We start from the raw sequence: 53,869 nt of genomic DNA on the forward strand, positions 1-53,869 counted from the left end.
AACGCGGCGCGCTCCTCTCCCACGGCGAGACCCCGTTGCTCGTGCCGACCCCGGCCGCCGCCACCGGCGACCCCTGCGGGGCGGGCGACCGGTTCGCCGCGGCCGCCGCGGGCCTGCTCGCCGACGGCGCCCTCACCGAGGCCGCCGTACAGGGCGCCGTCCACGCCGCCACCCGCTACGTCGCCGAGGGCGGCGCTCGCGCGGTCGCCGTCCCGGACGGCCCGGAGACGGCCGAGGAGGCGCCGGGTGACGGCGACACCACCGCGGATGCCGTGCGCACGGCCGCACGGGTGCGGGCGGCGGGCGGCACCGTGGTCGCCGCGGGCGGCTGCTTCGACCTGCTGCACGCCGGGCACGTCGCCCTGCTCCAGGCCGCCCGACGGGCCGGGGACTGCCTCGTCGTGTGCGTCAACTCGGACGACTCGGTCCGCCGCCGCAAGGGCGACAGCCGCCCGCTGGTCCCGGCCCCGGACCGGGTGCGGGTGCTGCGGGCCCTGGAGTGCGTGGACGCCGTGGCCGTGTTCGACGAGGACACCCCCGAACGCATCCTGTCCGAACTGCGCCCGCACATCTGGGCCAAGGGCGGCGACTACGCCCGGACCCGGCTGCCCGAACAGCCCCTCGTGGAGAGCTGGGGCGGCCAGGTCCTCCTGCTGCCCTACCTCGACGGCCGCTCCACCAGCGGCCTCGCCCGCCGCGCGGCCCTGGCCCCGGCGTCCACGGGCGGGGACGCCCGGTGAGCCCGGCACGACCCCCTCGCCGCCGGGCGCCCGGTGCGCGTCCCGGGCCGGGGGGAGGGGCGGCGGGCGGGAAGCGCCTCCGCGTGCCCACGGCCGGCGCCGCCCGCCGGCCCGGCCCCGGGGCAAGTGTCACGCCGGTGTCCGGCACCGCCGGCCGGGGTCGCCCGTCCGCGTCCTGTGCGGCTGATCGGGGGGTCCCGCCCGCGTTCTGCGCCGCTGGTCCCGGTGTCCCGCCCGCGTCGCGCACCGCTGGTCGGGGTGTCCCGCCCTTCGTGTCCCGCGCCGTCGGCCGAGGACTACCGCCCGTCGCCCGCGCCGCCGGCCGAGGTGTCCCGCCCGCGTCCCGCGCCGCCCGCCGAGGCATCCCGTCCACGCCCCGCACCGCCGGCCGAGGACTACCGCCCGCTCGGATGGGCGGCGCGGGCCCGCGGAGCCCGGCCCGCCGTCCGTCCCCGGCTTCCGCACGCGACGGAGGACCCACCCGGTGACCCCCGCCCCGATTCCCGCTCCGGATCCTCCGACCGTCCTGGTCCTGCGCGCCCTGGGCCTGGGCGATCTGCTGGCCGGCGTGCCCGCGCTGCGAGGCGTCCGGCGGGCCTTCCCCGGCCACCGGGTCGTCCTCGCCCAGCCGCCGGGGCTCACCGAACCCGCCCTGCGGACCGGCGCGGTCGACGCCGTGTTCCCGGCCGAGGCGCCGGGCCGCGCGGTGCCGGACCTCGGCCACTGGCCCGGCCCGCCCCCCGACGTGGCGGTCGACCTGCACGGCAACGGGCCCGAGAGCCGCGACGCCCTGGCCGCCCTGCGTCCGGGCCGGCTGCTCGCCCACGCCTGCCCGGACGGCCCGCCGTGGCCGGACCAGGCGAACGAACGGGACCGCTGGTGCGCCTTCCTGCACCACTACGGCATCGCGGCCGACCCCCGGGACCTGCGGCTGCCCCGGCCCCCCACACCGTCCCCGGCGCCGGGCGCCGTCGTCGTGCACCCCGGCGCGGCCTCGGGCTCCCGCCGCTGGCCGGCGGAGCGGTTCGCCGCCGTCGTACGGTGTCTGCGCGCCGCCGGCCACCACGTGGTCCTCACGGGCGGCCCCGGCGAGGACGCCCTGGTCCGCTCGGTCGCCGAACGCGGCGGCGGGCGCGGCCGCGACGTGCTGACCGGCGGGCTGCCGTTCGAGGAGCTGTCCGCGCTGGTCGCCGGGGCGTCCCTGGTCCTCAGCGGCGACACCGGCCTCGCCCACCTCGCCGTGGCCCACGGGACCCGCTCCGTCACCCTGTTCGGACCGGTCTCCCCGCGGCTGTGGGGGCCACCCCCGAGCCCGGACCACCTGGCCCTGTGGAAGCCCGGCCCGCCCGGCGACCCGCACGGCCGCACCCCCGACGCCCGCCTGCTGCGCATCCGGGCCGGTGAGGTCGCCACGGCCTGTCTGACACTCCTGCGGGACGTGCGCGGCCGGCAGCGGCGGACGGGACCGGAGGTGACGCATGTCCACTGAGCAGGCACCCGCCCGCGTGCACCGGCCCACGACCCCGGGCGACCCGCGCATCACGGTCGCCGTCATCACCCGCGACCGCAGCGCCAGCCTGGTGCGCACCCTGGACGCGCTGGCCGCGCTCCCCGAGCGGCCACCGGTCGTCGTCGTGGACAACTCCCGCGACGACACCACCCGCCGTGCCGTGGCCGGCCACCCGGCCGTCGCCCGGCTGCTGCGGCCCGAGGCCAACACCGGTGCCCTCGGCCGCAACCTGGCCGCCCGGCACGCCGACACGCCCTACGTGGCCTTCAGCGACGACGACTCGTGGTGGGAGCCGGGGAGCCTCGCCCGCGCCGCCGACCTCCTCGACGCACACCCCCGGCTCGGCCTGCTCGCCGCCCGCACCCTGGTCGGGGACGAGGCCGCCGAGGACCCCCTCAACGCGGTGCTCGGGGCCTCCCCGCTGCCGCTGGAACCGGATCTGCCGGGCCGCCCGGTGCTCGGGTTCCTCGGCTGCGCCTGCGTGGTCCGCCGCGAGGCCTTCCTCGGCGCCGGGGGTTACCACCCGTTGCTCTTCTTCGGCGGCGAGGAGACCCTGCTCGCCTACGACCTGGCCGCGGCGGGCTGGGGTGTCGTCTACGAACCGTCCCTGCGCGCGCGCCACCACCCCGGCGACCACGCCCGCTCCGGCCGCTCCTTCCTCGTCCGGCGCAACCACGTGCTGACCACCTGCCTGCGCCGCCCCTGGCCGGTCGTCCTGCGCGCCGGCACCGGTCTCGTACTGGCCGCCGCGGCCGGCCGGCCCGGAGCGCGCCGCGCCCTGAAGGAGACCGTCGTCCGGTTCCCGGCCGCCCTCGCCCGCCGCCGGCCCCTGCCCCCACGCGTCGAACACGCCGCCCGCCTGCTCGACCGCGAACCGCCCGGCCACCCCGGGGAAGGCAGCGGACCATGACCGGGGACAACCCCGGCGCCCGTACCCGGGACCTGCGGGCACGGACCGGACGAGGGCCACCCCGGCCGCGCGCCGGGCGCCCCTCCTCGACCTGCCGCACCCCGGCGGAAAACACCGGACGGCGGCCACCCCAATCCGCTCCCACCCCAGGGGAAGCCGCCGGGGGACCGCCGTCCCCCGATCCGCTCCCCCCACGGGAAGGCACCGGGGGACCGCCGTCCCCCAATCCGCTCCCACCCCACGGGAAGCCGCCGGAGGACCGCCGTCCCCCAATCCGCACTCACCCCACGGGAAGCCGCCGGAGGACCGCCATCCCCCAATCCGCACTCACCCCACGGGAAGGCGCCGGACGACCGCGCCCCCGATCCGCCACCACCCACGGGGAGGCGTCAGACGATGACCGGCACCGCTGCCGAGGCCCCCGCCAGGATCGCCCCCGACGACCGCACGACCGTCGTCCTGATCACCCACAACCGCCGTGACGAACTGCTGCGCACCCTCGCCCTCCTGCGCCGGCTGCCCGAGCGGCCGCCCGTGATCGTCACCGACAACGCCTCCACCGACGGCACCGCCGAAGCGGTCGCCCGGGAGTTCCCGGAGATGGCCCTGCTGCGCCCCGGCCGCAACCTCGGCGCCATCGGCCGCAACCTGGCCGTGCAGCGGGTCCGCACGCCGTACGTCGCCTTCTGCGACGACGACACCTGGTGGGACCCCGGCAGTCTGCGCCGGGCCGCCGACCTGCTGGACGCGGGGCCGCGGCTCGCGGGCGTCACCGCACGGATCATCGTGGAACCGGACGGCACCGAGGACCCGGTCGTGCGCGAGCTGCGCGAGTCCCCGCTGTCCGGACCCGGCTGGCTGCCCGGACCCGCCCTCGGCTCCTTCCTCGCCGCCGCCACCGTGCTGCGCACCGAGGCCTTCCGGGCCGGCGGCGGATTCCACCCGGGCCTGTGGCTCGGCGGCGAGGAGGAACTGCTCGCCTGCGACCTGCTGCGCCAGGGCTGGTGGCTCGCCTACGCCGAGGAACTGACCGTCCACCACCACGCCTCCCGGCTGCGCGACAGCACGGCCCGGCGGGTCCTCGGACTGCGCAACACGCTGTGGTTCACCTGGCTGCGCCGCCCGCTGCTGCCGGCGCTGCGCCGTACCGGGCACCTCATCCGGACCGTGCCACGGGACGCCGCCTCCGCCCGCGCGTTCGCCCACGCCACCGCCGGACTGCCGTGGGTGCTGCGCCAGCGCGATCCCGTACCGCCCGACCTGGAACGCCGCCTCGCCGCCCTGGAACGGGCGCGCAGGGACTCACCCGCCCGGCGGTACGTCGGCTGAGACCGCGGCGGTACGACACGCGCGGGGACGTCGTTGCATCCCCCGCACGGCGCGGGCACAGTGATGTCCCGGTCAAGACGCGGCCGGCTGATCCTTCCTCCCCCTCAAGGAAGCCCGATCCCCGTGGAAACCCGATCACCCAGGGAAGACGGTCAGCCGTCACCCGCCCGCGTCCGCCCCGGCGGCCCCGCTCCGCTGCTCCTGCAGACCGTGCACGAGCACCGTCCGGGGCTCGGCGGCATCAGCGTCCTGAAGACCCGGGGCACGGTCGACGCCTCCAACGCCCGGCTGTTCTCCGAAGCCCTCGCCGAGCACGTCGCCCACGCCGGCCAGGCGGGTGAGCACCCCCTGCTGGACCTGAGCGAGGCGTACCTCGCCTGTGCCGACGCGGTCCGCTCCCTGGACCGGGCCACCGGGGCCCTCGCGCGCACCGGCCGCGCCCTGTCCGTCGTACAGCCCAGACCGCACGTCCGGGAGGCCCTGACCTCGGCCGGCCTGCCCGGCATCCGGGTGCACGCCACCCTGGCGTCGGCCCTGGACGCCCTGACCTCCCGCGCCCCGGCCCGCGAACCGGCCCGGGAGCGGGCGGGCGGGCCGGCGTACGCACCGGCCCGCCCGGCGCCCGGCGACCCCGGGTGGTGACGGACCGGCCCGCCGCCGAGCCGTACGGCGCGGTGGATGGCGCGGCCGGCGGCCCGGGGCCTACCGTGCGCGGTGGTGCGTAGGCCAGGAAGACACCGACCGAGTTCTTTGGGACGTCCCGTCTGGGTGATGCGATGAAACCTTCTTCCGGCCGGCCCGCGGCACCGGCTCCCCTCGTGATCGAGTCCTCCGTCGTCGAGGGGCTGCCCGCCGAGGGCGCCCTCCTGCTGCGCATGTCGGGCAGCCTCGACGCCGACGGAGCCCAGGCCTGGTCGGAGGAGCTGCGCGGGCACCTGGAACAGGCGGACCGCGCCGGACTGCGCCCCGTTCTCGACATGGCGCACGTCCAGCTCGGCGGCGCGGCCGTGCTGCGCACGCTCAGCGAGACGACCCGGGCGCGCACCGGACGCCCCGACCTGATCATCGTCCGCGCCCGGCCCGGGGTCCGCGAGGCGGTGCACCTGGCCCGCCTCGACGGTGTCCAGCTGTACGCCACGCTGGACGAGGCGCTGCGCGAGCTCGCCCGCGCCGCCTCCCGGGTGGAGGAACTGCCCGCCTGGCGGTCGCAGATGGCGGACCCGCTGCGGCCCTCGTACGAGGACCTGCACAAGGAGGTCCGCGCGCTGCGCGCCCGGGTGCGCACCGCGCCGGTGATCGGCATGGCGCAGGGCACGCTCATGGTCCGCTACGGGCTGCCGGACTCCGGCAGCGCCTTCCGGGCGCTGCGCGAGGCGTCGCAGCGGTTCAACGTGCCGCTGCGGGTCCTCGTCTCGGCCGTGGTGGTGGCCCGGCCCCCGGACGGCGACGTGTGGTTCCCGGGCCGCCGCTCGCTGCCGGTGCCGCAGCTGCGGATGCTGGCCCGCGGCGGCCGGGACCCGCGCTACCGCCGGCAGATGATCGACGCCGTCCTGCACGAGGCGCTGGCCATCGGGAAGGCGCCCGCCGGGTACGTGCAGTTCGTGGACCCGGCCGTGAACGCCCTGACGCTGGAGACCCACTACGGCTGCGCGGAGACGTTCCTGGACCAGCTCGTGCGCGGCCGGGGCGACGGCACGGCCGACGCGGTGGCCCGGGTCCGGGGCCGCCAGGTGGGCGTCCCCGACGTCGCGACGGACACGCAGCTGTCCGACGACTGCCGGCGCGCGCTGCTGACCACCGGCACCCGGGCCGTGCACAGCGTCCCGGTGCTCTCCTCCGCCGGCTCCTGCACCGGCGTGATCACCCTGCACTGGGCCGACGCCGGCCACCGGACGACCGCCGCGCAGGCCGAGGCGTTCGCCCTGCTCGCCTCGGACACGGCGGCCTGGCTGAGCTGGTACCACCGCTCGGTGCTGCTGGACGCCCTCGAACACCTCCACCGGGCGCTGACCCGTCCGGCGGCGTGAGCCCGGTCCACGCCGGTGCGCGTCCCGCGCGCCCCCTGGAGCCGAGCTGAAGGCCCGCCGGCCGGCCGTACGGATCGGACACGGGCGGCAGGGGCGGGGGAGAGGGCGGCGAGGTGTCTCCGGAACAGCAGCACGGCCACACCCTGACCACGCGTCCTGCCCGTTACCCGCCGAACGGCCCCTGCGCGGGGCCGCCAGGCAGGTCCGGCCGGTTCCGGACGCCACGCGCTACGCTCCGGGGTATGCGGATCTCCGTCTCCTCCGACATGGACGAACCCGTGGCCCGTCTGCTGGTCGCGGAGCTGCGGCGCCGTGGCCACGAGGTCCGGGAGCACGGCGCGCTGCGGCCCGGGGCCGACGCGCGGTGGGCGGTCTGCTCGGAGGCCGCCGCCCGGGAGGTGGCCGAGGGCGCGGCCGACCAGGCGGTGGTGTGCTGCTGGACCGGTACCGGCGCGTCCATCGCGGCCAACAAGGTGCCGGGCGTGCGCGCGGCGCTGTGCGTGGACGCCGGTACGGCCGACGGAGCGCGGCGCTGGAACGACGCCAACGTCCTGGCGCTGAGCCTGCGACTCACCTCGGAACCGGTGCTGAAGGAGATCCTCGACGCCTGGTTCGCGGCCGAGCCCAGCCAGGACCCCGAGGACCGGCAGAACGTGGCCCGCGTCGGACGCCTGGACGCCCGGAACTCCTGAGGGTCTTCCGTTCGGCTCGGGCCGATCGGGGACCGGGATCAGTGGGCGCCGAGTCCGCCGCCGCCGAACGAGCCGCTGGAACCCTTGCTCCAGCGTGGACGCTCCTTCGACGCGTTCGTCCGGGTGTCCATGTTGGTCAGCTCGTACGGGGTGAGCGGGCGCTCGCCCTTGGGGATGCGGGGTATCTCCGCGGACTCCCGGTTCTCCCGGACCTCGTGCACCGGCCCCTCCGGCGGCAGCTTGGGCTGTTCCTCCGGGCGGGGGCGCGGGGACTCGCGGTACCTGACGCGCGAGGTCATCCAGAAGCCGCCGGCGAGCAGCGCGAGCACGCCCACGGCCACGATGAACAGGAAGAGGCTCATCAGGCCGCTCGGGGCGGCCAGCTGCATCGATGCGGTGTTCATAGAACAGGAATACCCCACCCGGAACGGTGCAAATCCGGACACTATGGGTTGCGGTGGATGTCCGGGTGGTGGCCGCGCGTCAGCCCCCGGGACAGTGGTTTGTGGCCGTCCGCCCCGGCTACTCGCACGGTGTGACATCGCCGACTTCGCAGCAGCTGTACCGGTTCCTGGAGGACCGTTTCACCTGTGCCCAGGCGTGCACGGAGTGCGCCCGGGCCTGTGCCGTGCGCGCGAGCCTGGTCGACCCGGACGGGAGTGAGCACCAGGAACGGGCGCGCCGGCTGGGCATCATGTGCGCCGAGGCGTGCGACGCCACCTGCCGCGTGCTGTGTGAGGAGAACCGGCAGGACGAGGAGGCGATCCGGGTCCGGGTGGACTGGTGCCGCTCGGTCTGCCTGGAGTGCGCCCGCGCGTTCGACGAGCACCCCGGTGCGGAGTCGGCCGCGGCGGCCTGCCGGGCCTGCGCCGACGCCTGCGCGGACTTCCTGGAAACGCTCGGGTGACCGCCCCAGGCCGGCTTCGCCCCCGCATCCGCCCGGAACCCGGCATTCGCGATCTCTCCCGGTTCGGCCTGCGGGCCGACGCCCCGAACGCGCCGCAGGGCCTGGGCTAGGCTGCGCCGAGGAAGTCAGGTGTGGCGCCCGGGCGCGGCACACACACGCGTCGACAGTCGGCAGGGGGTGACGTCCAGTGGCCGTGGGCACACACGCGGGCACCGGCGACCCCGGACTGTTCACCCCCGCCTCCGTGACCTGGCAGATGCACGGCGATCCCATGATGTGGGTCGCCGGGGTCCGCGCGCTCTACCTCCAGGCGTTGCATCCGCGCGCGGTCCGCGGTGTCCTGCAGAACTCCGACTTCCGGCGGGACGCCTGGGGGCGGCTGATGCGGACCGCGCACTTCGTCGGGACCACGACCTACGGCACGAGCGAGGCCGCCGAGCGGGCCGGGGCGCGGGTGCGGAAGATCCACACCATGCTCACCGCGACCGACCCGGACACCGGCGAGCGGTACGGCGTCGACGAGCCGGAGCTGCTGCTGTGGGTGCACTGCGCGGAGATCGACTCCTACCTGCACGTCCTGCGCCGCTCCGGCTTCCCGCTCACCGACGCCCAGGCCGACCGGTACATAGCCGAACACCGCGTCAGCGCCCGCCTGGTGGGGCTCGACCCGCACACCGTCCCGGCGAGCCGGGAGGAGCTGGCCGCGTACTTCGAGGCGGTCCGGCCGGAACTGGCCGCCGGACCCGAGGCACACGAGGTGGACGACTTCCTGCTCCGGCCGCCGGCCCATCCCCTCCTCGTCCCGGCCCGCGAGCTGCTGTGGCGGCGGGTGGCCCTGCTGGCGTACGCGGCGCTGCCGCCGTACGCCCATGAGCTGTACGGCAGGCCCGCCCCCGCGCCCGCCGTCGTCACCCGCCGGCTGCGCGCCACCGGGGCCGTGCTCCGCGGGATCCCCGCGCGGCTGCGCTGGCAGCTCCCGCCGAAGCACATCCTGCGCGCCGTGGCGCGGCTCGGCCCCCAGGCACGTCCGGCACCGCACAAGGTACGGGCCTGATCCGGCCGGCCCGCCTCTGGCCGTCGTGGATCACCGCGTGCTACGAAGAACCATGCCCGCGAACGAGGGAACCCGCGCGTACGACGCCGTCATCGTCGGCGCAGGCCACAACGGCCTGGTCGCCGCCGCCTACCTGGCCCGGGCCGGCCGCTCCGTGCTCGTGCTGGAGCGGCTGGACCACACCGGCGGCGCCACCGTCTCCACCCGCCCGTTCGCCGGGGTCGACGCCCGCCTGTCGCGCTACTCCTACCTGGTCAGCCTGCTGCCGGAGAAGATCGTGCGCGACCTCGGGCTGGACTTCCGCGTCCGCTCCCGCACCATCTCGTCGTACACCCCGGCGGAGCGCGCGGGCCGGCCCACCGGCCTCCTCGTCGGCGGCGGCGAGCAGCGCACCCGGGAGGCCTTCGCCCGGCTCACCGGCGGCGACCGCGAGTACGAGGCCTGGCAGCGCTTCTACGGCATGACCGCTCACGTCGCCCAGCGCGTCTTCCCCACGCTCACCGAACCGCTGCCCACCCGCGGCGAACTGCGCCGCCGCATCGACGACGAGGCCGCCTGGCGCGCCCTGTTCGAGGAGCCGGTCGGCGCCGTCATCGAGCGGACCTTCACCGACGACCTGGTCCGGGGCGTCGTCCTCACCGACGCGCTCATCGGCACCTTTGCCGACGCCCACGACCCCACCCTCGTCCAGAACCGCTGCTTCCTCTACCACGTCATCGGCGGCGGAACCGGCGCCTGGGACGTGCCCGTCGGCGGCATGGGCGCGCTGTCCGACGCGCTGGCCGCCGCGGCGCGCGCGGCCGGCGCGCGCATCGCCACCGGGCACGAGGCGCTGCGGATCGACACGGACGGCACGACCGCCGAGGTCGTCTACCGCACCGCCGGCGGCGAGGGCACCGCCGCCGCCCGGCACGTCCTGGTGAACGCCTCCCCGCACGAACTCGCCGCCCTCACCGGCGGCCCGGCGCCCGAACCCGTCGAGGGCGCCCAGCTCAAGGTCAACATGCTGCTCACCCGGCTGCCCCGGCTGCGCGACCCCGACGCCGACCCGCGCGAGGCGTTCGCCGGCACCTTCCATATCGCCGAGGGCTACCGGCAACTGGCCACCGCCCACGCCCAGGCCGCCGCCGGCGAGCTGCCCGCCGCCCCGCCCTCGGAGATCTACTGCCACTCCCTGACCGACCCCACCATCCTCGGCGCCGGCCTCGCCGAGCGCGGCTACCACACCCTCACCCTCTTCGGCCTGCACGCCCCGGCCCGCCTCTTCGACCGGGACAACGAGGCCGTACGCGAGGAACTGCTGACGTCCACCCTCGCCCAGCTCGACGCCCATCTCGCCGAGCCACTCGCCGACTGCCTGGCCACCGACGCCGACGGCCGCCCCTGCATCGAGGCGAAGACCCCGCTCGACCTCGAACGGGACCTCAGGCTGCCCGGCGGCAACATCTTCCACCGGGCCCTGTCCTGGCCGTACGCCGAGCAGGACGGCGGCCGTTGGGGTGTGGAGACCCGGCACCCCAACGTCCTGCTGTGCGGGGCGGGCGCGGTGCGCGGGGGCGGGGTCAGCGGCGTGCCGGGGCACAACGCGGCGATGGCGGTGCTGGAGCGGCACTGACCGGCGGGCCCGGCTCAGTCGGCCGAGCCCTGCCAGCCCACCGCCGCGATCCGTGCCGCGTCCGCCGGGCGTGCCCCGTCGAACAGCACCGTCCCGCCCGCGTCGACGCGCAGTGCGTCGACGTACACGCCCCGGCCGACGTACAGCGCGTCGGTGGTGTACCGCCAGCGCACGACCAGCCGCGGGCCGGCCGGCAGGTCCGCGGCCAGCCGGTGCCAGACGCGGCCCGACCAGCCGGTGACCGTGCCCGCCGGGTGGTCCTCGGGGTCCTCGTCGCGGCGAGTGGTCGTGAACGGAACCGGGTGCCAGGTGGCGCCGCCGTCCGCGGTGGACTCCAGGACCACCAGGTCGGAACGGGGCTCGGTGTCCCACCACAGGGCGCAGCGCAGCCGGGCCGAGCCGGAGGAGGTGTCCAGCGCCGGCAGGGTGAGCGTGGCGGCCGTGGCGTTCGCCATGCCCGAGAACCAGGCCGTACGGCCTTTCGCCGGACGGACCGGCACCGCGCGGGCGAGATGGTTCCCGGCGGCGACCCGGGGAGCGGAGCCGGACCGCCAGCCGCGCACCGGGTGCACGGAGTTGCCGAGGACGACCAGGAAGGAGTCGGTCGTGGGGTCGAGCACGAGCGAGGTGCCGGTGAAGCCGGTGTGCCCGGCCGTGCGCGGGGTGGCCATCGCCCCCATGTACCAGTGCTGGTACAGCTCGAAGCCGAGGCCGTGCTCGTCGCCGGGGAAGGCCGTGTTGAAGTCGGTGAACATCAGCTCCACCGACTCGGGCCGCAGGATGCGGGCCCGGCCGTAGCGGCCGCCGTCGAGCAGCGTACGGCCGAGGACCGCGAGGTCCCACGCGTTCGCGAACACGCCCGCGTGACCGGCCACGCCGCCCAGGCTGTACGCGTTCTCGTCGTGCACCTCGCCCCACACCATCCCGCGGTCCAGGCCGGACCAGGGCCGGCGCGCGTCCTCGGTGGCCGCGATCCGCGGCTTCCAGGACGCGGGCGGGTTGTAGCGGGTGCTGTCGAGGCCGAGCGGTCCGGTGATCTCCTCACGCAGCAGCACGTCCAGCGGGCGGCCGGTGATCTTCTCCAGCACGAGCTGGAGCGAGATGAGGTTCAGGTCCGAGTAGAGGTAGGCGGTGCCCGGCGGGTTGAGGGGTGCCTCGTCCCAGATGAGCCGGAGCTTGTCCTCGTACGTCGGCGCGTCGTACAGCGGGAGCCACGCGCGGAAGCCCGAGGTGTGGGTAAGCAGCTGACGGATCGTCACCGCCTGCTTCCCGGCGCGTCCGAACTCCGGGAGGTACGAGGCGACCGTCCCCTCCAGGGCCAGCGCGCCCCGTTCGATCTGCTGCACGGCGAGGAGTGAGGTGAACAGCTTGGAGACGGAGGCCAGGTCGAAGACGGTGTCCCGGGTCATCGGGAGCCGCTGTTCGGGCGGCAGTTCGACACCGGTGTCGGTCTTCTCGTCGTACCGGGCGTAGCGCACGGCCATGCCGATCGGCTCGTGCAGCGCCACGGTGCCGCCGCGCCCGGCGAGCAGCACGGCACCCGCGTACCAGGGGTGCTTGGGGGAGGGTTTGAGGAACGCCTCGGCGTCCGTGACGAGTTGCCGCAGGTGTGCGGGGAGCAGCCCGGCGCGTTCGGGCGGGCCGTGGCGCAGGGTGCGGTGGCGGCCGGAGGCGGGTGTGGCGGCGGCCGGGCCCGCCGGGAGCGCGCCGAGGGCGAGCGCGCCGCCCGCCACCAGGGTGCCCGCGACGATCCGGCGGCGGGTCGGTCCGCCGGATCGCGCGCCTGCCACGTCGTCGGTCATCCTGCGGCCTCCCGCGTGAAAGAATCTTTCGGCGCCTGCCGTGCACCGTGAAACTTTCCTGTCAGGGAGGGGATGTGTCAACGGGGCGCGTGGGCTTCCGGCGTTCGGCGTGCTCGGCGCGGTCCGTCACACCGTCCCCGGTCCGCGCGTCGTGCCTTCCAACGCCGGGACGGGAGCGACCGATTGGGCGCCCAAGGGGTTCACGTCCGTGCCGTCCGGGTGCTTGACCCGCCCCGGCGCCGGACCCAGGATCTTGAGGCATGACGCAGGGACAGGGCAGCACGGTCGACGGGGTGCTGCGCCGCAGCGCCCGGCGGACCCCGGCACGGGTCGCGGTCGAGTACGCCGACCGGGCCTGGACGTACGAGGAACTGGACGAGGCCGTCTCCCGCGCGGCGGGCGTCCTGCTCGCCCAGGGGCTCGCCCCCGGCGACCGGGTCGGCTCCTACGGCCACAACTCGGACGCCTACCTGATCGGCTTCCTGGCCTGCGCCCGCGCCGGACTCGTGCACGTGCCGGTCAACCACAACCTCACCGGCGACGACCTCGCGTACCTCGTCCGCCAGTCCGGCAGCTCCCTGGTGCTCACCGACCCGGGTATCGCCGGCCGGCTCCCCGGCGACGTCCGCACGCTGCCCTTGCGCGACACCGGCGACTCACTCCTTGTGCGCCTGGCGAGCACACCCCCGTACGACGGCCCCGAGCCGCGCACCGAGGACCTGGTGCAGCTGCTCTACACGTCCGGGACCACCGCCCTGCCCAAGGGCGCGATGATGACGCACCGCGCCCTGGTCCACGAGTACCTGAGCGCGATCACCGCTCTCGACCTCAGCGCCGGCGACCGCCCCGCGCACTCCCTGCCGCTGTACCACTCCGCGCAGCTGCACGTCTTCCTGCTGCCCTACCTCGCGGTGGGCGCGACCAATCTGATCCTCGACGCGCCCGACGGGGACCGGCTGTTCGACCTGATCGAAGCGGGGCGCGTGGACAGCCTGTTCGCCCCGCCCACGGTCTGGATCGGCCTGGCGGGCCGCCCGGACTTCGCGACCCGGGACCTGTCCGGACTGCGCAAGGCCTACTACGGCGCGTCGGTCATGCCGGTGCCGGTCCTGGAGCGCCTGCGCGAGCGGCTGCCGGAGCTCGGCTTCTACAACTGCTTCGGCCAGAGCGAGATCGGCCCGCTGGCCACCGTCCTCGCGCCCGACGAACACGAGGGCCGGATGGACTCCTGTGGCCGGCCCGTCCTGTTCGTCGACGCCCGCGTGGTCGACGAGGACGGCAAGGACGTCCCCGCCGGCACGCCCGGCGAGATCGTCTACCGGTCACCGCAGCTGTGCGAGGGCTACTGGGACAAGCCCGAGGAGACCACCGAGGCCTTCCGCGACGGCTGGTTCCACTCCGGGGACCTGGCCGTGCGGGACGCCGACGGGTACTTCACCATCGTGGACCGGGTGAAGGACGTCATCAACTCCGGTGGCGTCCTGGTGGCGTCACGCCAGGTCGAGGACGCCCTGTACACCCATGAGGCGGTCGCCGAGGCCGCCGTGGTCGGCCTGCCCGACGAGCGGTGGATCGAGGCCGTCACCGCGGTCGTCGTCCCGCGCGGCGAGGTGACGGAGGAGGAGCTGATCGCGCACGTGAAGGCGAGGCTCGCGCCGTTCAAGGCGCCCAAACGGGTGCTGTTCGCGGACGAGTTGCCGCGCAACGCGAGCGGCAAGATCCTCAAGCGCGAGCTGCGCGACCGCTTCGGCGGCTAGCCGGGGCACACCGCGGCCGGCCGGGCGTACGGCGTGCGGGTCCGGGCGCACGGTGCCCGGCCGGTGCGTGCCAGGACCGGGCCGGCCGCTCACCGGCCGGCCGATTCCCCGCCCGGCGGCAGCGCGTCCGCCAGCGTCCGCCAGTGCGGCAGCGCCGACTCGCCCGGCCGCACGCCGATCACCTGTACGGCCACGTGGTCGGCGCCCGCGTCGACGTGCCCGCGCAGTTTCCGCACGACGGTGTCCGGGTCACCCCAGAACACCAGGTCGTCCACGAAGCGGTCGCTGCCGCCGCCGGAGAGGTCGTCGTCGGTGTAACCCAGCCGGCGGAACTTGGCGAGGTTGTACGGCGTCCGCAGATAACCGCGCAGATGTTCGCGCGCGAGGCCGCGGGCCCGGACCGGATCGGCCTCGAACAGCACGGCGTGCTCGACGGCCAGGAACGCGTCCGGGCCGAGGATCTCCCGTGCCTGTGCGGTGTGGGCCGTGTTCACGTGGTAGGTGTGGGCGCCGGCCGCGCGGTCGCGGGCCAGTTGGAGCATCTTCGGCCCGTAGGCGGCCAGCAGCCGCCGGACCGGGGTCTTCGGGCGGGGGTTCGGCGTCTCGATGGTGTCCAGCTCGTCCAGGTACGCGGACATGGCGGCCAGTGGCCTGACCCCCGGCCGGGGTTCGCCGCCGAAGCCCAGGCCGAGTACGTGCCGGCCCGGGTAGGCGTCCGCCAGCAGCAGGGCGGAGCCGTGCGTCCAGCGGGCCTCGCGGGACCAGATCCGGGCGATGCCGTTGACGACGGTCAGCCGCCGGGTGGCGGCGAGCAGCAGACCGGCGTGGGTGAACGCGTCCCGGCCGAGCGCCTCGGGAATCCACAGCGCCCGCCAGCCCAGGTCCTCCAGTTCCCGGACCGAGTCCCGGATCCGCGCGGCCGGCTGGTGCTCGAAGTCGAAGGTGTAGATCCCGAACGTGCCGAGGTCCATGGGTGTGCTCCCTCGCAGACAGGGTTTCGACGATTCGGAATATCGCAGATATTCGATATGAAGTGCAAGGGTGAGCGGCACCGGTGGCGGGAGCGGGTGAGGGGGAAGGCGGCTAGAGGGTCCGTCCCAGCTGGGCGACAAGGTCCGCGATGCGCTGCTCGTCGCGCTTGTAGTGGGTCCACTTGCCGACCCGGGTCGCCCGGACCAGGCCCGCACGCTGGAGCTCCGCCATGTACGCCGACACGGTCGACTGGGCCAGCCCCGCCTTCGCCTGTATGTGGCTCACGCACACACCCACCTCGGCCGGGTCCGCGATGGCCGCCTCCATCGGGAAGTGCCGCTCGGGCTCGCGCAGCCAGCCCAGCATCTGGAGGCGCATCGGGTTGGACAGCGCCCGCAGCGCGTTGACCAGGTGCGGGTCCGGGGTGGGGGCGGTGTCCGTCATGACTCCGGAGTATAGGCGGCGGCCGACGTTTCGGAGTACGTCGATACGAGCGCGCGGGGCGGCCGGGGCGGCACCGACGGCCGGGGCCGAAGCCGCCTGCGGGCACCCGGTGCCCGGACCCTACCCGGCGTCGCGCGTCCGCAGGTCCACGATCCGGCGGATCTTGCCCACCGAGCGCTCCAGTGACTCCGGCTCCACGATCTCCACGCCGACCGACACCCCGATGCCGTCCTTGACCGCCGCGCCGATGGCCCGGGCCGCCGCCTCCCGCACCTCCGGCGGCGCGTCGGGGCGTGCCTCGGCCCGCACGGTCAGCGCGTCCATGCGCCCCTCGCGGGTGAGGCGCAGCTGGAAGTGCGGCGCCACACCGGGTGTACGCAGCACGATCTCCTCGATCTGGGTCGGGAACAGATTCACCCCGCGCAGGATCACCATGTCGTCGCTGCGCCCGGTGATCTTCTCCATCCGCCGGAACGCCCGCGCCGTGCCGGGCAGCAACCGGGTCAGGTCCCGCGTCCGGTACCGGACGATCGGCATGGCCTCCTTGGTCAGCGAGGTGAACACCAGCTCGCCCCGCTCGCCCTCCGGCAGTACCTCACCCGTGATCGGATCCACGACTTCCGGGTAGAAGTGGTCCTCCCACACATGCAGGCCGTCCTTGGTCTCCGCGCACTCCTGGGCGACACCGGGGCCGATCACCTCGGACAGCCCGTAGATGTCGACGGCGTCGATCGCGAACCGCTCCTCGATCTCCCGCCGCATCCGCTCGGTCCAGGGCTCGGCCCCGAAGACGCCCACCCGCAGCGAGGTGGACCGCGGGTCCACGCCCTGCCGTTCGAACTCGTCCAGCAGGGTGAGCATGTAGGACGGGGTCACCATGATGACGGACGGCTCCAGGTCCTGGATCAGCTGCACCTGCCGGGCCGTCATGCCGCCGGACGCGGGGACGACCGTACAGCCCAGGCGCTCCGCGCCATAGTGCGCGCCGAGCCCCCCGGTGAACAGCCCATATCCGTACGCCACATGGACGACATCGCTGGGCCGGCCACCGGCCGCCCTGATCGACCGCGCCACCATGTCGGCCCACATGGAAAGGTCGTTGTCCGTGTAGCCGACGAGCGTGGGGCGTCCCGTGGTGCCGCTGGAGGCGTGCAGCCGCCGGATCTTCTCCCGGGGCACGGCGAACATGCCGTACGGGTAGTTCTCCCGCAGGTCCGCCTTGGTCGTGAAGGGGAAGTGTGCGAGGTCGTCGAGGGTGCGGCAGTCCTCCGGGCGGACGCCGGCCTTGTCGAAGGACGCACGGTAGAACGGCACGTTCTCGTACGCGTGCCGCAGCGACGCGCGCAGCCGCTCCAGTTGCAGCGCCCGCAGTTCCCCGGGTCCGAGCCGTTCGCCCGCGTCGAGCAGGTCCGCCACATCCGCCATCGCGACGTCTCCCTCACCAGCAGCACCCTCCACCGACCGATCATTCGGTCGATGTGTTCCGGGTCAGTAAATGCAGGTCACGGATCCCGAGGCAAGAGGGCGGCGCAAACATTTCCACGCGGGGACCGAAATGCGTTGCGGCCCGGCGGAGGGCCCCACCATGATCGGCCTCATGCCGACCTTCACCGCGTCCGACGGCACCCGGCTCGCCTACCACCTGCGCGGGGAGGGCGAACCGCTCGCCGTGGTGCCCGGCGGGCCGATGCGGGCCTCCGAGTATCTCGGGGAGCTGGGCGGGCTGACCGCGCACCGCCGGCTGGCCCTGCTCGACCTGCGGGGCACCGGTGACTCGGAGGTGCCCGCGGACCTGGCGACGTACCGCTGCGACCGGATGGTCGAGGACCTGGAGGCATGGCGGGACCACATGGGTCTGGAGCACATGGACCTGCTCGCCCACTCGGCGGGTGCCGTCCTGGCCATGCTCTACGCGGCCCGCCGCCCGCAGCGGATACGACGGCTGGTGCTGGTCACCCCCAACCCGTCCGCCCTGGGCCTGCGGGCCGTGCCCGAGGACCGGCTGGCCGCGGCCCGGCTGCGTGAGGGCGAGCCGTGGTTCGGGCGTGCGTTCCCCGCCTACCGCGCCTGGCTCACGGGCGAGGCGGACTTCGACGACGTGTTCCTGCCGTTCTTCCACGGCCGCTGGGACGACACCGCCCGGGCCCACGCGGACGCCGAGCTGCGACAGGTCAACGAGGAGGCCGGCGAACGCTACTTCGCCGAGGGTGCCCTCACCCCCGACGCTACCCGGGAGGCCCTCACCGCCCTGACCGCGCCGGTCCTCGTGTACGCGGGCGCACTCGACGGCTGGCCCAGCCCCGCCGTCGCCCGCCGGACCGCCGAGGCCTTCCCGCACGCCGAGTGCGCCGTCCAGCCCGGCGCCGGGCATTATCCCTGGCTGGACGACCCGGACGGGTTCGTCAGCCGGACGCTCGCCTTCCTGGACCGGTGAGCGGGACCGTCCGGACCAGGCACGCCGCCGCCCGCCGGGACGTGTCGATCGCCGGCCTGAACCGCGAGGCCTCGCAAAGCGGTCCGAGTCCGACGCCATGGGGGCTGCCGCCCGCCCCTTTCCAGCGGCGCCCGCCGGCCGGAGCCGGCGGCCTGCGCTCACCGGCCGCGAGGGGCTGCCCGCGTCCCACGGCCGCCCGCCCGGCTGCTCGGCGGCGCCGTGCGCAGCGAACCCTGCCGGGCGCCGTGCTCTCCACCGACCCCGCCGGCGCCCGCGGCGCCATCCGATTCGCCGAGGCCGCCCTCCGGGCATGCGGACAGGCCGGAGAACACCCGGTGGACGGCGCCCGCGGGGTGCTCGGGCCCGCGTACGGCGGAGGCTCGCGGATCTTCCCGACGCGGCTCGTGGGCGCCGAGTCCTCCTACTCCCGACGACCCCGCCGCGGCGGCCGGCCGGCCCGCCCGAGGGTTCTCCCCGCGTGCCCTGTCCGCCGTGGCGACCGGTCGCTAGGCTGACCCGCGGACGACGAACCGGGAGGAGCAGGGACGTGGCCGAGAGCACCATCCAGCAACAGCCGCTCGCGGGCTGGGACAAGCCGGAGCTGGACCTGAGCAAGGCCGAGTGGCAGTCCGGCAGCCGCGGTCTGGGCGACGTCCAGATCGCCTTCGTCGAGGGCTTCATCGCGATGCGCAACAGCGGCCGGCCGGAGAGTCCTTCCCTGATCTTCACCCCCGCCGAATGGGGCGCGTTCGTCTCCGGCGCGCGGGAGGGCGAGTTCGACCTCACCTGAACCGGGGGTGTTCCGGCCCGATTTCCGGACACGCGACCGGCAGAGCCCTGCCGGGGCCGGACCTGAGCCAGGCTGACCCCAGCAAGGGGAAGGTCGTGTTCCGGAGGTGGGGCAAGGATGAACGCAGCGCCGGTCATCGCCGCGGTCGACGGTTCCGCGGACAGTCTGCGGGCCCTGGACTGGGCTCTGGACGCCGCCCGCCGCCGCAAGGCACCACTGCGCGTGGTGCACGTACGGCAGTACGCCGCCTGGGGCCAGGCCGACGTCCTGGTCGCCGGGCCGCCCGGGGCGGAAGGCGATCCCGTGCTCGACGAGGCGCGCGGCCGGCTCGCGGACCGGGCCGCGGCGCCGGCCGTGGAGTACCTCGCCGTGGAGGGCGTGCCGGGTGCCGTCCTGCCCGAACTCGGCGCCGACGCCCAGCTGCTGGTGCTCGGCTCCCGGGGCCGCGGCGGCTTCGCCAGCCTGCTCCTCGGCTCCAACGGCCTCGCCGCCGCCCGGGACGCCGAGTGCCCGGTGGTCGTCGTCCCCCGGCCCGACCGGGAGGTGCACGGGCAGGGGCCGGCCGCACCCGGGCCCCGGGTCGTCGTCGGTCTGCACGTCGACAGCCCCGACGAGTCCGTCCTCGGCCTCGCGTTCGCCGAGGCCGCCCTGCGCGGCGCCCGGCTCCAGGTGATCGCCGCCTACCCGTGGCCGGTGCAGACCTGGTCGGCACCAGGGCAGCCGGTGCCGCCCCCGATCGACCAGGACGCCGTGGCGCACGAGACCCGCACCCTCGCCGAGGGCTTCCTCGCCCCGCACCGCGAGCGGCACCCCGAGGTACGCGCCGACGCCGAGGCGCTGCCGGGCGACGCGGCCGGCCACCTCGTCGCCGCCTCGAAGGACGCCGATCTGGTCGTCGTCGGCCGGCACCGGCGGCGGCTGCTCGCCCCCGCCCGCATGATGGGCTCGGTCACCCAGGCCGTACTGCTGCACGCGGCGAGCCCGATCGCGGTGGTGCCACCGGCGCCACCCCAGGAATGAGGCCGGCACAGCCGTTCGGCTCAGGGACGCGGGCCGTGTGATGCGGGCCGTGTGATGCGGGCCGTGTGATCCAGGGTGACGTCGGCTTAGCAGACCGCGCCGCGCCGCGCAATCCGTCCGGTGCCGACCGGCGGTCCCCCCGCTGTGGTGCGCCACGCCATGGTGCCCGGACACACCCGAACCTATGGTTCCGGCACTCCCGGCTGGTCCGCCGCGCGTGGGAGCGGCCGGGACCCGTGTGTCCACCGAAGGAGCCGCCATGCCACTGCCCCCCTTCAGCAGGGCGCCCGCAGCACTACCACGGGCCCGCCCGCTGTCCCGCCTCCTGCCCCGACTGCTCGCCGTCCTCGCCGTCGTCCTCGGCACCGCGCTCGCCGGTCCCGCGCCCCGGGCCCACGCCGCCGTCACGCTCACCCGGGTGAGCGACTTCGGCTCCAACCCGGGCGCCCTCAGCATGTACGTCTACCGGCCCGCCACCCTGCCGGCCCACCCACCGGTGGTCGTCGCCCTGCACGGCTGCACGCAGAACGCCCAGGTCTACGCCGACAACTCCGGGCTGCCCCAACTCGCCGACCGCGACGGCTTCCTGCTGGTGCTCGCCGAGACCGGCACCGCCAACAACGCGAGCAAGTGCTTCAACTGGTTCCAGACCGGCGACAACCGGCGCGGTCAGGGCGAGGCCCTGTCCGTGCGGCAGATGGTCAGCCAAGCCGTCACCGCCTACGGCGCCGACCCGCAGCGCGTCTACGTCACCGGCCTGTCCGCCGGCGGCGCGATGACCACGGTCATGCTCGCCGCCTACCCGGACGTGTTCTCGGCGGGCGCGGTCGTGGCCGGCCTGCCCTACGACTGCACCAGGGACAACAGCCCCTACACCTGCATGAACCCCGGCGTCGACCTGAGTCCGGCCGCGTGGGCCCAGCGGGTGCGGGACGCCTACCCCTCGTACGGCGGGCCGTGGCCGCGCGCGGCCGTCTGGTACGGCGACCAGGACACCACCGTCGCACCGCGCAACGCCACCGAACTGCGCGACCAGTGGACGGCCCTGCACGGCCTGTCCCAGACCCCCACGCGCACGACGACGATCGGGCCCGACGCCACCCGGCAGGACCAGTACCTGGCCGCCGACGGCACGGTCGCCGTCGAGGTCGACCGGGTCCCGGGCATCGGGCACGGCACCCCGGTCGATCCGGGCACCGGCGGCGAACAGTGCGGGAGCACCGCGGCCCCGTACTTCCTCGACTCGATCTGCTCCAGCCGCTGGATCGCCCGGTTCTTCGGCCTGGACACCAGCGACCCCGGCGGCGGGGACCCGGGCGGCGGGGACCCTGACCCCGGCGGCGGCACCGCCGCCTGCTGGACGGCGAGCAACTACGCCCACGTACAGGCGGGACGGGCCACCACCAGCGGCGGCTACACCTACGCCAAGGGGTCCCAGCAGAACATGGGCCTGTACAACACGTTCGTCACCCACACCCTGAAGGAAGCACCCCCGGGATACTTCACCCTCGCCGACACCGGCTGCCCCTGACAGCCGGTCAGCGACCGAGAAGGGCCGCCATGGTGGCCGACGCCGTCGAACGCGTCGTCATCATGGCGGCCCCACACATGTCCGGAACCCCCACACCGCCCCTAGCCTCCAGCGCGTCCCCAACCCGCCGGAGGAACCACATGCTTCCCCACCCCACACCGCCACTCGGTCACCCCGGACGGCGCGCCCGGACAGTGCGGCGCACCGCGTTGACCGCGCTCTCGCTCGCCGCCGCCTGCTCCCTCCTGGTCACCCCCGCCACCGCCGCCCCCGTGGGACCGGAGCCCCTGGACGCCCACTGCGCGGGGCAGGCCCGCCTGCACGTCCCCGGGGCCGCCCGCCAGCAGGCCGACTGCCTGGACGAGCTGACCACCGCCGGGACCGTGGCCTCCGGCCACACCGACCCGGCCGACTACGCGGGCCTCACCCCCAAGGACCTGCCCACGCCCAGCGGCGTCCCCGGCGTCCAGATCGACGGCTACTTCCCGGACACCTCCACCACCAACACCAACCACGGCTGGCACCACGACTCCCAGTTCGTCATCCGGCTGCCCGACCACTGGAACGGCGGCCTGGTGGTCGCCGGCACCCCCGGCAACCGCGAGCAGTACGCGAACGACCGGGCCATCGCCGACTGGGTGCTCGCCCGCGGCTACGCCTACGCCGCCACCGACAAGGGCAACACCGGCACGGCCTTCTACCGCGACGGCCGCCGTCCCGGCGACGCCATCGCCGAGTGGAACACCCGCCTCACCCAGCTCACCCGCGCCGCCCGCGCCGTCGTCACCCAGCGCTACCAGCGGCCCCCGGCCCGCACCCTCGCCACCGGCATGTCCAACGGCGGCTACCTGGTGCGCTGGCAGCTGGAGCACCACCCCGAGCTGTACGACGGCGGAGTCGACTGGGAGGGCACCCTCTGGCGCACCGACGGCCCCAACCTGTTCACCTTCCTGCCGTCCGCGCTGCGCCACTACCCCGCCTACGCCGCGGGCGGCCCCGGCGCGGCCGAGGCCGAGGCGGCGCTGCACCGGGCCGGCTTCCCGGCCGGCTCCGAGTTCCTGTGGCCGTACCACCACCAGGTCTACTGGGACCTCACCCAGCGGATCTACCGCGAGGAACTCGACCCCGGCTACGACGGTGACACAGAGGCCGGCACCCCGTACTGCGCCTCCGGCACCCCGGCCTGCGACGCCGACTACGCCTACCCGGAGCGGCCCGCCGCCGTCCACCGGGCGGTCGACCGCATCGCGCTGACCGGACGCATCGGCAAGCCCTTGATCACCCTCCAGGGCACCCTCGACGTCCTGCTGCCGATCAGCCAGGACTCGGACGTCTACGCGCGCATGGTGCACCAGGCGGGCCGCGGCTCCCTGCTGCGCTACTACCGCATCGAGGACGGCACGCACACCGACTCGCTCGCCGACGTCTTCCCCGGCCGGGTCCGCCCGATGGTGCCCTGCCACCGCTCCGCCTTCACGGCCCTGGAACGCTGGCTCGCCGGAACCGGCCGCCCGCCCGCCGACCGCACCGTCGCCCGCCCGGCCGGCGCGGACCCCGCCACCCTGCTCACCAGCTGCCCCCTGGACTAGGGTCGTCCGGATAGGGCCGGATCCGAACGACAGGCCCCAGGCCCGCGACACCGGGATGATCCGAACGGCAGGGCCCAGCCCGTCTCCCGGGCGCCCGCAGGTCACCCACCGGAGCCCAGGCACGTACCATGGCCGCATGTCGTTCCTCCGCCGCCGCAGCGCGACCCCTGCCGGACCCGACTTCGACGTGCTGGCCATGGACCCGGGCGACTGGCCGGGCAACCTCGGCGCGGGTCTGCTGCCCGCCCCCGACGGGACCTGCCAGGGCGTCTTCCTGCGTTACGACCTGTTCGGCGGACGCGGCCCCGCCATGATCATCGGCAACCTCCCCGAGGGCTCCCCGGCCCGTGAGGTCGCCGAGGGGGAGATCCCCTTCGAGGTGGGGCAGCTGCTGCTAGCGCTGGAGAACGACGAGGAGATCACCGTCGTCGGCGTCGAGGACACCCCGGTGCTCCAGGGCGACAACCTCCTCATCGTGCGACGGCTGAAGCTCTCCGAGAGCCGGATCTCCTGCGTCCAGTTCGACCGCAGCGACGGCGTCCTCGTCACCATCGCCGCCTGGGACCGCCCGATCACCGACGACCTGTACGCCCTGCTGAAGCCGCTCCCGGCGGAGCTCTTCCAGCAGGGCTGAGAGCAGGGACGCGCGCGGGGCGAGGGCCGGGGTGGGACACCCCGGCCCTCAGTCGTGCGCCGGCCTTTCGAGCGTCACGTCCGCCGCCCGGACGAACCCGACCCGGTGGCCGTACTGGATCTCGTAGTACAGGTCCTGGCCCGCCACGACCCGGTGCGAGTCGGGCGTGAAGGTCACCGCGTAGTAGTACTCGCCCGGTACCTCGTCACCGACCACGTACTTCTGCCCGGCCGGGATGGTGTAGGGCAGCGGCACCACCGACTGGGCGGGGACGCCCGCCGGGTAGGCCTCCTTCTCCGGGTAGGCGCGGCCGTACACCGGGATGCTCGTCAGGCCGTCCTTCGGCCTCACCACGAGGCCCCTGGCCGGTACGGCCGTCGGGTCCTTGGCGGGGTTGCGGAACCAGGCCTTCTGCCCCAGGTACCAGATCGCCGTCCAGTCACCCCAGCGGTCCGCCACCGCGTACTGCTGACCGGTGGAGACCCGTGAGGACAGGTCGTTCACCCCGTCCGTCGGCTCCGTCTTCAGACCGATGTCCCTGACCAGCGGGGCGGTCACGTCGTGGTCGGTGTACAGCCGCACCTCGCTGGATCCGTGCGCCGGGCACGGCTCGCCCTTGGTGGTGCAGCCGGTGTACACCGGCCGGTTCGACGTGTAGTCGGGCAGGATCGTGACCACACCGGCGTGCCGGCCGGCCGTGGGCCGGAACGGGTGGCCGAGCAGCTGGAAGTAGTGCCGCCAGTCCCAGTACGGGCCGGGGTCCGTGTGCATGCCCGGGACGGTGGACGCGGTCGGACCGGGCACGTTGTCGTGGCCCAGGACGTGCTGCCGGTCCAGCGGGATGCCGTAGGTCCGGGACAGGTACCGCACCAGCCGCGCCGAGGACCGGTACATCGCCTCCGTGTACCAGGCGTCCGGCGAGACGAGGAACCCCTCGTGCTCGATGCCGATCGACTTGGCGTTGATGTACCAGTTGCCGGCGTGCCAGGCCACGTCCTTGCCCTGGACGTGCTGGGCGATCAGACCGTCGGTGGAGCGGATCGTGTAGTTCCAGGACACATAGGTGGGGTCCTTGATGAGGTTCATGACCCCGTCCCAGGCGCCCTCGGTGTCATGGATGACGATGTACTTGACGCTCTGCGACGCCGGGCGGTCGCCGAGGTCGTGGTTGCCGTAGTCGTTGTCCCCGAACTCCTCGTACGGCGCCGGGACCGACACACAGGACACCGACCGGGGGCACTCGGTGCCGTCCGTGGACAGCGTGCGCAGGCCCGTCCGCCCCAGCCTGCCGCTGTCGGCGGTCAGCCCTGGCTGGGCGGCCAGGGACACCCGCTGGCCGTCGTCCGTGACGCGTTCCTCGCCGGTGCGCAGTACGTCGTACACGTCGTCGGCGTACGCGGTGGCGGTCGCGGTGTCGTCGGCGCCGGAGAACCGGGCCACCGCGCCGTACCAGTCGGCCGGGTCGGCGCTCAGCGGCTCGCCCAGCTCCTTCTGCGTGGCGGCGAGCAGGGCGGCGCCGCCCGCCACGTTCGCCGCCGGGTCGGTGCGCAGCTCCTCGGCGGGGATGCCGCTCAGCTCGGCCGCCCTCGGCAGCGTCTTCAGCCGGGCCGGGACCGCCGTCTCGGCCGGCACGTCGGCGACGGGGTGCAGCGCGGCACGAGCGCTGTCGCCCCGGGCGTCCTCCGTTCCCTCGGCGAAGTGCTCCGCGGTGGCGAGCGCGGTCCGGGCGTCGGTGAGGTGCATCGGGCCGTAGCCGCCGGTGACGCTCGGCGCGCCACCGTGCGCGTCCCAGCGGGACTGCAGGTAGGAGACGGCCAGCAGCACGCTCTGCGGCACGTGGTAGTCGGCCGCCGCGGTGGCGAACGCGTCCTGCAACCGGTGCGGGCCGGGATCCGCGGCGGTGGGGGCGGGGGCGGCGCCGAGCAGGGGCAGCAACAGGGCCGCGGAGGCCAGCGGGACGGCGGTCCGCCGCAGACGTCTGTGGCCGCGTGTGGACGTGGGGTCGGTGGCGGGTCCTCGCAATGCGGCCTCCTGTGACGGGCGGGGCGTGGCGGGGCGTACGGCGCCAGGCTGGGTCAGTGGTACCGGCTTGCCGACGATCCGTCAATGATGCCCGGGGAAAGGTGATTTCCCATGTCACGGAGGGTTTCCGGCGAGTTTCTCGGCGGCGGTGCCCGGGCCTGCGGGGCGTCACTGGCATACACCAGTGGATCTCGAGGTCCGGGCCCGCGCACGAAGGTCCGCGGTGCGCCGCCGCTCAGGGCGCACCGCGGAGCCGTCGCCCGGTCAGCGAGTGCCGACCGCCGCGCGGACGGCCTTGCGGGCCATCTGGCAGTCGTCGTGCAACCGCCTGAGCAGCAGCCGCTGTTCCTCGCCGGACGGCATGGCACCGGGGTGGGCCGCGACCGGTGCCGCCGGGGCCGTGTCCTGCATCGAACGCTGCACGGCCGTCTCGTACGTACGGATCTCCCGGGTCAGCAGGAGCATCAGGTTCACCAGGAAGGCGTCCCGGGAGGCCGGGCCCGCCGACTGGGCGATCTGGCTGATCTGCCGCCGGGCCAACGGCGCGTCCCCGAGGACCAGCCACAGCGTCGCCAGGTCGTACCCCGGCAGGTACCAGCCCGCGTGCTCCCAGTCCACCAGCACTGGACCGGCCGGTGACAACAGGATGTTCGACAGCAGCGCGTCGCCGTGGCAGAACTGGAGCATGCCGTGCCGGCCCACCTCGTGGGCGATGCCGTGCAGCAGCTTCTGCAGGTCGCCGAGGTCGCGGTCGGTGAGCAGGCCCAGTTCGTGGTACCGGGAGATCCGGGCCGCGTAGTCCAGCGGCATGTCGAAGGTGCCCGCCGGGGGCCGCCAGGCGTTCAGCCGGCAGATCGCGCCGAGCGCGGCCCGGACGTCGGCGCGCGGCGGGGCCTCCACCGGATGCCGCTGGAAGGACGCCGTCCGGCCCGGCATCCGCTCGATCACCAGCGTGCAGTTGTCCGGGTCCGCCGCGATCAGCCTCGGCACCCGGACCGGCGGCCGGTGCCGGACGAACGAGCGGTATGCGGCTATTTCCTGGCGGCTCCGCTCCGCCCAGGCGGGCGAGTGGTCCAGGAGACACTTCGCGACGGCCGTGCTGCGCCCTGTCGTCCCGACGAGGAGGACGGACCGTCCGCTGCGCCGCAGGACCTGCACCGGGGCGAACTCCGGGCAGATCCGGTGCACCGAGGCGAGCGCGGTGCGCAGCTGCGCGCCCTGGGGGCCGGACAGGTCCAGCCTCCCGCTGAGCGGTGGGGTGCCGGGCTGGCCCGGGACCCGCCGGGTCCGGCCCGCGACCGGCACGGGACCGCCCGGGCGCGGTGCCGGGTCGAGGTAGGGCCCGCCGCCCGCCGGGCGGGGGCGCAGCGGCCGGGACGGGGCGGACACGGAGGACGATGCTGCGTACATGGGAGAAACAGATCCCTTCGTGTGCCTGCGGTGCCTGCCTGTACGTCCGCGTCCCGAACTCGTGCTCAGGTCACGTGCCCCGTGAGCGTGGTTCCGGGAGCGTGCGCCCACCCGGCCCGGCCGTACGGGTACACCCTGGGGAGTGTGCCCGTCGTCGCCCGCCGTGCTCCGCCGTATACGGCCGTCATATGCGGGTGGCGACCGGGTCGGGGTGGCGCGTTCCTACCTGACACCCGATCGCCGGTGGCACACCATCTGGCGGACCCTGGCGAACCGTGGCGAATAGTCGCCCGGCAACGTGCACCCGGCTACTGTCAACTCAGCCGAGAACCTGGGGGCTTGACGTGAGCGGACAACCCAACACCCGGCTTGCGGACCTGTTCGGCCTGGCCGGCTGGTCCAAGGGCGAACTCGCGAGGCTGGTCAACCGGCAGGCGGCGGCCATGGGCCATCCGCAGCTGGCGACCGACACCTCCCGGGTGCGGCGGTGGATCGACATGGGAGAGATCCCGCGCGATCCGGTGCCGCGGGTGCTGGCGGCCCTGTTCACCGAGCGTCTCGGCCGTGTCGTGACCATCGAGGACCTAGGTCTGGTGCGGCACGGGCGTACGGGGAAACGGCAGAGCGACGGGATCGAGGAACATCCCGACGGTGTGCCGTGGGCGCCCGAACGGACCGCCGCGGTCCTCACCGAATTCACGGGAATGGACCTCATGCTCAACCGACGCGGCTTGGTGGGCGCGGGTGCCGCGCTCGCCGCGGGATCCACACTCAGCAGCGCCATGCGCGACTGGCTGCACACCGACCCGGCCCTGAGGGCCGACGCCCCTGTCCTCGACGACCCCCTGAACGCCGACCCCGCCGGGTTCGACCGCTACGAGGCCGCCCCCGTCGGGTCCCAGGAGATCGAGGAGCTGGAGCGCTCGGTCGAGGTGTTCCGCGCCTGGGACGCGGCCCGTGGCGGCGGGCTGCAGCGCAAGGCGGTCGTGGGCCAGCTCAACGAGGTGGGCGGCATGCTCGCCTACCACCATCCACCCCACCTCCAGCGGCGCCTGTGGGGCGTCGCGGCCAACCTCGCCGTCCTCGCGGGCTGGATGTCGCACGACGTCGGCCTGGAGCCCACGGCGCAGAAGTACTTCGTCATCGCGGCCCACGCCGCCAGAGAGGGCGGTGACCGGCCGCGCGCGGGTGAGGCGCTGTCCCGGGCGGCCCGGCAGATGGTGCACCTCGGCCGGCCCGACGACGCGCTGGACCTGATGAAGCTCGCCCAGTCCGGCGCCGGCGACCGTCTGCAGCCACGGACGAAGGCGATGTTCCACACCATCGAGGCCTGGGCGCAGGCGTCGATGGGCAAGGGCCAGGCGATGCGCCGCACGCTCGGGCGGGCGGAGGACCTCTTCGTCTCCGACCGGCAGGACGTGGAACCGCCGGACTGGATGCAGACCTTCAAGGACGAGGATCTGTACGGCATGCAGGCGCTCGCGTACCGCACGCTGGCGGAGTTCGACCCGGGCGCGGCCGCCCACGCCCAGCACTACGCGGAGAAGGCCCTCGCCCTGCGCGTCGACGGGCGGGAGCGGTCGAAGATCTTCGACCATCTGTCCATGGCGTCGGCCTGCTTCATCGCCGACGACCCCGAACAGGCCGACCGTTACGCCCGGCTGGCCCTGATGTCGATGGGGTCGAACTCCTCCCGGCGCACCTGGGACCGGCTGCGGCAGATGTACCGGCTGACCGCGGAGTACGCCGGCTATCCGAGGATCCACGAGCTGCGGGAGGAGATCCGGCTCGCGCTGCCCAAGCCGAGGAGCAAGGGGGAGGGCAACAGCGCACAGGCATGAGCGCACAGGCACAGGGGCCTGTGCGCCGACCGGCCCGGCGGGCCGGCCACATGGGGTGACCGTCAGGTCGTGACCTTGGCGACGAGCACGCACGCGTCGTCCTCGCGTCCGGCGCCACCGAACTCCTCGACGACCGTGCGCACACAGTCCTGCGCGGTGCGCGCCGTGCCGAACCGCGGGGCGAGGCCGAGCAGCCGGTCCGCGGCCGCCGTCCTGTCGTGGCCCGACAGCAGCCCGTCGGTGTGCAGCAGGAGCAGGTCGCCCGGTAGCAGGGTGAGGACGGACTGTCCGTAGACGGCGCCCGAGGAGGCGCCGAGCAGGACGCCGTCCGGTGTGTTCAGCACACGCCCCGTCCCGTCGCGGTACAGCAGCGGGGCGGGGTGTCCTGCCTGCGCCCAGAGCAGTGTGCGGGTCTCGGGCCGGTAGCGGCAGCAGACGGCGCTGCCGAGGGCGGGCTGCACGGTGGTGTCGAGTAACTGGTTGAGCAGGGTGAGCAGGTGACCGGGCTCGGTGCCGGCCAGCGCCATGCCGCGTACGGCGCCGAGCAGCGTGGCCATGCCGGAGGCGACGGTCACGCCCTGTCCGGTGAGGTCGCCGACGCTGAGCAGCGTCTGACCGTCGGTCAGTTCCAGGGCGTCGTACCAGTCGCCGCCGAGCAGCGTGGGGGTCGCGGCCGGGAGGCGGTGGGCCGCCAGGTCCAGCGCGCCCGGCCCCTGGCGCGGGAGCCGCAGGGAGCCGCGCCAGGGCGGCAGCACGGCTTCCTGCAGCTCTGCCGCGATCCGGTGTTCGGTCTGCTCCTGCCGGAGGTGGCGGTGCAGCGAGTCACGGGTCTCGCGCACCGTCCGCTGGCTGCGGCGCAGTTCGCTGACGTCGCGCAGCACGGCCCACATGGAGGTCGTCCCGCCGTCGGCGCCGAGCACCGGCTCGCCCATCATGTGCACGGTCCGTACGGAGGCGTCGGGCCGTACGACACGGAACTCGCCGTCGATCGGTTTGGCGTCGACCAGGCAGTCCGTGACCATGGCGGTGAGTTTCGGCCGGTCCTCGTCCAGGACCAGACTGGGCAGTTCGTCCAGGGTGAGGGCCGGACGGGCCGGGTCGAGGCCGAGGATCTGGTACAGCTCGCCGGACCAGGTCGCCTCGTCCGTCAGCAGGTCCCACTCGGCGCTGCCGACGCGGCTGATCAGCGAGCCGCTCGGGGCCGCGGCCCGCGCGGGCGGCCCCGCGGGCGGCGCGGCGGGCTCGGCCGGAGCGGGCTGCGGGCCGTCCCGCAGCTGGGCCAAGTGGGCGTCCAGATCGTCGAGTTGGTGCAGTGCGAGGTCGTACAGGGCGCGCTGCCAGCGTTCCCCGGGGTCCGTACCGTCGTTCCGGGTGTCCCGCCGTACGGCGTCCACGTCGCCTTTGAGCCGCCGCGCCTGCGTTATCAGCGCTTCGACCGAGCCGCGCCCGGGCGGCTGGGCGGCTGGGCGGTCCGCGGAGACTGGGGACGGCATGACGCACTCCGATGGGGGACGGTACGACGGGGACGACGAGGGACCGCTACGACTGTGGCACAGCCCGCGACGCCCTGTAAGGGATTTGGCAACACACGATACGGTGGTGCTTCCGGCATATGCCAGAGTCTTCCCGGAGGGTTCCGCGGGTACGAATGGCGTACGCGGCAGGGTGGTCAAGTCGTAGCGCCAATACGCGAGTTGAGTCAGTCGACGCTTTCCCGCCCGAGACTTCAAGCGCGTGTTCGACGCTCATGCGTTCCATCGCGATGCGGAGCGGCCGGTACCTGCCGAAGTCTGACCGGAATTGGCGGCATGCGACAGGGCCGCGCCGACTCCTTAAGAGCATGGACTTCACCGTCGAACAGCTCGCCGAGGCCCGGCTCGTCACCGCCCAGGACCAGGAGGTCCCGGTGTGCGCCACTTTGCGTTACACCGCCGACGACCCCCTCGCCGTGTTCGTGGACTTCCCCGCCGAGGCCGCGCTGAACGGCGAGGAGGTCACCTGGACCTTCGCGCGCACCCTGCTCGACCAGGGGCTGCGGGCCCCGGCCGGCCACGGGGACGTGCAGATATGGCCGTACGGGCGGACCCGGACGGTCGTGGAGTTCCACTCGCCGCACGGCATGGCGCTGTTGCTCTTCCCGGCGTCGTCGCTGCGGCACTTCCTGGTGCGCACGTACGAGGTGGTGGCGGGCGGGCAGGAGGACGTGGCGGACGTGGTGGAGCGGGGGCTGAGCGCGCTGTTCGGCGGGGTGTGAGGCGGCGATCCCCGGGCGGCGGCGGTTCGGCCGCCGGCCGGCCGGACGGCCCCGGCCGCCCGCGCCCGGCGTCAGCGGCTCGCGGTGGCGTACAGGTCCGGACGCGGGGCCAGGTCGACGGCGACCCGCCCTCCCGTCTCCAGCGCGCGGACCCCCGCCTCGGCGACGACGGACGCCGCGTAGCCGTCCCACACGTCCGGCCCGGTGACCTCCCCGCGCCGGGTCGCGTCGACCCACGCCTGCACCTCACGGTCGTAGGCGTCGGCGAAGCGGACGAGATAGTCCTGCGCCACCTCTTCCCGGGCGCCGCCCCGGGTGGTGACCACCATGGTGTGCTCGTCGCCGATCCGGGCGCTGCCCGCCTCGCACACGGCCTCGCAGCGCACCTGGTAGCCGAAGCCGCTGTTCACGAAGACCTCCACGTCCACCAGGGCGCCCCGCTCGGTCTCGAACAGCACGAACTGCGGGTCGAGCAGGCCCTCGGGCGCGCCCGCGGCCGGCGTGGGCCGCAGCACGGTGACCGCCGTCAGCTCCTGCCCGAGCAGCCAGCGGGCCGCGTCGATCTCGTGCGAGACGGAGCTGTTGATCAGCATGGCGCTGGTGAAGCCGGCGGGCGAGGAGACGTTGCGGTGCGTGCAGTGCAGCATCAGCGGCCGGCCCAGGCCGCCCCCGTCCAGCAGGGCCTTCAGCCGCCGGTACTCGGCGTCGTAGCGGCGCATGAACCCGATCTGTGCCAGCCGGCGGCCGAGCGCCGCCTCAGCCTCCACGATCCGCAGGGCGCCGGCGGAGTCCGGCACCATGGGCTTCTCGCACAGCACCGGCAGCCGCCGGGCGAAGGCGGCGAGCAGCGCCTCCTCGTGCGCGGGGCCGGGCGAGGCGATCAGGACGGCGGCGACACCGGGCGCGTCGAGCGCGGCGACCGGGTCCGGGTGCACACTGACCCCGTCGAGCCCGGCCACCGCTGACGCGGCCCGCTCGGCATCGGGGTCGGCCACCGCCGCGACCCTGGCTCCGCTGACCACCTGGTCGAGCCGTCGTATGTGATCGGCCCCCATGTGTCCGGCACCCAGTACCGCCACACCCAGCAGGTCACCCATGCGTGCGCTCCCTTACGCCGACGATCACGCCGTAGCGTACGCCGACGCAAGGACGGGCCCTCAGGGCCCTCAGGGTCAGTACCGCAGCACTGCCGCGATGCCATGGGCGTCGCCGAGCGCGCCGTCGGGCACGAAGCGCACCTCGGCGCCCGTCTCCAGGCACTGCTCGACGATCTCGTCCACGATGTCGTCGCGGGCGTCCAGGTCGCCGGGCTCGGCCGGCACCAGATGTTCGCCGAGATCGCGGACGGTGGCCCGGAAGTCCTCCTCCACCGCCAGCAGCCGGACCCGGCCCTCCCGGGCGCTTTGCCACAGCTCGTCCAGCCCGGCCGCGTACGTGCGGTGACCGCGCGCCGAGACCAGCTCCTCGACCACGGCCGTGGTGTCCTTGCGGGACTCTTCCTCCAGGACCGGGCGCAGCGCCTGCCAGACCGCGTCGGGGCCGGCGTGTCCGAGGCCGCCGCGCGGGACGTGGACGGCGCACTTGGCGACGGTGCCGACCTCGTCCAGCAGCGACAGCGCCGCCTGCTCGCCCATGACGTACAGCGGCCGGGGCTGTTCGCGCAGGACCGTGCTCATGGCGGTGTCCGCCTCGCGCAGGAACTGGCGGGTGCCCTCGTCGCGGAAGGTGCTCGGCAGATCGCCGATCCGCATCTGGCGCTCCGCGTCGAAGTTCTCCCGTCTGCGCTCCAGCGGGAAGCCGCCCCCGTGTTCCTCCACGACCCGGTCCGGGCCGCCGCTCCACAGGGTGACGCGGTCCGCGGAGACGGACAGCACCCAGTAGGGCCGCTCGGCGGTGTGTGCGGCGACCAGGTTGCGGGTGAGGAAGGTGTCGGACAGCACCACCCGCTCGGGGACGGTCCGGGCCAGGGACCAGACCTGGTGCTCACCCGGCGCCGCGAAGATCACCAGACCGTCCTCGGCATGCGTCAGGTCGACCTCGGCGAGGGCCCGGTCGAGCTGTGCCACGACGTCGGCGCGCCGCTCACGGGTGACGGCGGGGTCGGACTCCAGCCGCCTGCGCGCCTCGGTCAGCGCGTTGCGCAGCCGGACCGGATCCTGGCCGCTCCCGCGTTCGCGACGGTGCGTCGGGGTCAGTACGGAGACTGCCGGATAGGGGCGCGGGCGCCTCAGTTCGGCGAGGGTCACGGGACTCAGTGCGTGCTCCATGACACGACGATAGGGCGGATTCACGATTACGGCATTCGGGGTAATCCGGGCCTCGACGCGTTTGTCGGCCGCCGCCGGCGGTCCCGGCGGACGGCGGTGACGCGGACCCCGCGGCCGATCACAAAAAGGGTCCGGCCGGACGGAGGCGGATGCCGGATGCGTTTCTGACCGCGAAGGCGTGGCGAGACCCTGCCGTCCGGGTCGCTTGAGGAAGTTTTTGCCTGTGGCCGGTTCGTGTCGCCCCTTGCCCGGTGGCGGGCCTGTCCGCGGATTTCGCTGAGGCAAAACGCGGCCGAAACCATGGGGCGGACGCGTGTGCCGTGTTACGGCCGCGTTGACTCCGCCGACCGGCTGGCGGACGCTCGTCATATAGGTGCTCGATACAACTGGTTTTGCCGGACGGTTCTCCGCGACCGCGAAAGCGCAGGTGAACGCGGGGCCGACGGGCAGCCGGAGGCAGGAGGTAGCGCATGTGCGGCATCACCGGATGGGTCTCCTTCGACCGTGACCTGACGACCGAGGCCACCACATTGCATGCGATGACCGAGACGATGGCCTGCCGGGGCCCGGACGACCGTGGCACCTGGACCGAGGGCCCCGCCGCCCTCGGACACCGCCGGCTCGCCATCATCGACCTCCCCGGCGGCCGTCAGCCGATGTCGCTGCCGACCCCCGAGGGCACCGTCGCCCTCGTCTACTCCGGGGAGGCGTACAACTTCACCGAGCTGCGCCGGGAACTGACGGACCGCGGTCACCGGTTCACCACCGACTCCGACACCGAGGTCGTGCTGCACGGCTACCTGGAGTGGGGTGACGCCGTCGCCGAACGGCTCAACGGCATGTACGCGTTCGCCGTGTGGGACGGCCGGGCCGACAAGCTCGTCATGATCCGCGACCGCATGGGCATCAAGCCGTTCTACTACCAGCCCACCGCCGACGGCGTCCTCTTCGGCTCGGAACCCAAGGCCATCCTCGCCAACCCGCTGGTCCGGCCCCGGGTCACGCTGGACGGTCTGCGCGAGCTGTTCGTCATGGTCAAGACGCCGGGCCACGCCTTCTGGGACGGCATGCGCGAGGTGGAGCCCGGCACGGTCGTCACCGTCGACCGCTCCGGCCTGTCCACCCGCGTGTACTGGCGCCTGGAGACCCGCCCGCACACCGACGACCGCGACACCACCATCGCCACCGTGCGCTCGCTCCTCGACGACATCGTGCGCCGCCAGCTGGTCGCCGACGTGCCGCGCTGCACCCTGCTCTCCGGCGGGCTCGACTCCAGCGCCATGACCGCCCTGGCCGCCCGGCAACTCGCCGCGCAGGGTGAGAAGGTGCGCAGCTTCGCCGTCGACTTCGTCGGCCAGACCGACAACTTCGTCGCCGACGAACTGCGCGGCACCCCCGACACGCCCTTCGTGCACGACGTGGCCCGCCTCGCCGGCACCGACCACCAGGACATCGTGCTCGACGCCGAGGCCCTCGCCGACCCCGCCGTCCGCGCCCAGGTCATCCGGGCCCGCGACCTGCCGTCCGGCCTCGGCGACATGGACAGCTCCCTGCTGCTGCTCTTCCGCGCCATCCGGGAGAAGTCCACGGTGGCCCTGTCCGGCGAGTCCGCCGACGAGGTCTTCGGCGGCTACCTCCAGTTCTTCGACGAGGAGGCGCGCCGCACCGACGCCTTCCCGTGGCTGACGACCATGAGCCGCCACTTCGGCGAGGACGCCGGCGTGGTGCGCGCCGACCTCGCCAAGTCCCTGGACCTGGAGGGCTACGTCGCCGACGGCTACCGCACCGCCGTCGCCGGCATCGACCGGCTGGACGGCGAGAGCGACTTCGAGTACCGGATGCGGCAGATCAGCCACCTGCACCTGACCCGCTTCGTACGCATGCTGCTCGACCGCAAGGACCGCATGAGCATGGCCGTCGGACTGGAGGTCCGGGTGCCGTTCTGCGACCACCGGCTGGTCGAGTACGTCTACAACACGCCCTGGGCCCTGAAGTCCTTCGACGGCCGGGAGAAGAGCCTGCTGCGGGAGGCGTCGGCGGACGTCCTGCCGCGGTCGGTGTACGAGCGGGTCAAGAGCCCCTACCCGTCCACGCAGGACCCCCGCTACGCCCGCGCCCTGCAGGAGCAGACCAAGGACCTGCTCGCCCGGCCCTCCCACCGCGTCTTCGACCTCGTCGACCGGGACCGGGTCCGGCAGGCCGCCGAACGCGAGGCACCGGTGAGCACCCAGGCGGCCCGGCGCGGCCTGGAACGCACCCTGGACCTCGCGGCGTGGCTGGACCTCTACTCGCCCGAGCTGGTGCTCGACTGACTCGTCAGCCGAGCCCGATGGCACGGTCGGCGGCCGCCGCCGACCGCTGCCACCACGTGGTCACCGGCTCCCAGACCAGCACCCGGCGCCCGGTGCCCAGTCGTCCCGCGGTGAACGAGCGGCCCCAGTGCTCGGCCGACGCCGCCACCCCGACCCCCACCACCCGGCGGGCCTCCGGGTCCGCCGGGTCGGCGATGGTCCGCACGTCGGCGTACGCGGTGCCGCCCGCCGCCAGCCGGTAACCGCCCGCGCCGCCCTCCGGCACCGGCAACGCGATCCCGTCCAGGTCCCCGAAGGTCACCGTGGGCACCCGGTCGACGACACACGCGCGCGGGCCGCGGTTGGTGACGCTGGTGCGCAGCACGGTCGGGTGACCGCTCACGGCCTTCGCCCGGATCGTCAGCGCCTTCTCCGCGCAGCGGGCGGGCAGGTCCTGGCCGGCGGCGGCCCGGCTCTGCGGGGCGGTCAGCAGCAGGGCCGCCACGGCGGCCGAGGCAGCGGGTACGGCGATGACGGCGCGCATGCGCATGACGGGCTCCCTGTCGCGGTCGGGTACGGGATGAGTCGGGGTACGGCGGCCTGGGCGCGCCTTGTCGGAAGGGACGGCCGGCGCGGCCGGGAGGTTGCCCCGGTGCGCGGCATTCACCCGGATGCGCCACGTTCGGTGCCGGCCGGTGCGGCGGTGGCCGGCGACCGGTGGCGTGCGGCCCTCAGCCGCCGCTGTCCGGGGTGACACTCCGGATCGGGTCGGCCGGGCAGGAGCTGCCGTTCGCGGGCAGCGAGCCGTACAGCAGGAAGTCGTTGACCTTGCGGTGCACACACATGGAGGACGAGTACCCGGTGTGGCCCTCACCCTTGTTGTCGAGCACCACGGCCGACGGGCCGAGCCGCTGTGCCGTCTCCACGGTCCACTGGTACGGCGTCGCCGGATCGCCGCGCGTGCCGACGAGCAGCATCTTCGCCGTGCGCACGTCCTTGACCCGGTCGCGGATGAAGTCGGTGCCCTTGGGCCGGCCGTAGCACAGCAGCAGCTGGGTGAGCCGGTAGCGGCCGAAGACCGGCGATGCCTGGTCGTAGGCGGCCCGCAGGTCCTTCAGGTCCTCGGTGAGCCGTGCCGCGGTGGGCCGGTCGGGGTCGTCCGCGCAGTTGATCGCCATCAGCGCCGCCGGCAGGTTGTCCGCCGGGACGTCCTCGGTGTCGGCCAGCCCGCCGTCCGTCCGGTGCCGCTCGCGGGGCAGGCCGATGCCGCCGGTGGCGAAGGCCAGGACGCGCCGGGTGTCGCCGTCGTCGACCAGCGAGGCCAGCGCCCGCTCCAGCGAGCTCCACAGCTCCCTGCTGTACAGGCCCTGTCCGATGGCGCCCACCAGGTCCTGGCCGGAGAACGTGCCGCCGAAGTCCGTGGGCACCGGGTTCTCGTCGAGCGAGCGCACCAGCCGGACCACCTGGTCCCCGGCCCTGCGCCGGTCCTGCCCGAACGGACAGCCGAGATCCGTCGTGCACCAGTCCAGGAAGTCGTCCAGCGCCGTCTGCTGCCCCTCGGCCCCCGCCACCCCCTGTTCGGCCGGCGACTCGGTCAGCGTGTCCACGCCGTCCAGGACGACCCGGCCGACCTTGCCGGGGAACTGCGCCGCGTACACCGCGCCGAGCCGGCTGCCGTAGGAGAAGCCGAGGTAGTTGAGCCTGCTGTCGCCGAGCGCCTGGCGGATGACGTCCAGGTCGCGCGAGGCGTTCACGGTGCCGATGTGTGCCAGCACCGGGCCGGAGGACCGGGCGCACTGGTCGGCGGCCTGCCGCAACTGCTTGAACAGCGTCTGCGGACGGCTGACGTCGGGCTCCTTCTCCGTCCCGGCCGAGGCCAGGCCGTCGCCGCAGCTGACGGGGGAGGACCGGCCGACCCCGCGCGGGTCGAAGGTGACCACGTCGTAGCCCTTGGTCAGGTCCATGAACTGCTTGCCCTCGGCGGTCAGCGCGGGGATGCCGGCGCCGCCCGGGCCACCGAAGTTCAGCAGCAGGGAGCCCCGGGACGTCCCGCTGGCGCGGTAGCGGGCCAGCGCCACGTCGAGCGTGCCGGCGCGTGGTCGCGCGTAGTCGAGGGGGACGGTGACCTTCGCGCACTGGAGGTCCTCGGGCGTGTCCGTGCCCGGACAGGCGGACCAGGAGAGCTTCTGCCGGTAGAAACGTGACAGGTCGGGCTGCGGCTGGTCGGCGGCAGCCGCGGGCAGCCCGGCTCCGAGCAGCGCCAGGACGAGGGCCGAGGCCCCCGCGCAGCGCCGGACGGCGGGCCGTGTGGACAGCTTGGCCAGCATCGTTCGCCTCCCGGGGCGCCGGCCGCGGACCGGGGTCGGCACCCTCGGAACAGGCTAAGCGGGCCCCGGACGGCCCGCCTCCGGGCGAGCGGGGCGGCTGCGGCCGGTGTAGCCTGCGCGTCCTCCCTGACCCTGTTGGTGATCTTTCAGCCGCTTTACATGCAGTTCGATAAACCTGCCGCTCGATGGGGTGAAAGACCGATTAGCCATAACTCCGATTGGTTCGGCTCCGTTCTAGGTGGTGCGGGTGAGTGCTCGCGATGAAGTCTGGAAGGCAGGGAACCTATGAGACGGGCTACCCGAAACGGTGTGATCGCCGTCGCCGCCGCGTCCGGCGCGATGGCCGTGGCGCTGCCGGTGTCCACCGCCTTCGCGGCGGGCGGGTCCGACGCCCAGGGCTCGGCGGCCGGCTCGCCCGGGCTGGTCTCCGGCAACGGCATCCAGCTGCCGGTGCACGTGCCGGTGAACGTCTGCGGCAATACGGTGGACGTCGTGGGGCTGCTCGATCCGGCTGCGGGCAACGCGTGCGCGAACACCGGCGGTGCCAGGAGCGGCGGCACGGGGAAGGACGAGGCGCCGGCCGCGTCCGGTGGGGCCTTCGCCCACGGCGGCGCCGAGGACTCGCCCGGGGTGCTCTCGGGCAACGGCATCCAGCTCCCCGTCGACCTGCCGGTCAACGTCAGCGGGAACAGCGTCGACGTCGTCGGCGTCGGCAACCCGGCCCACGGCAACCAGTCGGTCAACGGCCCCGGCGAGCAGCCGACGCGGGCCCCGCGGACCCCGGCCCCGACGCACCGGGCGCCGAAGCCGCCGGCCCCCGTCCGGTCGCACCCGGCTGCCTCCACACTGGCCCACACGGGAGCCGACGTGACGACCCCGGCCGTCGCCGGCAGCGCCGCACTCCTGCTCACCGGTGCGATTCTGTACCGCCGCTTCCGCCCGGGCCGCTCCCACTGACCCACCCCCGCACGGCCCCGCCGGACCCCGGTCCGGCGGGGCCCGTACCGTCTCCCGCGCTCAGGCCGCACCGGGGCCGCGGGGACGCTGGATGCGGAACGTCCGCGGGGTGCGGTGAGCGCTGCGGCGGACACGGGGAGCGGGGCTCGGGCGGCCGAGCAGCGGGGAGGGCCGAAATCCACGGCTTCTCGGTCGGACAAGGCTGCGGTGCCGCCCCCCCCGGAGCGCAGCGCCACCACACGCCCGGAGCGCAGCGTGCCGGACGCCCACAGCCCGGTCGGCCGGCGGTATCGCGCCCCGATCCGGGCGATCCCCGCGGCCCGGGCCTCGGCCTCCTGTCGCGAGGGGGCCGGCCCCTCCGTACCCGGGCGTCTGCCGACTCCCCGTCCCGGGACGGAGTCCGCCGCTTCGGCCGATCTCCCCGTGGCGCGGCCTGCCCCGATCCGGAAGGATGCTGCGGGCGGCCGGCCCACGCCCGAGCCGTGTGGACAGCCCCACCCCGACGGAAGACGGAGCGCATCGATGACCTCTGCGACCCCCCACGACCTCGTCGTCACGCGGGCCACCCTCGACGACTGGCCGGTGATCAGCGGGTGGGCGGCCGCGGAGGGATGGAACCCCGGGCTGTCCGACGGGCCCGCGTTCTTCGCGCAGGACCCCGAGGGGTTCTTCCTCGGCCGGATCGACGGGGAGCCGGTGTCGGCCGTCTCCGTCGTCAACCACGGCCCCGACTACGCCTTCCTCGGCTGCTACCTGGTCCGCCCCGACCTGCGCGGCCGGGGGTACGGACTCACCACGTGGAAGACCGCGCTCGCCCACGCCGGGAACCGGACCGTCGGTCTCGACGGGGTGGTCGCCCAGCAGGCCAACTACCGCCAGTCCGGCTTCCGTCCCGCCTACCGCACCATCCGCTTCACCGGCACCGCCCCCGGCACCGGCACCGGCACGCCCTTGGGCGTCCGCCCGGCCGGGCCCGCCGACCTGGCCGCCCTCACCGCCTACGACAGCGCCTGTCACCCCGCGGACCGCCCCCGCTTCCTCGCCACGTGGCTGCGCACGCCCGGCCACCGCGCCGTGGTCCGCGCGGAGGGCGGTCGCCCGACCGGCTACGGCGTGCTCCGCCCCGGCCACGACACCCTGCGCGTCGGCCCCCTCTTCGCGGACACCGCCGACGACGCCCGGGCCCTGTTCGCCGCCCTCACCGCCGAGGTGGCCGGCAGCGAGGTGGCGATCGACGTGCCCGAGCCGAACACGGCCGCCGTCGCCCTCGCCGAAGAGGCGGGCCTGCGCCCCTCGTTCGAGACCGCCCGCATGTACACGGGACCGGTGCGCGCGTACGCCCGGGAGCGGGTGTTCGGCGTCACCACGCTCGAACTCGGCTGACCGTCAGGCGCGTCCGGAGTTCCCGGCGTGGAAGCGGCGGTGCAACCCCCGTACCTCGTCCAGCAGTTCCGGTACCGGCCCCTCCACGGTCACCTCGGGCGCGATGTCCCGCACGGGCAGTGTGCGCACCGGCGCCGCGGGCACGCCCAACTCGGCCAGCAGACCGGAGAGCTGGACGGAGGAGACGATGTACACGATCCGGCCGAGTCCCACCCAGGCGTGCGCCGCCGCGCACATCGGGCAGTGCTCGCCGGAGGTGTAGACGGTCGCCGCCGCCCGCTCCCCGGGCGTCAGGTGCGCGGCCGACCAGCGGGCCAGCTCGAACTCGGGATGCCGGGTGCGGTCCCCGCCCGCCACCCGGTTGCGGTCCTCCGCCAGCACGGTCCCGTCCCCGGCCACGAGCACCGAACCGAAGGGCTCGTCACCGGCGTCCAGCGCCTCCTCGGCCAGCTCCACACAGCGGCGCAGGTACCGCAGCTCACTGTCCCGTACCATCGGCCCACCTCCTCACGGCATGATCTCCGGCGGGACACGTTACGGCCACCCCGCCCGCCCCGTTCGCCTCGGCGGCAACGCCCGGCCGCCGCGCCGGGAAGGCGTACCGGCGCCCGGCCGCGACCGTCGCGAGCGCCAGCAGCACCGGCGGCAGGGCGGTCCACGGCAGGGCCCCGGCGCCCGCGGCGTCCAGCGCCAGACCGCCGGTGAGCGACCCGGCGGCGATGCCCGCGTTGTACACCGTGGTCTGCAACGAGGTCGCCACGTCGGCGTCGGCCGGCCCCGACACGTCGACGAGCGCCGTCTGGATCAGCGTGGGCGCCCCGCCGAAGGCCACACCCCACAGCGCCACCGCGCCGGCCCCCGGCCAGGGCGGCCGGGCACCCAGGCCCAGTAGCAGCAGCGAGGCCGCGACCAGGGCGAGCGCCGTGAGCAGGGTGGGGCGCGGTTTCCGGTCGACCAGCAGGCCGGTGAGCCAGACGCCGGCCACCGTGGCGGAGCCGAACACCGCGAGCAGCACGTCCGCACGGCCGTACCCCGCGTGTGCGGCGAACGCGGCGATGTACGTGTACATCGCCTGGTGCCCCAGCAGCAGGAACAGCGTGACGGACAGCACCGGGCGGATCCCGGGGCGTACGGCGACCCGGACCAGCGGCAGGCGGGCGTGCGGGGGTTCGCCCGGAAAGCCGGGCACCCGCAGCCGTACCCAGCCCACGAGCACTACGGCGAGCACGGCGAGCGTGCCGAACGCGGCCCGCCAGCCCACCGCCCCGGCCAGCGCGGTACCGGCGGGCACGCCCAGCGCCAGGGCCAGCGTGATCCCGGCGAGCACCACCGCGATGGCCCGGCCGCGCCGTTCGGCCGGCACCATCCGGGCCGCGTACCCGGCGAGCATCGCCCACAGCGTGCCGCCCGTCGCCCCGGCCAGCAGCCGGGCCGCGACGGTGAGCGGGTACGACGACGAGACCGCGACCAGCGCGTCGGCCGCGGCGAACCCCAGCAGCGTGCCGCACAGCACCGGCCGCCGGGGGAGCCCGCGCAGGGCCGCGGTCAGCGGGATCGCCGCCACGAACGAGGCCGCGGCGTAGGCGGTGACGAGGAAACCGATCCGGGACTCGGGCACCCCCAGCGGGGGCGCCATCGCGGGCAGCAGGCCCGCCGGGAGGAGTTCGGTCAGTACGGCGGTGAACGCGGCGCAGGACAGGGCGAGCAGCCCCGACCAGGGCAGGCCGCCGCCCTTGACCTGGGGAGACAGGGTCATGCGACCATGGTCGAAGCCTCACATCAGTGTGAAGGTCAAGCGAGGGTCCGGGAGGCCGGCATGCGGATCGGTGAGCTGTCCCGCCGTACGGGCGTGCCCACCCGGTTGCTGCGGTACTACGAGGAGCAGCACCTGCTCCATCCGGAACGCGCCGGCAACGGCTACCGCAGCTATCCGGAGTCCGCGGTCGCGCGCGTCGGACAGATCCGCGGCCTGCTGGACTCCGGCCTGACCACCGAGATGATCCGCGCGATCCTGCCGTACCTGTGCGGTCCGGGCCATCTCGTGCCGGCTCCCGAGGACGTGCCGGCGCAGACGGCCGCCCTGCTCCAGGGGCACATCGACCGCATCCAGTCCCGCATCGACTGCCTGGCCCGCAACCGCGACCGCCTCACCGCGTACCTGGCGGCGGTACGGCCGGGCGGCCGCTGACGTCCCGTCAGCCGCCGCGGGGCCGCCCGGTAAATCCTTTGTCTGCGCCCGGCCACCGTGCTGGAGTGAGGCCATGGATCACGCCTCAGTGCTCACTGTGTACGACCGGGACCTGCGCGAGGGTGCCCGGCCCGACGGACCCGGGGCCCGCATCGAGCGGGCCGGCGGGGTGGTGCGCCAGGTCGCGGACGCGCACGGCTGGAACGGCGTGCTCTGGGCCGGCCTGGACGCGGCGGACGCGGACCGGGCCGTCCGCGACCAGATCGCCTACTTCGGCGGTCTGGGACTGGACTTCGAGTGGAAGCTCTACGCCCACGACGAGCCGGCCGATCTCGGCGACCGGCTGCTCGCCGCCGGATTCCGGGCCGAGCCCACGGAGACGCTGATGGTGGCCGAGGTGACCGAGCTGCCGCTGGACACCGCACCACCGGCCGGCGTCCGTTTCGTCGAGGCCCGCGATCCGGCCGGCGTCGACCTCGTCGTGGACGTGCACGAGAGGGTCTTCGGAACCGACGGCGGCGGGCTGCGGCACCGGTTGCTCACCCGCCTGGCCTCCGACCCCGGCACGGTCGTCGCCGTGGCGGCCCTCGCCGGCGACGAGCCGGTCGCCGCGGCCCGCATGGAGCTGGTGCCGGGCACCCGGTTCGCCGGACTGTGGGGCGGCGGCACGGTGGCGGCCTGGCGGGGCAAGGGCATCTACCGCGCCCTGATCGCCCACCGCGTCCGCGTCGCCGCCGCCCAGGGCTACCGCTACGTCCACGTCGACGCCTCGTCCATGAGCCGCCCGATCCTGGACCGACTCGGCTTCCACGCGCTGACCACGACGACGCCCTACCTCTACGCGAACTGACTCAGCGCCGGGCCCGGCTCCGGTCCAGCGCGGCCACTCCGACGGCCGCCAGGGCTATCTGGATGAACCACTCGATCCAGTCGGGCCCCTTCGTGTCGGCGACCCCGAGCCCGGCGGCGATCGCCGAGCCCAGCAGCGCGGCCACGATGCCGACGACGATGGTCCACAGGACCCCGATGTGCTGCCGCCCGGGGACGACCAGCCGCCCCAGCACTCCGATGACGAGGCCGATGACGATGGCGCTGATGATGCCCGAGATCTCACCTACTCCAGCACCGGCAGGCCGCTGAACAGGGACGGAGCCACCCCAAGAAGATCATCTGGGAGAGCCATGGGAAACGGAGGCGTCCAAAGCCCAGCCCCCACAACCTCCTTCTCCCACACCGTCTGAAGGTACTCCACGATCCGCTCCTCCATCGGCACGGTCACCTCGCTGTAGACGCCCTCCACGCCAGGCAGCTCGTGCCCCATGCGGGCCTCCACCGCAACCCTGGGGATGTCACCGGCCTCGTCCAGCTTCGCCTTGTGCCAGTGCCGCAGACGGTAGATGGGCTCGCCGGCCATCTCGGGGACGGCCGGGATCGCAGGCCGGGCCGGCCGCGACTTCTGCGGCCCCGCTGCGCGTGCCTCAGCGCCATCGCGCATGGGATACCAGTACGTGCCGTCGAAGTCCGTTTCCAGGAGCGGCTTTCCAGCGATGGACAGAAACACCCACGGATCGCGGTGAGAGGCAAGAAGCGCCGCATGCATGGCATGCAAGAACGGCGGGATCACCAGTGTTCTCCAGCTGCCGTATTTCGGTGTCGCCAGGAACGGCTGCCGGCTCACCTTGTACGCCTGGTACTGCACCCGCAGCGCCGTCATGTGCTGGTACCGGTCGACCGCCTCCTCGCGCAATTCACGATCGGGTTCCGACTCGGGCCAGTGCACGGAGGAATAGCCGCGCTGAAGTCCGTACATCTCGCCGGGGGGACGCATGCCGGTGAACGCGATGGTCCAGATGTATGCCCAGCCCGGGAGTCCCCACACCGTGTACGCGTTGCACGCCAACTGGTGCACGGCTGTCGTGGGAAGCTGCCGCTTCACTCGCCGGGTCTGCTTCTTCTCGTACCTGCCGCGACGCCGCTGCTCGATGATCGGCGACTCGTCGCGCAACTTGTACTTAACGACGGCGTCGTCCATCAGCATCTTGAAGACGCCGAGCACGTTCTTGGCGTAGTTGTGGGAGTACTTACCGCGGACGTACCTCTCGAAGGCCGCGTACTCGACCGGCGTGATCTCGTCCACTTTCCACTGAAGCCAATACGGCCTGATCACGGAGTCCAGCCGGGACTTGTACGTCTTGTTGGAACGCACGCGTAGCGAAGTCTCAGCGAACCACAAGTCGCAGTACTCGCCCATTCCGAGGCGCTCGGCTGCCTTACGACGGTTCCGCTTGTTCCGCACATCGGATTCCCGGTCCAACCCGAAGTTGTACGCCTCGTCCTCATCGGCGAACGGGACACCTGGCTCGGGGCCACTCGCCGACTCGTAGCGCTTCTTCTTCGTCGGCTTGCCGGCGTCATCCAGGTGGTATTCGCCTGACCACCACTTGACGCGGATGTTGTTGCCGCGCACTTCGACGTATGGCATCGGACACCCCGTGCTGCTCGGTGAGTTGGGTGGCGTGGCGGGCACCCCTGCCGCCCACGCCCCCGCTGGACTGCTGCCTACGATGCCTGTCCTATCGGACAGCCGCCGCAGGTTTTGCAGTCCCGGCCCTGAGCCTTCATGTACCGCCTCACGCGCCCCTGAATAGCGCGGTCGCTGACGGTCCTGGAGGACAGGACACACACCTTCTCGCCTGCTACCTGGGTCGTGTAGCCGAAGCTGTTCGGCCCAAGATCGAGATAGATGACATTACTCACCTGGCCCCCTTTGTCGCCTGGGACCTCCCCGGGTGGAGACCTCAGCGTTGCATGCCGAACGGGTGAGCGGGAGGGGGTTGTTGAGGTTTCATCAGCATCCGGAGGTTACGATTCGGTTACGGCGAAAAGGTTGTACGGCCGATCACTCCAGATCAGGAGCTGTCCGTCACAATCCCAGCCCTTCGCAACTTCTCCACAAGCTCGTTCACAAAAGTGTCAAGCTCACCGACCTGGGCAGTCGGGAGGGTTGCCTTCGCCGTATCCCAAGCCATCTGGCGCGCCTGCTCCTCGCTGAGCACTGCCGAAGGCAGCGTTGACGACGTTGTCGCCTCGCCGGCGAACACGGGCTCTCCGCCGTCGGCGATGACAAGGCAGCTACCGCTGGCCCAGCCGAGCGCGCGGTCGATCTTCGTGTAGGTGGACTCGCGGACGGTCTCGCCCTCTTCGACACGCTTCCACGTGTTGCGTGTGACGCCTGCTGCGGCAGCTGCTGCGTCACGTGACGAGTACTGCTCCAGCCGGTGCGCCTTCACGTGTCGCGCGAGGCGGTCGAGATCACGAGTAGCCATGTCGACATGCTCTCAGTTCCAGCCAGTTCCAGCTAGTTCCAACCAGGTATACGGCTGGTTTCGGTGCGTGACGGGTCACCTCCAACCAGCAAAGCTCTGGCCATCAGGGTCAACAGAGGTCAGAAAAGCCCACCAAGGGGTAGACAGCCAGGGTCAACTAGGGTTAACTCAAGGCATGCACCAACCGCTGACCTACGAGGTCAACGGGGACGCGATCCGCGAGGAGCGCATGCAAGCGGGGCTCACACAGACCGAGCTGGCCAGACGGGCGGGAATCAGCCCCCGCTACGTCAGCTACCTCGAAACCGGCACCCGCAGACACATGGGCCCCAAGACGTACCGGCGCCTCCGCGAAGTCCTCAACGCGACCGATGCACGCCTCCGGCTCACGCCTCCTCGCCCCACCGAGGACCCACCCCAACCCCCAGAAAGGGAATGACCCGTGCCCACGGACAAGACCCGCTACCACCGGCCGCAGCCGCCGGCCGACCCGGACCAGGAGTACATGACCGTCCAGGAGACGGCCTACGTCCTTCAGGCCAGCACCAACTGGATCCGCCGCCTGCTGCGGGACAACCCGCACCTCTGCGGCCGGAACGGCAACAAGCGGATCGTCATCAACCGCGAGCAGCGCGCCGCGATCCACGCCATCCGCAGCGGAGGTGACCCGCGCACCGGCCGTTCGATCCCGCGCCAGCGCCGCCGGCCCGCCGCCCGCACGCGGGCCGCTGTCGCCGCCTGACCCCCTGAACGCGCCGAAGGGCCGCCCAGCTTGCCCGGCCGGCGACCCCACGACTCGGCGTACCTCAACCGAACACGAACGAAGGAGAGGCCACCGATGGCCAGTAACCCTACCCAACTCAGCGCGGCGAACGCGCTGGTGCAGCTCCTGACGGAGCACCCGAACCTGTCGGAACACCTGACCTGGTCGATCACCCGGACCACCCCGACCCTGACGGGCTACATCCACGACGGCGGCATGGCCATGCTCGCGGACTGCGCCGACTTCCTGGGTGGCAGCATCCGGGCCGGCCGGGTGTGGGAGAGCCGGGACGGCCGGCTGCGGCAGCACGTGCTGACGACCACGTGGCGGGACGTGCCGGTCGAGGTCGTCGTGTCGGTGCCGGTTCGTGCGTTGGCGGTGGCGTCGTGAGCGCGCTGCGGATGGTCCGCGCGGAGGACCTGGAGGAGACCCGTCTCGCCGAGGTGGACCACGAGTTCCTGGAGATGTACGGCCCGGACTGGGCGTCCTGGGAGCCGTGGCAGCGGGAGCTGTACCTGACCGCGATCCAGCAGGTCCACGACGAATTCGCCCCGCAGCAGGGGCAGGTGGCGGCGTGAACACCAGGTCGGTGAACTCCGCGGCCGGGGTGATCCTCGCCGCGATGCAGCAGAACCGGACGCCTGCCGGGATCGCGCTGGCGCTGGAAGCAGCGGGGCTGCTGATGTCCCCGGAGGCCGCCAAGGACATGGCGTCGGTGTCGACGGACGCGGTGTCGGTGGCCGAGCGCGCGGTCGAGGAGTTGCGGCGGGAGCACGAGGAGTCCGCGCGGCTCCGGTCCCGGCTCGCGGAGCTGGAAGCCGAGCTGGCGAAGTACGTCGGGATCGAACCAACGGTCGCTGACGAGTTGGCCTACGCCTCTCGTGTCGTCGCGGCGGTGGATGCCCTGAGGCTGCCCGAGTCGTTGAAGGTCGACTCGATCGAAGCGCAGTACCGGTGCGGATATGTGCACGCGCTGGCCGACATGCGGACGGCGCTGGAGATGCCGCAACTGGGCGCCGCCCCGTGACGTGGCTGCTGAGCGTGTCTGGGCTGGCGTTGGGGTTCCTCGCGCTGTGGCTGCTGCAACTGGCCGCCGACACCCCGCGACCGCCGCGCGCCCGCCGTCCGGCCCCGGGTCCGCGAATCCCGCATTGGGCGCGGACCGGCCACCTCCCTCCCTCTCCCTCTCCTTCTTCTGCGGCTGCTGGCCGCCATCGCCGAAAGGCCACCCGATGAACCGCATCCGACTCGCCCTGCGTCGCCTGTTCCGGCGCCCCAACCCGACCGGCCCGATGCGCTTCTACACCCGGCGCTGCCCGGACGGAGTGTTCCTCGACCTGGAGGAGTACTTCGAGCACGTCATCACCACCCTCGCCGACGACGCCGACGCGTTCGCTCTGTTCCACGAGATCGTCGACGACCGCATGGAGTCCCGCGGGCACGACGGCTGGGAGCCGGAGCGGCTGCTGATGGAGCAGCTCGCTGCGCACGTCGGCTACGAGATCCCCGTCCGGGGTCAGGCCCTCGCGCGGCTGGTCGCCCGGCTGGGTGCTGCCGCGCCGGCGCTGAAGTCCACCCTTCCCATGCAGCGCAAGGCAGGTGCCCGATGACTGCGGTTCAGTCTGAGATCACGGCGCTCGTCGCCCGGCAGCAGCGTCTCGCCGACGGCATCGCCGCCGAAGCCCGCCACCAGATGGACACGGTCGACGCCGCGTTCGCCCGCCTCGCCTGCGACCACCCCGACAAGTGCGCCTGCCCCGAGGACTACCCGGGATGGACGCCGGGAGGCACCCGATGAGCCGCCTCGCCAAGCGCCCCCGCGCCAACCACCAGCAGACCGCGGCAGCCCTCCGCCAGCAGCCCGGCGTATGGCTCGTCGTCGGCGACTACCGCAACAGCATCAGCGCCGACAACCTCGCCCGCCGTATCCGGTGCGGCTACCCGATCGGCAACCCGGACGACAGCACCCCCTACCTGCCGGTCGGGGCGTACGAGTCCCGGACCGAACTCGTCGAGGACGGCACGCGCGTCAGCGCCCGCTACATCGAAACCCGAAAGGACGTGCGCTCGTGAGCGCCGAGATCGTCAAGCACCAAGCCGCCGCCCCCGCCCAACGAGGCGGCGCGCTCTCCCTCTCCACCATGACACCGCACGACGCCTGGAAGTTCGCCGAAGCCCTCGCCGGCTCCGGGATGCTGCCGCGGCAGTACCAGGGCAACCCGGCCTCCGTGCTCTGGGCGCTGGAGTACGGGCGTGCGATCGGTCTGGACGTCATCACGACCACCCAGTCCGTGCACGTCATCCAGGGCCGGGCCACCGCCAGCGCGGACCTGATGGCCTCGCTGACGCGCCGGGCCGGTCACCGCATGCGGATCAGCGGCGACGACACCCGGGCGGAGGTGACCATCTTCCGCGCGGACGACCCGGAGTTCCCGTTCACCGCGGTGTGGGACATCCCGAAGGCGACGCGGGCCAAGCTCACCACCAAGGACACGTGGAAGCAGTTCCCGGGGGCGATGCTGCGGGCCCGTGCCATCTCGGAGTGCGTGCGGATGGCGTGCCCGGAGGTGCTGCACGGCAGCATCTACACGCCGGAGGAGATCGGCGCGAACGTCGACGCGGACGGCATGCCGATCGACGCCGAGGTGACGCAGCTCCGCCGCGTCCCGTCGGACGAGCCCGCCCAGTTCGAACCGCACCCCGAGGCGCAGGCACTCGCCAGGCGGGCCGCCGCCGCAGAGGACCGGTTCGTCATGGGCGCTCTCATCGACGAGGCGAAGCGGACCGTCCCCGCGGACGCCCGGATCGTGGCACCGGACACCGAGCAGGCGGACACGCTGCGCGAGTACCTGACGCGCCGCTGGACCGCGCTGCCGAAGCCGGACGAGAAGGCCGGCGGCCAGGACGACGTCACGGACGCGGTGGTCGTCGCCGAGGGCGAGACCGAAGCCGACGCCGCCGAGCGTGCCCTCCGCGCCGCCGCCGCGAACGCCGGACTCGACAACCTCGACGAGGAGTTCGAGCGCTCCTACGGCCTGCCCATCGCCCAGGCCGGCGCCCAGCAACTGCGCGAGATGACCGCGCTCCTCACCGGCTCCGCCGCCTGACCGCCACAAGTTGGGGCCGTCCTGCCCGTTCACAGCAGGCAGGACGGCCCCGCCCAAGGAGACCACGAAGATGAACCTGAAGGAAGCAGCAGCGCGCGAGGCCGCGCTGAAGACGCTCCTCGACGTCGTGGAAGCCGAGTACAAGGCCGCCCGCGCCGAGACCCGCACCGCCCTCGAAGCCGCCGCCGAAACCACCGGCGTCCGCCAGGTCGCCGTCACCCTCCCCGACGGCCCCGACATCGCCACCGTCAGCCTCTCCTCCGGCGAAGCCGCCGCCAAGGTCGTGGACGAGGAGGCCTACACCGCCTGGGTCCGCGACCACTACGCCACCGAGGTCGAGCGCCGCTTCATCACCGCCGTCCGACCCGCATTCACCGACCGGCTGCTCAAGCAGATGACCGCGGCCGGCGCCGCCGAGTACGCCGACCCGGAGACCGGCGTCATCCACGAGGTCCCCGGCGTCGCCATCGCCCCAGCCCGCGCGCGCACCCACTCCGTCCGCTTCAAGAAGGACGGCCGAGACCAGGTCATGCAGGCCTGGCGCGAGGGCCGCCTCACCGCCGCCATCCTCCCCGAACTCACCGCAGGAGACCCCCAGTGACCCCGATCGCCTTCGTCGACACCGAGACCACCCACCTGGACGCCACGCTCGGCGACGCCTGGGAAGTCGCGATCATCCTCCGCGAGTTCGACGACAACACGCCCACCGACACCGAGTACGTCTGGCAGATCCGCCCCAACCTCGCCACCGCCGACCCCGAGTCCCTGAAGATCGGCCGCTACCTGGAGCGGTTCGTCGTCCCGCCGCACGCTGAGGCCGCATGGACCGGCTACGGCGACGGCCCCGTCCTGCCGATGATGCGCAGCGAAGTCGTCGCCGCGGTCATGGACGTGCTGAGCGGCGCGGTCCTGGTCGGCTCGAACCCCGGGTTCGACGAGCGGTTCCTCCGGAAACTCCTCGGTCCCGGCTCCGCCCAGTGGCACTACCGGCCGATCGACATCGCCACCCTCGCCGCCGGATACCAGCACGGCCACGCCGCCGTCCTGCACAGCACGGGCATCGAGGTGAAGGACAGCGACCTGCCCCGGTTCCCGTTCTCCTCGCGCGGCCTGTCCCGCTGGGTTGGTGTCGAACCGCCAGGTGACGACGTGGCGCACACCGCGCTGGGCGACGCCCGCTGGGCCCGCGACGTCTTCGACGCCGTGATGGGCGGTGGCCGCTGATGTTCGTGACCCTGGCCAAGTACAACGACCTCCGCCGCATCCTCGCCGGCGAGTCGAAGCGCCGGCAGGACGCCGAGCAGCAGGTCGAGAGCCAGAAGACCGCGATCACGCGCCTGCAAGCCCAGCTCGCTCACGACCGCGACGAGCACCCCGACACGCCGGTCCCGGTGCAGCCGGCCACGGGTGACGCCCGGCTGGTGCAGCAGCTGGAGTTGTCGGAGCGGGCCCGCCGCCACCTGGACGAGCAGGCGCTGACCCTGCACTGGACGAACGTCGTCCTGGAGCGGGAGAACGCGCAGCTCCGCGAGCAGCTCGCCGCGCTCCAGACCGCGCCGGGGGTGGCGTCATGACCCCGGAGATCACGATCGGTGCCGCGTCCCTCATGGGTGCGCTCGTCGCCGGGACCGCCGCGGTGCGGTGGGCTGTCCGCCCGGCACCGGTCCGCGGCCGGCACCGCCGCGAGTACGGCGCCGCCACCGTGCAGCAGTGGACCCACTGCCCGGCCTGCGCCCGGCAGACCACGGCCACCGTCCACGGCACCGCGCTCCGCTGCGACGCCGGCCACCTGATCGGAGGCGAGTGGTGAGCCCGCACGACATCGAGCAGCGGCTGATCGGCGTCGCCTGGGCGTACGTGTCCTTCGCCGCGCTGACGATCGCCGTGTTCATCGCGGTCTTCGTCTGCCACGTGGTCAGCGACTGGCGGGCACGCCGCCACGACCTGGGCCCGGACCGGCTGTGGGAAGAGGTCGACGCCCACCTCACCGAGGTCATCGCCGCGGACCCGCAACTCGCCGCCGGACTCGACCGACTCCTCAACGACGTCAGCAAGGGGGAACAGTGACCAGCCGCAACAAGGCCAAGGGCAGCGCCTGGGAACGCGCCATCGTCGAACACCTCAAGGCCGCGGGCTGGCCGTTCGCCGAACGCCGCCTCGCCGGCTCCGCGAAGGACCGCGGGGACATCGCCGGCGTGGTCGGCATCGTCATCGAGGCGAAGAACGAGGCCCGTCTCAAGCTCGCCGAGTGGATCACAGAGACCGAGGAGGAGCGCAACAACGACGGCGCCTGGCTGGGCGTGGTCTGGCACAAGCGCATCGGGAAGACGTCGGCCGCGGACGGCTACGTCACCATGACCGGCGCCCAGTTCACCGCTCTCCTCGCCCGCGCCCTCGACATCCAGCCGGCCGTGCCCGTCGAGGACGGAGGCGAGGCCGCATGATCCCCCACGGCTTCGCCGGTATCGGCTGGACCGAGGCGCTCGCCGCCCGCGGTCAGCACGACATCGGCTTCGAACTCGCCACCGCCGCCTGCCAGACCCGGCGCGCGGCCGGGCACGCCACCGTCCAGTGCGACGTCACCCAGTACCCGACGTGGCCGTTCAAGGGCCGCACCACCGGGAAGATCGACAGCCCGCCGTGCCCGCCGTTCTCCAAGTCCGGGAACGGCAAAGGCGCCCACGACCTGCCGCTCATCCAGCAGACCATCGAGGATCTGTCCTGCGGCAAGGACACCCGGGCTCAGCACGGCGCTGCCTGCCAGGACCCGCGGAGCATCCTGACTGCGGAGCCGATGCGCTGGCACTACGACCTTCAGCCCGAGTGGATCTGCATGGAGCAGGTGCCGTCGGTGCTGCCGGTCTGGGAGCAGTACGCGGACATCCTCGGCCGGTGGGGGTACAGCGTCGCCACCGGTGTCCTGGACGCCGCGGACTACGGGCTCGGGCAGCGCCGCCCGCGCGCCGTGCTGGCCGCGTCCCGGGTCCGCGAGGTGGTGCTGCCGGCGCCGACGCATGGGGGGCTCGGGCAGCCGCCGCTCACCGCGATGGCGGACGTCATCGGCTGGGGCTACACCCAGCGGCCGGCGCCGACCGTCACCGGCGGCGGCACCGCAACGGGCGGGGCGGAGCCGTTTGGGAACGGCACCCGGCAGGCCATGCGGCGCCACATCGGCACCGGCGCCTGGAAGGACCGGGATGGCGTTCCGCACCTGCGGCCCACCGTTGCCGAGTGCGCTGCGCTCCAGGGATTCCGCCCGGATCTAGTGTTCCAGGGCCGGGCGGGTCAGCAGTACCTCCAGGTCGGCAACGCCGTCCCGCCAGTGCTGGCGGATGCGGTCCTCACTGCCGTCGGTGCGTTCGTTGAGCAGCAGGCGGGGGTGGCGGCCTGATGCCTGGTCGTCCGAACAGCACCCGCGCGGACGTCGTCGCCCTCCTCCAAGAGGGCCACTCCGACAAGTACATCTGCCGCACCCTGCGGACCCGCCCGGAACGAGTCGCACGCATCCGCGCCGAACTCGACCTCCCCCGCTACCAGCGCACCCGCGTCCGCCTGGAAGACGCCTGGACTGCCCGCACGCGCCCGACCGGTGACGGTCACCTCGCGTGGACCGGGTTCTGGCGCGAGGGCGTCCACCCCGTGATCAAAAACCAGGGCACCGAGTACGCCGCCCGCCGCATCGCCTTCCGCCTCGCCAACGGCCGGGATCCCGAGGGCCACGTGATGGCCGGCTGCGGCTGGCCACCGTGCGTCCGCCCGGACCACGTCGAGGACCAACCGATGCGCGAGGCCCTCCGCACCCAGTACACCGCGATCTTCGGAGCAGAAGCAGCATGAGCAACTACACCGGCGCCGTCCCCGAGACGAAGCGGAAGACCGACTGGCGGGACACCGCAGCGTGTGCCGGCCAGGACCCGGAACGCTGGTTCCCGAACCCGAGCAACGTCGCCGCGGTGAAGGACGCCAAGGCCACCTG

The 53,869-nt window shown here is 73.6% G+C and carries 59 protein-coding genes (2 of these 59 only partly in view); 42 read left to right on the forward strand and 17 right to left on the reverse strand.

The window, feature by feature from the left end:
• From LG395_RS24690 to LG395_RS24720, 7 genes are all read left to right on the forward strand, one after another.
• Nucleotides 1-740, forward strand: the 3' portion of a protein-coding gene (locus LG395_RS24690) for a PfkB family carbohydrate kinase (protein ID WP_225811232.1). It extends 682 nt beyond the left edge of the window; only the last 740 of its 1,422 coding nucleotides appear in the window; its start codon lies off the left edge, out of view; its stop codon occupies nucleotides 738-740.
• 484 nt (nucleotides 741-1,224) lie between these two features.
• On the forward strand, nucleotides 1,225-2,229 hold the full coding sequence (locus tag LG395_RS24695) for a glycosyltransferase family 9 protein (RefSeq protein ID WP_225811233.1): 1,005 nt from the start codon (nucleotides 1,225-1,227) through the stop codon (nucleotides 2,227-2,229).
• On the forward strand, nucleotides 2,219-3,160 hold the full coding sequence (locus LG395_RS24700; protein WP_171158914.1) for a glycosyltransferase family 2 protein: 942 nt from the start codon (nucleotides 2,219-2,221) through the stop codon (nucleotides 3,158-3,160). Before LG395_RS24695 ends, LG395_RS24700 begins: the two co-directional genes overlap by 11 nt.
• 396 nt (nucleotides 3,161-3,556) lie before the next feature.
• Complete coding sequence (locus tag LG395_RS24705) at nucleotides 3,557-4,489, forward strand: glycosyltransferase family 2 protein (protein WP_225811234.1); 933 nt, start codon at nucleotides 3,557-3,559, stop codon at nucleotides 4,487-4,489.
• Between the two features lie 123 nt (nucleotides 4,490-4,612).
• A complete protein-coding gene (locus LG395_RS24710; protein ID WP_225811235.1) occupies nucleotides 4,613-5,131 on the forward strand; it encodes an STAS domain-containing protein in 519 nt (172 codons plus the stop codon).
• 134 nt (nucleotides 5,132-5,265) lie between these two features.
• A complete protein-coding gene (locus tag LG395_RS24715) occupies nucleotides 5,266-6,516 on the forward strand; it encodes an ANTAR domain-containing protein (RefSeq protein ID WP_225811236.1) in 1,251 nt (416 codons plus the stop codon).
• A 242-nt stretch (nucleotides 6,517-6,758) separates the two neighbouring features.
• The gene (locus LG395_RS24720; protein WP_171158917.1) at nucleotides 6,759-7,208 is read left to right on the forward strand and encodes an RpiB/LacA/LacB family sugar-phosphate isomerase; all 450 of its coding nucleotides are present in this window, start codon (nucleotides 6,759-6,761) and stop codon (nucleotides 7,206-7,208) included.
• Nucleotides 7,209-7,246: 38 nt separating this feature from the next.
• Here LG395_RS24720 and LG395_RS24725 read toward each other — a convergent pair whose 3' ends face one another.
• A complete protein-coding gene (locus LG395_RS24725; RefSeq protein ID WP_225811237.1) occupies nucleotides 7,247-7,612 on the reverse strand; it encodes a DUF6479 family protein in 366 nt (121 codons plus the stop codon).
• A 131-nt stretch (nucleotides 7,613-7,743) separates the two neighbouring features.
• On the opposite strand from LG395_RS24725, the gene LG395_RS24730 reads away from it, so the two are divergent.
• From LG395_RS24730 to LG395_RS24740, 3 genes are all read left to right on the forward strand, one after another.
• Nucleotides 7,744-8,115, forward strand: a complete 372-nt coding sequence (locus tag LG395_RS24730; protein ID WP_171158918.1) for a four-helix bundle copper-binding protein — start codon at nucleotides 7,744-7,746, stop codon at nucleotides 8,113-8,115.
• Nucleotides 8,116-8,371: 256 nt separating this feature from the next.
• Nucleotides 8,372-9,169 (forward strand): oxygenase MpaB family protein, encoded by a 798-nt coding sequence (locus LG395_RS24735; RefSeq protein ID WP_225811405.1) that lies wholly within the window; start codon nucleotides 8,372-8,374, stop codon nucleotides 9,167-9,169.
• Nucleotides 9,170-9,221: 52 nt separating this feature from the next.
• A complete protein-coding gene (locus tag LG395_RS24740) occupies nucleotides 9,222-10,784 on the forward strand; it encodes a phytoene desaturase family protein (RefSeq protein WP_225811238.1) in 1,563 nt (520 codons plus the stop codon).
• A 14-nt stretch (nucleotides 10,785-10,798) separates the two neighbouring features.
• On the opposite strand, the gene LG395_RS24745 is transcribed toward LG395_RS24740, so the two are convergent.
• Entirely contained in the window at nucleotides 10,799-12,586 is a 1,788-nt protein-coding gene (locus LG395_RS24745; RefSeq protein WP_225811239.1) for a serine hydrolase domain-containing protein, read from the reverse strand.
• A gap of 260 nt (nucleotides 12,587-12,846) precedes the next feature.
• On the opposite strand from LG395_RS24745, the gene LG395_RS24750 reads away from it, so the two are divergent.
• On the forward strand, nucleotides 12,847-14,343 hold the full coding sequence (locus tag LG395_RS24750) for an acyl-CoA synthetase (protein ID WP_225811240.1): 1,497 nt from the start codon (nucleotides 12,847-12,849) through the stop codon (nucleotides 14,341-14,343).
• A gap of 89 nt (nucleotides 14,344-14,432) precedes the next feature.
• Here the strand turns inward: LG395_RS24750 and LG395_RS24755 are convergent, their stop codons facing one another.
• The 3 genes from LG395_RS24755 to paaK form a co-directional block, all read right to left on the reverse strand.
• A complete protein-coding gene (locus LG395_RS24755) occupies nucleotides 14,433-15,314 on the reverse strand; it encodes a TIGR03620 family F420-dependent LLM class oxidoreductase (RefSeq protein WP_225811241.1) in 882 nt (293 codons plus the stop codon).
• A gap of 112 nt (nucleotides 15,315-15,426) precedes the next feature.
• Nucleotides 15,427-15,759 carry an ArsR/SmtB family transcription factor gene (locus LG395_RS24760; protein WP_171158924.1) on the reverse strand — a complete coding sequence of 111 codons (333 nt, stop codon included), beginning with the start codon at nucleotides 15,757-15,759 and terminating at the stop codon, nucleotides 15,427-15,429.
• Between the two features lie 120 nt (nucleotides 15,760-15,879).
• Nucleotides 15,880-17,184 carry a phenylacetate--CoA ligase PaaK gene (gene paaK / locus LG395_RS24765; RefSeq protein ID WP_225811242.1) on the reverse strand — a complete coding sequence of 435 codons (1,305 nt, stop codon included), beginning with the start codon at nucleotides 17,182-17,184 and terminating at the stop codon, nucleotides 15,880-15,882.
• Nucleotides 17,185-17,356: 172 nt separating this feature from the next.
• On the opposite strand from paaK, the gene LG395_RS24770 reads away from it, so the two are divergent.
• The 6 genes from LG395_RS24770 to LG395_RS24800 all read left to right on the forward strand — a co-directional run bounded on the left by LG395_RS24770 (nucleotide 17,357) and on the right by LG395_RS24800 (nucleotide 23,757).
• On the forward strand, nucleotides 17,357-18,193 hold the full coding sequence (locus tag LG395_RS24770) for an alpha/beta fold hydrolase (RefSeq protein WP_225811243.1): 837 nt from the start codon (nucleotides 17,357-17,359) through the stop codon (nucleotides 18,191-18,193).
• A 547-nt stretch (nucleotides 18,194-18,740) separates the two neighbouring features.
• Nucleotides 18,741-18,983, forward strand: coding sequence for a DUF397 domain-containing protein (locus tag LG395_RS24780; RefSeq protein ID WP_171158927.1), 243 nt, complete (start codon nucleotides 18,741-18,743; stop codon nucleotides 18,981-18,983).
• 117 nt (nucleotides 18,984-19,100) lie between these two features.
• The gene (locus LG395_RS24785; protein WP_225811244.1) at nucleotides 19,101-20,003 is read left to right on the forward strand and encodes a universal stress protein; all 903 of its coding nucleotides are present in this window, start codon (nucleotides 19,101-19,103) and stop codon (nucleotides 20,001-20,003) included.
• Between the two features lie 259 nt (nucleotides 20,004-20,262).
• Nucleotides 20,263-21,534, forward strand: coding sequence for an extracellular catalytic domain type 1 short-chain-length polyhydroxyalkanoate depolymerase (locus LG395_RS24790; RefSeq protein WP_225811245.1), 1,272 nt, complete (start codon nucleotides 20,263-20,265; stop codon nucleotides 21,532-21,534).
• A 140-nt stretch (nucleotides 21,535-21,674) separates the two neighbouring features.
• Complete coding sequence (locus tag LG395_RS24795; protein ID WP_171158930.1) at nucleotides 21,675-23,123, forward strand: 3-hydroxybutyrate oligomer hydrolase family protein; 1,449 nt, start codon at nucleotides 21,675-21,677, stop codon at nucleotides 23,121-23,123.
• Nucleotides 23,124-23,259: 136 nt separating this feature from the next.
• Nucleotides 23,260-23,757 carry a glycosyltransferase family protein gene (locus LG395_RS24800; protein ID WP_171158931.1) on the forward strand — a complete coding sequence of 166 codons (498 nt, stop codon included), beginning with the start codon at nucleotides 23,260-23,262 and terminating at the stop codon, nucleotides 23,755-23,757.
• 48 nt (nucleotides 23,758-23,805) lie between these two features.
• On the opposite strand, the gene LG395_RS24805 is transcribed toward LG395_RS24800, so the two are convergent.
• Nucleotides 23,806-25,779 (reverse strand): N-acetylmuramoyl-L-alanine amidase, encoded by a 1,974-nt coding sequence (locus LG395_RS24805; protein ID WP_225811246.1) that lies wholly within the window; start codon nucleotides 25,777-25,779, stop codon nucleotides 23,806-23,808.
• A gap of 264 nt (nucleotides 25,780-26,043) precedes the next feature.
• Nucleotides 26,044-27,189, reverse strand: a complete 1,146-nt coding sequence (locus tag LG395_RS24810) for an aminoglycoside phosphotransferase family protein (protein ID WP_171158933.1) — start codon at nucleotides 27,187-27,189, stop codon at nucleotides 26,044-26,046.
• Nucleotides 27,190-27,533: 344 nt separating this feature from the next.
• Here LG395_RS24810 and LG395_RS24815 point away from each other — a divergent pair, with 344 nt between their 5' ends.
• A complete protein-coding gene (locus tag LG395_RS24815) occupies nucleotides 27,534-29,030 on the forward strand; it encodes a DNA-binding protein NsdB (protein WP_225811247.1) in 1,497 nt (498 codons plus the stop codon).
• 62 nt (nucleotides 29,031-29,092) lie between these two features.
• On the opposite strand, the gene LG395_RS24820 is transcribed toward LG395_RS24815, so the two are convergent.
• Nucleotides 29,093-30,523 (reverse strand): PP2C family protein-serine/threonine phosphatase, encoded by a 1,431-nt coding sequence (locus tag LG395_RS24820; protein WP_225811248.1) that lies wholly within the window; start codon nucleotides 30,521-30,523, stop codon nucleotides 29,093-29,095.
• A gap of 347 nt (nucleotides 30,524-30,870) precedes the next feature.
• On the opposite strand from LG395_RS24820, the gene LG395_RS24825 reads away from it, so the two are divergent.
• Nucleotides 30,871-31,284: an SsgA family sporulation/cell division regulator gene (locus LG395_RS24825; RefSeq protein WP_225811249.1), complete on the forward strand. Its 414-nt coding sequence runs from the start codon at nucleotides 30,871-30,873 to the stop codon at nucleotides 31,282-31,284.
• Nucleotides 31,285-31,355: 71 nt separating this feature from the next.
• On the opposite strand, the gene LG395_RS24830 is transcribed toward LG395_RS24825, so the two are convergent.
• Together LG395_RS24830 and LG395_RS24835 are read right to left on the reverse strand one after the other, a co-directional pair.
• Entirely contained in the window at nucleotides 31,356-32,381 is a 1,026-nt protein-coding gene (locus LG395_RS24830; protein WP_225811250.1) for a Gfo/Idh/MocA family protein, read from the reverse strand.
• 75 nt (nucleotides 32,382-32,456) lie between these two features.
• Nucleotides 32,457-33,551 (reverse strand): baeRF3 domain-containing protein, encoded by a 1,095-nt coding sequence (locus LG395_RS24835; protein ID WP_225811251.1) that lies wholly within the window; start codon nucleotides 33,549-33,551, stop codon nucleotides 32,457-32,459.
• Between the two features lie 470 nt (nucleotides 33,552-34,021).
• Between LG395_RS24835 and asnB the strand changes: the two genes are divergently transcribed.
• Entirely contained in the window at nucleotides 34,022-35,863 is a 1,842-nt protein-coding gene (gene asnB / locus LG395_RS24840; protein ID WP_171158939.1) for an asparagine synthase (glutamine-hydrolyzing), read from the forward strand.
• Nucleotides 35,864-35,867: 4 nt separating this feature from the next.
• Here asnB and LG395_RS24845 read toward each other — a convergent pair whose 3' ends face one another.
• Nucleotides 35,868-36,392 carry a DUF4232 domain-containing protein gene (locus LG395_RS24845; protein ID WP_225811252.1) on the reverse strand — a complete coding sequence of 175 codons (525 nt, stop codon included), beginning with the start codon at nucleotides 36,390-36,392 and terminating at the stop codon, nucleotides 35,868-35,870.
• A gap of 181 nt (nucleotides 36,393-36,573) precedes the next feature.
• Nucleotides 36,574-38,169: an alpha/beta hydrolase gene (locus LG395_RS24850; RefSeq protein WP_225811253.1), complete on the reverse strand. Its 1,596-nt coding sequence runs from the start codon at nucleotides 38,167-38,169 to the stop codon at nucleotides 36,574-36,576.
• 285 nt (nucleotides 38,170-38,454) lie between these two features.
• On the opposite strand from LG395_RS24850, the gene LG395_RS24855 reads away from it, so the two are divergent.
• Both LG395_RS24855 and LG395_RS24860 read left to right on the forward strand, forming a co-directional pair.
• Nucleotides 38,455-39,126 carry a chaplin gene (locus LG395_RS24855; RefSeq protein ID WP_263982979.1) on the forward strand — a complete coding sequence of 224 codons (672 nt, stop codon included), beginning with the start codon at nucleotides 38,455-38,457 and terminating at the stop codon, nucleotides 39,124-39,126.
• A 522-nt stretch (nucleotides 39,127-39,648) separates the two neighbouring features.
• Nucleotides 39,649-40,509, forward strand: a complete 861-nt coding sequence (locus LG395_RS24860) for a GNAT family N-acetyltransferase (RefSeq protein WP_225811254.1) — start codon at nucleotides 39,649-39,651, stop codon at nucleotides 40,507-40,509.
• A gap of 3 nt (nucleotides 40,510-40,512) precedes the next feature.
• On the opposite strand, the gene LG395_RS24865 is transcribed toward LG395_RS24860, so the two are convergent.
• Together LG395_RS24865 and LG395_RS24870 are read right to left on the reverse strand one after the other, a co-directional pair.
• Nucleotides 40,513-41,004 carry a nucleoside deaminase gene (locus tag LG395_RS24865; RefSeq protein ID WP_171158944.1) on the reverse strand — a complete coding sequence of 164 codons (492 nt, stop codon included), beginning with the start codon at nucleotides 41,002-41,004 and terminating at the stop codon, nucleotides 40,513-40,515.
• On the reverse strand, nucleotides 40,988-42,265 hold the full coding sequence (locus LG395_RS24870; RefSeq protein ID WP_225811255.1) for an MFS transporter: 1,278 nt from the start codon (nucleotides 42,263-42,265) through the stop codon (nucleotides 40,988-40,990). Before LG395_RS24870 ends, LG395_RS24865 begins: the two co-directional genes overlap by 17 nt.
• A gap of 60 nt (nucleotides 42,266-42,325) precedes the next feature.
• Here LG395_RS24870 and LG395_RS24875 point away from each other — a divergent pair, with 60 nt between their 5' ends.
• Nucleotides 42,326-42,697, forward strand: coding sequence for a MerR family transcriptional regulator (locus LG395_RS24875; RefSeq protein ID WP_225811256.1), 372 nt, complete (start codon nucleotides 42,326-42,328; stop codon nucleotides 42,695-42,697).
• A 73-nt stretch (nucleotides 42,698-42,770) separates the two neighbouring features.
• Nucleotides 42,771-43,547 (forward strand): GNAT family N-acetyltransferase, encoded by a 777-nt coding sequence (locus tag LG395_RS24880; RefSeq protein WP_225811257.1) that lies wholly within the window; start codon nucleotides 42,771-42,773, stop codon nucleotides 43,545-43,547.
• Nucleotide 43,548: 1 nt separating this feature from the next.
• Here LG395_RS24880 and LG395_RS24885 read toward each other — a convergent pair whose 3' ends face one another.
• From LG395_RS24885 to LG395_RS24895, 3 genes are all read right to left on the reverse strand, one after another.
• On the reverse strand, nucleotides 43,549-43,767 hold the full coding sequence (locus tag LG395_RS24885) for a GlsB/YeaQ/YmgE family stress response membrane protein (RefSeq protein ID WP_225811406.1): 219 nt from the start codon (nucleotides 43,765-43,767) through the stop codon (nucleotides 43,549-43,551).
• A 44-nt stretch (nucleotides 43,768-43,811) separates the two neighbouring features.
• On the reverse strand, nucleotides 43,812-45,179 hold the full coding sequence (locus LG395_RS24890) for a site-specific integrase (protein ID WP_225811258.1): 1,368 nt from the start codon (nucleotides 45,177-45,179) through the stop codon (nucleotides 43,812-43,814).
• A 427-nt stretch (nucleotides 45,180-45,606) separates the two neighbouring features.
• Complete coding sequence (locus tag LG395_RS24895) at nucleotides 45,607-46,023, reverse strand: helix-turn-helix domain-containing protein (protein ID WP_225811259.1); 417 nt, start codon at nucleotides 46,021-46,023, stop codon at nucleotides 45,607-45,609.
• A gap of 175 nt (nucleotides 46,024-46,198) precedes the next feature.
• Between LG395_RS24895 and LG395_RS24900 the strand changes: the two genes are divergently transcribed.
• The 18 genes from LG395_RS24900 to LG395_RS24985 form a co-directional block, all read left to right on the forward strand.
• A complete protein-coding gene (locus LG395_RS24900; protein ID WP_225811260.1) occupies nucleotides 46,199-46,462 on the forward strand; it encodes a helix-turn-helix domain-containing protein in 264 nt (87 codons plus the stop codon).
• Nucleotides 46,463-46,465: 3 nt separating this feature from the next.
• On the forward strand, nucleotides 46,466-46,765 hold the full coding sequence (locus LG395_RS24905; RefSeq protein WP_225811261.1) for a DNA-binding protein: 300 nt from the start codon (nucleotides 46,466-46,468) through the stop codon (nucleotides 46,763-46,765).
• A 96-nt stretch (nucleotides 46,766-46,861) separates the two neighbouring features.
• Nucleotides 46,862-47,176, forward strand: a complete 315-nt coding sequence (locus tag LG395_RS24910) for a hypothetical protein (RefSeq protein ID WP_225811262.1) — start codon at nucleotides 46,862-46,864, stop codon at nucleotides 47,174-47,176.
• Nucleotides 47,173-47,364 carry a hypothetical protein gene (locus LG395_RS24915; RefSeq protein ID WP_225811263.1) on the forward strand — a complete coding sequence of 64 codons (192 nt, stop codon included), beginning with the start codon at nucleotides 47,173-47,175 and terminating at the stop codon, nucleotides 47,362-47,364. Before LG395_RS24910 ends, LG395_RS24915 begins: the two co-directional genes overlap by 4 nt.
• Entirely contained in the window at nucleotides 47,361-47,813 is a 453-nt protein-coding gene (locus tag LG395_RS24920) for a hypothetical protein (RefSeq protein ID WP_225811264.1), read from the forward strand. Before LG395_RS24915 ends, LG395_RS24920 begins: the two co-directional genes overlap by 4 nt.
• 205 nt (nucleotides 47,814-48,018) lie before the next feature.
• Nucleotides 48,019-48,396 (forward strand): hypothetical protein, encoded by a 378-nt coding sequence (locus LG395_RS24925; protein WP_225811265.1) that lies wholly within the window; start codon nucleotides 48,019-48,021, stop codon nucleotides 48,394-48,396.
• Nucleotides 48,393-48,584, forward strand: a complete 192-nt coding sequence (locus LG395_RS24930; RefSeq protein WP_225811266.1) for a hypothetical protein — start codon at nucleotides 48,393-48,395, stop codon at nucleotides 48,582-48,584. Before LG395_RS24925 ends, LG395_RS24930 begins: the two co-directional genes overlap by 4 nt.
• Nucleotides 48,581-48,859 (forward strand): hypothetical protein, encoded by a 279-nt coding sequence (locus tag LG395_RS24935; protein ID WP_225811267.1) that lies wholly within the window; start codon nucleotides 48,581-48,583, stop codon nucleotides 48,857-48,859. The genes LG395_RS24930 and LG395_RS24935 overlap by 4 nt, the downstream gene beginning before the upstream one ends.
• Entirely contained in the window at nucleotides 48,856-49,893 is a 1,038-nt protein-coding gene (locus LG395_RS24940) for a recombinase RecT (RefSeq protein WP_225811268.1), read from the forward strand. The genes LG395_RS24935 and LG395_RS24940 overlap by 4 nt, the downstream gene beginning before the upstream one ends.
• A 70-nt stretch (nucleotides 49,894-49,963) precedes the next feature.
• Entirely contained in the window at nucleotides 49,964-50,494 is a 531-nt protein-coding gene (locus tag LG395_RS24945; RefSeq protein WP_225811269.1) for a hypothetical protein, read from the forward strand.
• Entirely contained in the window at nucleotides 50,491-51,117 is a 627-nt protein-coding gene (locus tag LG395_RS24950) for a 3'-5' exonuclease (RefSeq protein ID WP_225811270.1), read from the forward strand. Before LG395_RS24945 ends, LG395_RS24950 begins: the two co-directional genes overlap by 4 nt.
• On the forward strand, nucleotides 51,117-51,467 hold the full coding sequence (locus tag LG395_RS24955) for a hypothetical protein (RefSeq protein WP_225811271.1): 351 nt from the start codon (nucleotides 51,117-51,119) through the stop codon (nucleotides 51,465-51,467). The genes LG395_RS24950 and LG395_RS24955 overlap by 1 nt, the downstream gene beginning before the upstream one ends.
• Complete coding sequence (locus tag LG395_RS24960; protein WP_225811272.1) at nucleotides 51,464-51,703, forward strand: hypothetical protein; 240 nt, start codon at nucleotides 51,464-51,466, stop codon at nucleotides 51,701-51,703. The genes LG395_RS24955 and LG395_RS24960 overlap by 4 nt, the downstream gene beginning before the upstream one ends.
• Nucleotides 51,700-51,960 carry a hypothetical protein gene (locus LG395_RS24965; RefSeq protein ID WP_225811273.1) on the forward strand — a complete coding sequence of 87 codons (261 nt, stop codon included), beginning with the start codon at nucleotides 51,700-51,702 and terminating at the stop codon, nucleotides 51,958-51,960. Before LG395_RS24960 ends, LG395_RS24965 begins: the two co-directional genes overlap by 4 nt.
• A complete protein-coding gene (locus LG395_RS24970; RefSeq protein ID WP_225811274.1) occupies nucleotides 51,957-52,337 on the forward strand; it encodes a hypothetical protein in 381 nt (126 codons plus the stop codon). The genes LG395_RS24965 and LG395_RS24970 overlap by 4 nt, the downstream gene beginning before the upstream one ends.
• On the forward strand, nucleotides 52,334-53,284 hold the full coding sequence (locus LG395_RS24975; protein WP_225811275.1) for a DNA cytosine methyltransferase: 951 nt from the start codon (nucleotides 52,334-52,336) through the stop codon (nucleotides 53,282-53,284). The genes LG395_RS24970 and LG395_RS24975 overlap by 4 nt, the downstream gene beginning before the upstream one ends.
• On the forward strand, nucleotides 53,284-53,730 hold the full coding sequence (locus tag LG395_RS24980) for a hypothetical protein (RefSeq protein WP_225811276.1): 447 nt from the start codon (nucleotides 53,284-53,286) through the stop codon (nucleotides 53,728-53,730). The genes LG395_RS24975 and LG395_RS24980 overlap by 1 nt, the downstream gene beginning before the upstream one ends.
• Nucleotides 53,727-53,869 carry the beginning of a WhiB family transcriptional regulator gene (locus tag LG395_RS24985; protein ID WP_225811277.1) on the forward strand. The gene runs 484 nt beyond the window's last position, so the window shows 143 of its 627 coding nt (coding positions 1-143); it begins with the start codon at nucleotides 53,727-53,729; its stop codon lies off the right edge, out of view. The genes LG395_RS24980 and LG395_RS24985 overlap by 4 nt, the downstream gene beginning before the upstream one ends.

The sequence above is a fragment of the Streptomyces spinosus genome (assembly GCF_020400655.1).
GTDB lineage: Bacteria > Actinomycetota > Actinomycetes > Streptomycetales > Streptomycetaceae > Streptomyces > Streptomyces argyrophylli.

What these genes read in the sequence shown, in the direction of transcription:
- LG395_RS24980 (WP_225811276.1), top strand. Translation starts at nt 53,284, where the DNA reads ATGCCTGGTCGTCCGAACAGCACCCGCGCGGACGTCGTCGCCCTCCTC.
- LG395_RS24855 (WP_263982979.1), top strand. Translation starts at nt 38,455, where the DNA reads ATGAGACGGGCTACCCGAAACGGTGTGATCGCCGTCGCCGCCGCGTCC.
- LG395_RS24890 (WP_225811258.1), bottom strand. Translation starts at nt 45,179, where the DNA reads ATGCCATACGTCGAAGTGCGCGGCAACAACATCCGCGTCAAGTGGTGG.
- LG395_RS24860 (WP_225811254.1), top strand. Translation starts at nt 39,649, where the DNA reads ATGACCTCTGCGACCCCCCACGACCTCGTCGTCACGCGGGCCACCCTC.
- LG395_RS24715 (WP_225811236.1), top strand. Translation starts at nt 5,266, where the DNA reads ATGAAACCTTCTTCCGGCCGGCCCGCGGCACCGGCTCCCCTCGTGATC.
- LG395_RS24875 (WP_225811256.1), top strand. Translation starts at nt 42,326, where the DNA reads ATGCGGATCGGTGAGCTGTCCCGCCGTACGGGCGTGCCCACCCGGTTG.
- LG395_RS24735 (WP_225811405.1), top strand. Translation starts at nt 8,372, where the DNA reads ATGCACGGCGATCCCATGATGTGGGTCGCCGGGGTCCGCGCGCTCTAC.
- paaK (WP_225811242.1), bottom strand. Translation starts at nt 17,184, where the DNA reads ATGGCGGATGTGGCGGACCTGCTCGACGCGGGCGAACGGCTCGGACCC.
- LG395_RS24725 (WP_225811237.1), bottom strand. Translation starts at nt 7,612, where the DNA reads ATGAACACCGCATCGATGCAGCTGGCCGCCCCGAGCGGCCTGATGAGC.
- LG395_RS24720 (WP_171158917.1), top strand. Translation starts at nt 6,759, where the DNA reads ATGCGGATCTCCGTCTCCTCCGACATGGACGAACCCGTGGCCCGTCTG.
- LG395_RS24820 (WP_225811248.1), bottom strand. Translation starts at nt 30,523, where the DNA reads ATGCCGTCCCCAGTCTCCGCGGACCGCCCAGCCGCCCAGCCGCCCGGG.
- LG395_RS24910 (WP_225811262.1), top strand. Translation starts at nt 46,862, where the DNA reads ATGGCCAGTAACCCTACCCAACTCAGCGCGGCGAACGCGCTGGTGCAG.
- LG395_RS24705 (WP_225811234.1), top strand. Translation starts at nt 3,557, where the DNA reads ATGACCGGCACCGCTGCCGAGGCCCCCGCCAGGATCGCCCCCGACGAC.
- LG395_RS24755 (WP_225811241.1), bottom strand. Translation starts at nt 15,314, where the DNA reads ATGGACCTCGGCACGTTCGGGATCTACACCTTCGACTTCGAGCACCAG.
- LG395_RS24925 (WP_225811265.1), top strand. Translation starts at nt 48,019, where the DNA reads ATGAACCGCATCCGACTCGCCCTGCGTCGCCTGTTCCGGCGCCCCAAC.
- LG395_RS24850 (WP_225811253.1), bottom strand. Translation starts at nt 38,169, where the DNA reads ATGCTGGCCAAGCTGTCCACACGGCCCGCCGTCCGGCGCTGCGCGGGG.
- LG395_RS24810 (WP_171158933.1), bottom strand. Translation starts at nt 27,189, where the DNA reads ATGTACGCAGCATCGTCCTCCGTGTCCGCCCCGTCCCGGCCGCTGCGC.
- asnB (WP_171158939.1), top strand. Translation starts at nt 34,022, where the DNA reads ATGTGCGGCATCACCGGATGGGTCTCCTTCGACCGTGACCTGACGACC.
- LG395_RS24845 (WP_225811252.1), bottom strand. Translation starts at nt 36,392, where the DNA reads ATGCGCATGCGCGCCGTCATCGCCGTACCCGCTGCCTCGGCCGCCGTG.
- LG395_RS24880 (WP_225811257.1), top strand. Translation starts at nt 42,771, where the DNA reads ATGGATCACGCCTCAGTGCTCACTGTGTACGACCGGGACCTGCGCGAG.
- LG395_RS24900 (WP_225811260.1), top strand. Translation starts at nt 46,199, where the DNA reads ATGCACCAACCGCTGACCTACGAGGTCAACGGGGACGCGATCCGCGAG.
- LG395_RS24830 (WP_225811250.1), bottom strand. Translation starts at nt 32,381, where the DNA reads ATGGGTGACCTGCTGGGTGTGGCGGTACTGGGTGCCGGACACATGGGG.
- LG395_RS24760 (WP_171158924.1), bottom strand. Translation starts at nt 15,759, where the DNA reads ATGACGGACACCGCCCCCACCCCGGACCCGCACCTGGTCAACGCGCTG.
- LG395_RS24960 (WP_225811272.1), top strand. Translation starts at nt 51,464, where the DNA reads ATGACCCCGGAGATCACGATCGGTGCCGCGTCCCTCATGGGTGCGCTC.
- LG395_RS24870 (WP_225811255.1), bottom strand. Translation starts at nt 42,265, where the DNA reads ATGACCCTGTCTCCCCAGGTCAAGGGCGGCGGCCTGCCCTGGTCGGGG.
- LG395_RS24800 (WP_171158931.1), top strand. Translation starts at nt 23,260, where the DNA reads ATGTCGTTCCTCCGCCGCCGCAGCGCGACCCCTGCCGGACCCGACTTC.
- LG395_RS24740 (WP_225811238.1), top strand. Translation starts at nt 9,222, where the DNA reads ATGCCCGCGAACGAGGGAACCCGCGCGTACGACGCCGTCATCGTCGGC.
- LG395_RS24700 (WP_171158914.1), top strand. Translation starts at nt 2,219, where the DNA reads ATGTCCACTGAGCAGGCACCCGCCCGCGTGCACCGGCCCACGACCCCG.
- LG395_RS24835 (WP_225811251.1), bottom strand. Translation starts at nt 33,551, where the DNA reads ATGGAGCACGCACTGAGTCCCGTGACCCTCGCCGAACTGAGGCGCCCG.
- LG395_RS24955 (WP_225811271.1), top strand. Translation starts at nt 51,117, where the DNA reads ATGTTCGTGACCCTGGCCAAGTACAACGACCTCCGCCGCATCCTCGCC.
- LG395_RS24825 (WP_225811249.1), top strand. Translation starts at nt 30,871, where the DNA reads ATGGACTTCACCGTCGAACAGCTCGCCGAGGCCCGGCTCGTCACCGCC.
- LG395_RS24930 (WP_225811266.1), top strand. Translation starts at nt 48,393, where the DNA reads ATGACTGCGGTTCAGTCTGAGATCACGGCGCTCGTCGCCCGGCAGCAG.
- LG395_RS24745 (WP_225811239.1), bottom strand. Translation starts at nt 12,586, where the DNA reads ATGACCGACGACGTGGCAGGCGCGCGATCCGGCGGACCGACCCGCCGC.
- LG395_RS24785 (WP_225811244.1), top strand. Translation starts at nt 19,101, where the DNA reads ATGAACGCAGCGCCGGTCATCGCCGCGGTCGACGGTTCCGCGGACAGT.
- LG395_RS24865 (WP_171158944.1), bottom strand. Translation starts at nt 41,004, where the DNA reads ATGGTACGGGACAGTGAGCTGCGGTACCTGCGCCGCTGTGTGGAGCTG.
- LG395_RS24895 (WP_225811259.1), bottom strand. Translation starts at nt 46,023, where the DNA reads ATGGCTACTCGTGATCTCGACCGCCTCGCGCGACACGTGAAGGCGCAC.
- LG395_RS24750 (WP_225811240.1), top strand. Translation starts at nt 12,847, where the DNA reads ATGACGCAGGGACAGGGCAGCACGGTCGACGGGGTGCTGCGCCGCAGC.
- LG395_RS24790 (WP_225811245.1), top strand. Translation starts at nt 20,263, where the DNA reads ATGCCACTGCCCCCCTTCAGCAGGGCGCCCGCAGCACTACCACGGGCC.
- LG395_RS24770 (WP_225811243.1), top strand. Translation starts at nt 17,357, where the DNA reads ATGCCGACCTTCACCGCGTCCGACGGCACCCGGCTCGCCTACCACCTG.
- LG395_RS24795 (WP_171158930.1), top strand. Translation starts at nt 21,675, where the DNA reads ATGCTTCCCCACCCCACACCGCCACTCGGTCACCCCGGACGGCGCGCC.
- LG395_RS24945 (WP_225811269.1), top strand. Translation starts at nt 49,964, where the DNA reads ATGAACCTGAAGGAAGCAGCAGCGCGCGAGGCCGCGCTGAAGACGCTC.
- LG395_RS24935 (WP_225811267.1), top strand. Translation starts at nt 48,581, where the DNA reads ATGAGCCGCCTCGCCAAGCGCCCCCGCGCCAACCACCAGCAGACCGCG.
- LG395_RS24975 (WP_225811275.1), top strand. Translation starts at nt 52,334, where the DNA reads ATGATCCCCCACGGCTTCGCCGGTATCGGCTGGACCGAGGCGCTCGCC.